This window comes from Stutzerimonas kunmingensis (assembly GCF_021432085.1).
Taxonomy (GTDB): domain Bacteria; phylum Pseudomonadota; class Gammaproteobacteria; order Pseudomonadales; family Pseudomonadaceae; genus Stutzerimonas.
Map to the genome: position 1 here is coordinate 56,864 of NZ_CP090366.1, position 53,298 is coordinate 110,161.

58 protein-coding genes, 1 pseudogene and 1 riboswitch (2 of these 60 only partly in view) are annotated in these 53,298 nt (G+C 66.3%); of the genes and pseudogenes, 29 read left to right on the forward strand and 30 right to left on the reverse strand.

Annotated features, from left to right (window positions below):
* From LW136_RS00275 to yghU, 3 genes and pseudogenes are all read right to left on the reverse strand, one after another.
* A pseudogene (locus LW136_RS00275) lies at positions 1-330 on the reverse strand (hypothetical protein); it reaches 64 nt to the left of the window's first position.
* A 212-nt stretch (positions 331-542) separates the two neighbouring features.
* Positions 543-1,352, reverse strand: coding sequence for a hypothetical protein (locus LW136_RS00280; RefSeq protein ID WP_125897394.1), 810 nt, complete (start codon positions 1,350-1,352; stop codon positions 543-545).
* A gap of 317 nt (positions 1,353-1,669) precedes the next feature.
* Positions 1,670-2,512, reverse strand: a complete 843-nt coding sequence (gene yghU / locus LW136_RS00285) for a glutathione-dependent disulfide-bond oxidoreductase (protein WP_234174363.1) — start codon at positions 2,510-2,512, stop codon at positions 1,670-1,672.
* A gap of 258 nt (positions 2,513-2,770) precedes the next feature.
* Here yghU and LW136_RS00290 point away from each other — a divergent pair, with 258 nt between their 5' ends.
* From LW136_RS00290 to LW136_RS00305, 4 genes are all read left to right on the forward strand, one after another.
* The gene (locus tag LW136_RS00290; protein ID WP_230357644.1) at positions 2,771-3,007 is read left to right on the forward strand and encodes a helix-turn-helix domain-containing protein; all 237 of its coding nucleotides are present in this window, start codon (positions 2,771-2,773) and stop codon (positions 3,005-3,007) included.
* Entirely contained in the window at positions 3,004-4,245 is a 1,242-nt protein-coding gene (locus LW136_RS00295; RefSeq protein ID WP_234174364.1) for a type II toxin-antitoxin system HipA family toxin, read from the forward strand. The genes LW136_RS00290 and LW136_RS00295 overlap by 4 nt, the downstream gene beginning before the upstream one ends.
* Before the next feature lie 206 nt (positions 4,246-4,451).
* Positions 4,452-4,823 (forward strand): hypothetical protein, encoded by a 372-nt coding sequence (locus LW136_RS00300; RefSeq protein WP_234174366.1) that lies wholly within the window; start codon positions 4,452-4,454, stop codon positions 4,821-4,823.
* 2 nt (positions 4,824-4,825) lie between these two features.
* Entirely contained in the window at positions 4,826-5,014 is a 189-nt protein-coding gene (locus tag LW136_RS00305) for a DUF1289 domain-containing protein (RefSeq protein ID WP_042925871.1), read from the forward strand.
* A 111-nt stretch (positions 5,015-5,125) separates the two neighbouring features.
* Here LW136_RS00305 and LW136_RS00310 read toward each other — a convergent pair whose 3' ends face one another.
* The 3 genes from LW136_RS00310 to trpB all read right to left on the reverse strand — a co-directional run bounded on the left by LW136_RS00310 (position 5,126) and on the right by trpB (position 7,671).
* Entirely contained in the window at positions 5,126-5,455 is a 330-nt protein-coding gene (locus LW136_RS00310) for a DHCW motif cupin fold protein (RefSeq protein WP_234174368.1), read from the reverse strand.
* 186 nt (positions 5,456-5,641) lie between these two features.
* Entirely contained in the window at positions 5,642-6,463 is an 822-nt protein-coding gene (gene trpA / locus LW136_RS00315) for a tryptophan synthase subunit alpha (RefSeq protein ID WP_234174369.1), read from the reverse strand.
* Positions 6,460-7,671: a tryptophan synthase subunit beta gene (gene trpB, locus LW136_RS00320; RefSeq protein WP_014818546.1), complete on the reverse strand. Its 1,212-nt coding sequence runs from the start codon at positions 7,669-7,671 to the stop codon at positions 6,460-6,462. The genes trpA and trpB overlap by 4 nt, the downstream gene beginning before the upstream one ends.
* A 181-nt stretch (positions 7,672-7,852) precedes the next feature.
* On the opposite strand from trpB, the gene LW136_RS00325 reads away from it, so the two are divergent.
* Both LW136_RS00325 and LW136_RS00330 read left to right on the forward strand, forming a co-directional pair.
* Positions 7,853-8,755, forward strand: coding sequence for a LysR family transcriptional regulator (locus LW136_RS00325; protein ID WP_234174371.1), 903 nt, complete (start codon positions 7,853-7,855; stop codon positions 8,753-8,755).
* 297 nt (positions 8,756-9,052) lie between these two features.
* A complete protein-coding gene (locus LW136_RS00330) occupies positions 9,053-9,553 on the forward strand; it encodes a DUF3060 domain-containing protein (RefSeq protein WP_234174373.1) in 501 nt (166 codons plus the stop codon).
* A 57-nt stretch (positions 9,554-9,610) separates the two neighbouring features.
* Here LW136_RS00330 and galE read toward each other — a convergent pair whose 3' ends face one another.
* On the reverse strand, positions 9,611-10,672 hold the full coding sequence (gene galE / locus LW136_RS00335; RefSeq protein WP_234174374.1) for a UDP-glucose 4-epimerase GalE: 1,062 nt from the start codon (positions 10,670-10,672) through the stop codon (positions 9,611-9,613).
* Positions 10,673-11,092: 420 nt separating this feature from the next.
* On the opposite strand from galE, the gene LW136_RS00340 reads away from it, so the two are divergent.
* From LW136_RS00340 to LW136_RS00365, 6 genes are all read left to right on the forward strand, one after another.
* A complete protein-coding gene (locus LW136_RS00340; protein ID WP_234174375.1) occupies positions 11,093-12,277 on the forward strand; it encodes a glycosyltransferase family 1 protein in 1,185 nt (394 codons plus the stop codon).
* Complete coding sequence (glf, locus tag LW136_RS00345; RefSeq protein ID WP_234174376.1) at positions 12,265-13,485, forward strand: UDP-galactopyranose mutase; 1,221 nt, start codon at positions 12,265-12,267, stop codon at positions 13,483-13,485. The genes LW136_RS00340 and glf overlap by 13 nt, the downstream gene beginning before the upstream one ends.
* A gap of 89 nt (positions 13,486-13,574) precedes the next feature.
* Positions 13,575-14,729 (forward strand): glycoside hydrolase family 1 protein, encoded by a 1,155-nt coding sequence (locus LW136_RS00350; RefSeq protein WP_234174377.1) that lies wholly within the window; start codon positions 13,575-13,577, stop codon positions 14,727-14,729.
* Positions 14,726-16,531: an ABC transporter ATP-binding protein gene (locus LW136_RS00355; protein WP_234174378.1), complete on the forward strand. Its 1,806-nt coding sequence runs from the start codon at positions 14,726-14,728 to the stop codon at positions 16,529-16,531. The genes LW136_RS00350 and LW136_RS00355 overlap by 4 nt, the downstream gene beginning before the upstream one ends.
* Positions 16,528-16,743, forward strand: coding sequence for a KTSC domain-containing protein (locus LW136_RS00360; RefSeq protein WP_230357634.1), 216 nt, complete (start codon positions 16,528-16,530; stop codon positions 16,741-16,743). Before LW136_RS00355 ends, LW136_RS00360 begins: the two co-directional genes overlap by 4 nt.
* A 179-nt stretch (positions 16,744-16,922) precedes the next feature.
* Entirely contained in the window at positions 16,923-17,138 is a 216-nt protein-coding gene (locus LW136_RS00365) for a dodecin (RefSeq protein ID WP_014818555.1), read from the forward strand.
* 20 nt (positions 17,139-17,158) lie between these two features.
* On the opposite strand, the gene LW136_RS00370 is transcribed toward LW136_RS00365, so the two are convergent.
* The 4 genes from LW136_RS00370 to LW136_RS00385 form a co-directional block, all read right to left on the reverse strand.
* A complete protein-coding gene (locus LW136_RS00370; RefSeq protein WP_234174379.1) occupies positions 17,159-18,511 on the reverse strand; it encodes a cation:proton antiporter in 1,353 nt (450 codons plus the stop codon).
* Positions 18,512-18,634: 123 nt separating this feature from the next.
* Entirely contained in the window at positions 18,635-19,633 is a 999-nt protein-coding gene (locus LW136_RS00375) for an LLM class flavin-dependent oxidoreductase (RefSeq protein WP_234174380.1), read from the reverse strand.
* A 40-nt stretch (positions 19,634-19,673) separates the two neighbouring features.
* On the reverse strand, positions 19,674-20,090 hold the full coding sequence (locus tag LW136_RS00380; RefSeq protein ID WP_023446384.1) for a PA0061/PA0062 family lipoprotein: 417 nt from the start codon (positions 20,088-20,090) through the stop codon (positions 19,674-19,676).
* A gap of 93 nt (positions 20,091-20,183) precedes the next feature.
* The gene (locus tag LW136_RS00385) at positions 20,184-20,609 is read right to left on the reverse strand and encodes a PA0061/PA0062 family lipoprotein (protein ID WP_019405990.1); all 426 of its coding nucleotides are present in this window, start codon (positions 20,607-20,609) and stop codon (positions 20,184-20,186) included.
* A 145-nt stretch (positions 20,610-20,754) separates the two neighbouring features.
* Between LW136_RS00385 and LW136_RS00390 the strand changes: the two genes are divergently transcribed.
* The 3 genes from LW136_RS00390 (at position 20,755) to LW136_RS00400 (ending at position 23,929) form a co-directional block, all read left to right on the forward strand.
* Positions 20,755-21,813, forward strand: a complete 1,059-nt coding sequence (locus tag LW136_RS00390; RefSeq protein ID WP_234174381.1) for an aminopeptidase — start codon at positions 20,755-20,757, stop codon at positions 21,811-21,813.
* Positions 21,814-22,029: 216 nt separating this feature from the next.
* A complete protein-coding gene (locus LW136_RS00395) occupies positions 22,030-23,199 on the forward strand; it encodes a hypothetical protein (protein ID WP_234174382.1) in 1,170 nt (389 codons plus the stop codon).
* 10 nt (positions 23,200-23,209) lie between these two features.
* Entirely contained in the window at positions 23,210-23,929 is a 720-nt protein-coding gene (locus LW136_RS00400; RefSeq protein WP_042925848.1) for a ferritin-like domain-containing protein, read from the forward strand.
* 968 nt (positions 23,930-24,897) lie between these two features.
* Here LW136_RS00400 and LW136_RS00405 read toward each other — a convergent pair.
* The 3 genes from LW136_RS00405 to LW136_RS00415 form a co-directional block, all read right to left on the reverse strand.
* Positions 24,898-25,305 carry a DUF1850 domain-containing protein gene (locus LW136_RS00405; protein WP_044313714.1) on the reverse strand — a complete coding sequence of 136 codons (408 nt, stop codon included), beginning with the start codon at positions 25,303-25,305 and terminating at the stop codon, positions 24,898-24,900.
* Positions 25,302-27,326, reverse strand: coding sequence for a TRAP transporter permease (locus LW136_RS00410; protein WP_234174383.1), 2,025 nt, complete (start codon positions 27,324-27,326; stop codon positions 25,302-25,304). The genes LW136_RS00405 and LW136_RS00410 overlap by 4 nt, the downstream gene beginning before the upstream one ends.
* A 137-nt stretch (positions 27,327-27,463) precedes the next feature.
* Positions 27,464-28,417 (reverse strand): TAXI family TRAP transporter solute-binding subunit, encoded by a 954-nt coding sequence (locus LW136_RS00415; RefSeq protein WP_014818565.1) that lies wholly within the window; start codon positions 28,415-28,417, stop codon positions 27,464-27,466.
* A 353-nt stretch (positions 28,418-28,770) separates the two neighbouring features.
* Here LW136_RS00415 and LW136_RS00420 point away from each other — a divergent pair, with 353 nt between their 5' ends.
* On the forward strand, positions 28,771-29,199 hold the full coding sequence (locus LW136_RS00420) for a DNA methylase (RefSeq protein ID WP_234174385.1): 429 nt from the start codon (positions 28,771-28,773) through the stop codon (positions 29,197-29,199).
* Positions 29,200-29,270: 71 nt separating this feature from the next.
* Entirely contained in the window at positions 29,271-29,513 is a 243-nt protein-coding gene (locus tag LW136_RS00425; protein ID WP_230357628.1) for a hypothetical protein, read from the forward strand.
* Between the two features lie 298 nt (positions 29,514-29,811).
* Here LW136_RS00425 and phnP read toward each other — a convergent pair whose 3' ends face one another.
* The 13 genes from phnP to phnC all read right to left on the reverse strand — a co-directional run bounded on the left by phnP (position 29,812) and on the right by phnC (position 40,388).
* Positions 29,812-30,561 carry a phosphonate metabolism protein PhnP gene (gene phnP / locus LW136_RS00430; RefSeq protein WP_234174386.1) on the reverse strand — a complete coding sequence of 250 codons (750 nt, stop codon included), beginning with the start codon at positions 30,559-30,561 and terminating at the stop codon, positions 29,812-29,814.
* Entirely contained in the window at positions 30,552-31,106 is a 555-nt protein-coding gene (gene phnN, locus LW136_RS00435) for a phosphonate metabolism protein/1,5-bisphosphokinase (PRPP-forming) PhnN (protein ID WP_042925961.1), read from the reverse strand. Before phnN ends, phnP begins: the two co-directional genes overlap by 10 nt.
* Before the next feature lie 98 nt (positions 31,107-31,204).
* Complete coding sequence (locus tag LW136_RS00440) at positions 31,205-32,350, reverse strand: alpha-D-ribose 1-methylphosphonate 5-triphosphate diphosphatase (RefSeq protein ID WP_234174388.1); 1,146 nt, start codon at positions 32,348-32,350, stop codon at positions 31,205-31,207.
* Positions 32,340-33,044 (reverse strand): phosphonate C-P lyase system protein PhnL, encoded by a 705-nt coding sequence (gene phnL, locus LW136_RS00445; RefSeq protein ID WP_234174390.1) that lies wholly within the window; start codon positions 33,042-33,044, stop codon positions 32,340-32,342. Before phnL ends, LW136_RS00440 begins: the two co-directional genes overlap by 11 nt.
* Before the next feature lie 11 nt (positions 33,045-33,055).
* Positions 33,056-33,868: a phosphonate C-P lyase system protein PhnK gene (gene phnK, locus LW136_RS00450; RefSeq protein WP_234174392.1), complete on the reverse strand. Its 813-nt coding sequence runs from the start codon at positions 33,866-33,868 to the stop codon at positions 33,056-33,058.
* On the reverse strand, positions 33,865-34,734 hold the full coding sequence (locus LW136_RS00455; RefSeq protein WP_234174394.1) for an alpha-D-ribose 1-methylphosphonate 5-phosphate C-P-lyase PhnJ: 870 nt from the start codon (positions 34,732-34,734) through the stop codon (positions 33,865-33,867). Before LW136_RS00455 ends, phnK begins: the two co-directional genes overlap by 4 nt.
* Positions 34,731-35,840 carry a carbon-phosphorus lyase complex subunit gene (locus LW136_RS00460; RefSeq protein ID WP_234174395.1) on the reverse strand — a complete coding sequence of 370 codons (1,110 nt, stop codon included), beginning with the start codon at positions 35,838-35,840 and terminating at the stop codon, positions 34,731-34,733. Before LW136_RS00460 ends, LW136_RS00455 begins: the two co-directional genes overlap by 4 nt.
* On the reverse strand, positions 35,840-36,448 hold the full coding sequence (gene phnH / locus LW136_RS00465; RefSeq protein ID WP_102833583.1) for a phosphonate C-P lyase system protein PhnH: 609 nt from the start codon (positions 36,446-36,448) through the stop codon (positions 35,840-35,842). The genes LW136_RS00460 and phnH overlap by 1 nt, the downstream gene beginning before the upstream one ends.
* On the reverse strand, positions 36,448-36,894 hold the full coding sequence (gene phnG / locus LW136_RS00470) for a phosphonate C-P lyase system protein PhnG (protein WP_234174397.1): 447 nt from the start codon (positions 36,892-36,894) through the stop codon (positions 36,448-36,450). The genes phnH and phnG overlap by 1 nt, the downstream gene beginning before the upstream one ends.
* 11 nt (positions 36,895-36,905) lie before the next feature.
* The gene (gene phnF, locus LW136_RS00475) at positions 36,906-37,613 is read right to left on the reverse strand and encodes a phosphonate metabolism transcriptional regulator PhnF (RefSeq protein WP_014818577.1); all 708 of its coding nucleotides are present in this window, start codon (positions 37,611-37,613) and stop codon (positions 36,906-36,908) included.
* Positions 37,614-37,647: 34 nt separating this feature from the next.
* Positions 37,648-38,442: a phosphonate ABC transporter, permease protein PhnE gene (gene phnE / locus LW136_RS00480; RefSeq protein ID WP_104098723.1), complete on the reverse strand. Its 795-nt coding sequence runs from the start codon at positions 38,440-38,442 to the stop codon at positions 37,648-37,650.
* 62 nt (positions 38,443-38,504) lie between these two features.
* A complete protein-coding gene (phnD, locus tag LW136_RS00485) occupies positions 38,505-39,509 on the reverse strand; it encodes a phosphonate ABC transporter substrate-binding protein (RefSeq protein ID WP_234174399.1) in 1,005 nt (334 codons plus the stop codon).
* 48 nt (positions 39,510-39,557) lie between these two features.
* A complete protein-coding gene (phnC, locus tag LW136_RS00490) occupies positions 39,558-40,388 on the reverse strand; it encodes a phosphonate ABC transporter ATP-binding protein (protein ID WP_102839028.1) in 831 nt (276 codons plus the stop codon).
* Positions 40,389-40,664: 276 nt separating this feature from the next.
* Between phnC and LW136_RS00495 the strand changes: the two genes are divergently transcribed.
* From LW136_RS00495 to LW136_RS00545, 11 genes are all read left to right on the forward strand, one after another.
* Positions 40,665-41,429 (forward strand): SDR family oxidoreductase, encoded by a 765-nt coding sequence (locus LW136_RS00495; protein ID WP_234174401.1) that lies wholly within the window; start codon positions 40,665-40,667, stop codon positions 41,427-41,429.
* Positions 41,430-41,602: 173 nt separating this feature from the next.
* The gene (mdcA, locus tag LW136_RS00500) at positions 41,603-43,270 is read left to right on the forward strand and encodes a malonate decarboxylase subunit alpha (RefSeq protein WP_234174402.1); all 1,668 of its coding nucleotides are present in this window, start codon (positions 41,603-41,605) and stop codon (positions 43,268-43,270) included.
* Entirely contained in the window at positions 43,270-44,142 is an 873-nt protein-coding gene (locus LW136_RS00505) for a triphosphoribosyl-dephospho-CoA synthase (protein WP_046617403.1), read from the forward strand. Before mdcA ends, LW136_RS00505 begins: the two co-directional genes overlap by 1 nt.
* 2 nt (positions 44,143-44,144) lie before the next feature.
* Positions 44,145-44,444: a malonate decarboxylase subunit delta gene (locus LW136_RS00510; RefSeq protein WP_014818584.1), complete on the forward strand. Its 300-nt coding sequence runs from the start codon at positions 44,145-44,147 to the stop codon at positions 44,442-44,444.
* Positions 44,437-45,303 carry a biotin-independent malonate decarboxylase subunit beta gene (locus tag LW136_RS00515; RefSeq protein WP_046617404.1) on the forward strand — a complete coding sequence of 289 codons (867 nt, stop codon included), beginning with the start codon at positions 44,437-44,439 and terminating at the stop codon, positions 45,301-45,303. Before LW136_RS00510 ends, LW136_RS00515 begins: the two co-directional genes overlap by 8 nt.
* Complete coding sequence (gene mdcE, locus LW136_RS00520; RefSeq protein WP_046617405.1) at positions 45,300-46,085, forward strand: biotin-independent malonate decarboxylase subunit gamma; 786 nt, start codon at positions 45,300-45,302, stop codon at positions 46,083-46,085. Before LW136_RS00515 ends, mdcE begins: the two co-directional genes overlap by 4 nt.
* Before the next feature lie 71 nt (positions 46,086-46,156).
* Positions 46,157-46,774, forward strand: a complete 618-nt coding sequence (locus LW136_RS00525; protein ID WP_046617406.1) for a malonate decarboxylase holo-ACP synthase — start codon at positions 46,157-46,159, stop codon at positions 46,772-46,774.
* Positions 46,771-47,697 carry a malonate decarboxylase subunit epsilon gene (gene mdcH / locus LW136_RS00530; protein ID WP_234174404.1) on the forward strand — a complete coding sequence of 309 codons (927 nt, stop codon included), beginning with the start codon at positions 46,771-46,773 and terminating at the stop codon, positions 47,695-47,697. Before LW136_RS00525 ends, mdcH begins: the two co-directional genes overlap by 4 nt.
* Before the next feature lie 120 nt (positions 47,698-47,817).
* Positions 47,818-48,240 carry a malonate transporter subunit MadL gene (madL, locus tag LW136_RS00535; RefSeq protein WP_234174405.1) on the forward strand — a complete coding sequence of 141 codons (423 nt, stop codon included), beginning with the start codon at positions 47,818-47,820 and terminating at the stop codon, positions 48,238-48,240.
* Positions 48,241-48,245: 5 nt separating this feature from the next.
* Positions 48,246-49,010: a malonate transporter subunit MadM gene (madM, locus tag LW136_RS00540; RefSeq protein WP_058065382.1), complete on the forward strand. Its 765-nt coding sequence runs from the start codon at positions 48,246-48,248 to the stop codon at positions 49,008-49,010.
* A gap of 190 nt (positions 49,011-49,200) precedes the next feature.
* A riboswitch (glycine riboswitch) is annotated at positions 49,201-49,288 on the forward strand.
* A gap of 159 nt (positions 49,289-49,447) precedes the next feature.
* Positions 49,448-50,707 (forward strand): D-amino acid dehydrogenase, encoded by a 1,260-nt coding sequence (locus LW136_RS00545; RefSeq protein ID WP_023444063.1) that lies wholly within the window; start codon positions 49,448-49,450, stop codon positions 50,705-50,707.
* A 124-nt stretch (positions 50,708-50,831) separates the two neighbouring features.
* On the opposite strand, the gene LW136_RS00550 is transcribed toward LW136_RS00545, so the two are convergent.
* The 3 genes from LW136_RS00550 to LW136_RS00560 are packed head-to-tail and all read right to left on the reverse strand — an operon-like array spanning position 50,832 to position 53,015.
* A complete protein-coding gene (locus tag LW136_RS00550; protein WP_003303887.1) occupies positions 50,832-51,749 on the reverse strand; it encodes a LysR family transcriptional regulator in 918 nt (305 codons plus the stop codon).
* Positions 51,750-51,807: 58 nt separating this feature from the next.
* Positions 51,808-52,449 (reverse strand): DUF1109 domain-containing protein, encoded by a 642-nt coding sequence (locus LW136_RS00555; protein WP_234174406.1) that lies wholly within the window; start codon positions 52,447-52,449, stop codon positions 51,808-51,810.
* A complete protein-coding gene (locus tag LW136_RS00560; RefSeq protein ID WP_234174407.1) occupies positions 52,446-53,015 on the reverse strand; it encodes a sigma-70 family RNA polymerase sigma factor in 570 nt (189 codons plus the stop codon). Before LW136_RS00560 ends, LW136_RS00555 begins: the two co-directional genes overlap by 4 nt.
* A gap of 191 nt (positions 53,016-53,206) precedes the next feature.
* Between LW136_RS00560 and LW136_RS00565 the strand changes: the two genes are divergently transcribed.
* On the forward strand, positions 53,207-53,298 hold the start of the coding sequence (locus tag LW136_RS00565; protein WP_014818595.1) for a BufA1 family periplasmic bufferin-type metallophore. Its footprint extends 181 nt past the window's final position; the window shows 92 of its 273 coding nt (coding positions 1-92); the start codon lies at positions 53,207-53,209; its stop codon lies off the right edge, out of view.

The following is a 53,298-nucleotide window of genomic DNA, read 5'->3' on the forward strand; positions in this document are numbered from 1 at the left end:
GTAGCGGTAGGCGAAGGTGGCGTGTTGCGCGGCCACTTCGGCCTGCATGGCTTCGCGCTCATGGGCCGGCAGCTTGGCCAGGTATTTCTGGGTGATGGCGTATTTGGCGGCCATCAGCTCGTCGTGGGCTTCGCGCAACTCCACTTCGTACGCCTTGGCGCGACGCTCGCGCAGGGCCGCCTGGTCGGTGTGCATGTTGCCGCCTTCATGCAGGACGAAGGCGCACTTCGAGTCGCCTTCCGTCTGCTCCATGGCCGGCTGCGCAGCCCAGACACTCGAAGCGGCAAGGCAGAGCATCAGGCAGGACGAGACGGTTCTCAGCGTTGGCATGGCGTGGCCCTCTGCATGCTTGGCAGCGCTCGGGCCGCCTGAAGCGCCAGAATACGCCGGGCGCAGCCAGCACTCAGCAGTCCGGCCCAGCGCCAATCGTCGCAGCAGGCTATGGCCGTGATGGATTGCGCGTCGTCAGGGTGTGGCTGCCCGACCGCGACATGACATAAAACGGGCCGCGCGATGCGGCCCGTGGTACTGCGCAGCAGCGGTCAGCTCGGCCGCTGGATCACGCAAATGCGGTCGCGGCAGAGGCCGGCGTCACGGGTGCCGACGCCGGGTGCCACTTCCGGCGTGTCCGGGCTGCTGCCGTGGCCGGTCGCGCCGGCACCGGTGGGTGCCGTGGTAGCGGTGGTGTCCGGGTAGTCGGTGCCGGCGCGCTTGGCCGCGCCGCCGATGTCATAGCGACCGGTGTCGGCCGAGCTGCGGTCGTTGTAATCGGTCGGATCGGCGCCGGGCGCGGTTGTATTGCCGATGTGGGCACCGTCGCCGGTGTGCGCGCCACTCAGAGGGCGGTCGCTGCCAGCGGTTGCCGTGCCGGTTGCGCTGAAGTGCTTGTCGAGGTGGCTGTCGCCGCCGGTCGCGCCAGCATAGGGGCTGCTCGGGCCTGGATAGCCTTCGACTGCGCCGCTGCCGCCGCGCTCGTTGATGTCGATGGCACCGTTGTATTCCAGGGCATCGCGCGCCTTGGCCAGCTGATCTTCATCGTCGACATCCACAGCGATCACCAGGGCACCGCGGCGTACGGCATCTGGATAGGCGGTGGCGTAGTGGCGGTGCGTTTCGTGCGGTTCATGGCCGAACAGCGATTTGAAGAAATGCGTGACCTTGGATTCGTGATGCGTACGATCCACCGGGACGTCGGGAGTGGTGGTGTAGGGCGCATCGTAGGCATGGATATCGGCGCTCTCGGCACCAATGGCGTGAATCTGTTCCCGCGCTATGCCCCGCGACATCAGATCGCCGCGGGTGCGGTTGGCGTCGGTCAGCGTTGCGAACGCTGCTACCAGTGTATGTCTCATGATCCACCTCACGTTGTGTTGAACAACCGGGTTGCGAGCGCTGCGCGTGTCGCGATGATGGCGGCCCGAGTGTTGGCGAGGCCTCGCCGGTCGCGGGTTTCGCGGCGCTCATAGATATTGGGTCGGAGCGCATCGGCATAGTTCAGCGTGGAGGATCAGCGGTCGGAGGAGGGCCGTGCAGTCGCTGCGCGGAGGACTGCGCGGCGATTAGGGAGCTTTGAAGCAGGCCCCCTCGGCCGGGGCTGGGCAGCCTGCCTGCGCAAGATGGCGGGCGGTGGAAAGGCTTCGCGCCTTCCACCGCCCGATCCGGTTGCGCTTCAGTCGAGGTCGGCAGCGCTGTGGCGCTCGGGGGCCTGTTCGGATTCATCGCCCCAGGTGCGATTGACCTTGCGCCCGCGGATCACGGCCGGGCGCTCGGCGACCTCCGCGGCCCAGCGCTGGACGTGCTTGTAGTCCTGCACGGAAAGGAATTCGCCAGCGTCGTACAGCTCGCCCCGCGCCAGCACGCCGTACCAGGGCCAGATCGCCATGTCGGCGATGCTGTAGTCGTCACCGGCCACGTAGCGGTTCTCCGCCAGCTGGCGGTCGAGCACGTCGAGCTGGCGCTTTACCTCCATGGCGTAGCGGTTGATCGGGTACTCGTACTTCTCGGGCGCGTAGGCGTAGAAGTGGCCGAAGCCGCCGCCGAGGAAGGGCGCCGAACCCATCTGCCAGAACAGCCAGTTCAGCGTCTCGGTACGCGCACGGATTTCCGTGGGCAGGAAGGCGCCGAACTTCTCCGCCAGGTAGACCAGGATCGAACCGGACTCGAACACCCGTAGCGGTTTGCCTGCGACGCTGTGATCGGCCAGCGCGGGGATCTTCGAGTTCGGATTGATCTCGACGAAGCCGCTGCCGAACTGATCGCCCTCACCGATGTTGATCAGCCAGGCATCGTACTCGGCGCCGCTGTGGCCGGCGGCGAGCAGCTCCTCAAGCATGATCGAGACCTTCACGCCATTGGGCGTGGCCAGCGAGTAGAGCTGCAACGGATGCTTGCCCACCGGCAGCACCTTCTCCTCCCGCGCACCGGCGGTCGGGGCATTGATACTGGCGAACTTGCCGCCCGAGGGCGCGTCGTGGGTCCAGATCTTCGGCGGGACGTAAGGGGTATCAGGCATGAACAATCTCCTCGGTGGCTCTGGGGATGTGCAGGGCATGCTACGCCCTCGGCCGGCGCTGTCGAAATCAAGCGGGTCGATATTGGTCATCGATGGGCGATGGTTTGTTCTGCGAGGGGGTTTTTTGAGATGAACTAGAAATTTTTTTCCCGATCGGTAAAAAATCCAGTGCATCGACCAGCGGTGGAGAGTATTTTCCCTACTGGGAAAAAAGCGAAAGGAGCTGTTTCCGAAGGGCAAATTGTACGGAACGGGAAAATGGGTGGACCTACCGCATTTGTTTCGATGGCCGAGCTGGGCAAGCTGATCCAGCGCACTCGCAAGGGTCAGGGGCTGCGTCTGGTGGACGCTGCCGGTCTATGTGGCGTGAGCGTGCGCTTTCTGAGCGAGCTGGAAAATGGCCGCGAGAGCTGTTCGTTCGGGCGGGTGCTGAACGTGTGTCATACGCTTGGCATCGAGCTGTTGGCGGCTAGACGTGACGGGAGCGACCTGTGAGCGGACTGCTCGGCGTCTACCGGGGTGATTGCCGTATCGGTGAGCTTTGGCTGGGTGACGATGGCCGCAGCATGGGTTTTCGTTATAGCGAAGCAGCGCGGTTTGCAATCTCCAATAGCTTGCCGCTTGCAACCGGTATGTTTGCGCCAACGCTCGGCACGGCACATAACTGGTTTGCCAATCTGCTTCCCGAAGAAGCTTCGCGGCAGTTGCTGGTGAACCGGCTTGGGATCGCTGATGACGACTTTTCGCTGTTGGCCGCCATCGGTGGTGATTGTGCCGGTGCGTTGCGCATTGTTGACCCGGAGCGGGCCGATGCGTTGATCGAATCTGGCCAGGAGCCGGTCGACCCCAATCAGCTGGCGCGCTGGGCGCAGGGTAAGGAGCGCTACGCCTTGTTCCAGCCGGGCAAGGCGACACGGCTTTCGCTTGCCGGCGCCCAGGACAAGATTCCCGTAATCCTCGAAGGCGGCCAGCTCTACCTCCCGCGCGGCGCCGCCGCTTCTTCGCATCTGATCAAGTTCTCGCTAAAGCCGGCGTTGGTTTTCAACGAGCTCTATATGAACCGCCTGGCTCGGATCGCTGGGCTTGTGGTTCCCGACTCGCACGCAGGTCAGGCAGGGAAGGCTCACTATCTTGCTGTGACTCGTTACGATCGTGAGCGAGTGGATAACCAGATCGAGCGTGTGCACCAGGAGGACATGTGCCAGGCGCTTGGCTATCCGCGGCGGCTCAAGTACCAGGAAGAGGGCGGCCCGACGCTGGCTGCCTGCGCAGACCTGTTGCGCGCGGTGACGGCCATGCCTGCGCTGCAGGTGCGCCAGCTGCTGCGCTGGCAGATATTCAACGTGCTGGCCGGCAACAGCGATGGCCATGCCAAGAACATTTCGCTGTTACAAGACGCCAAGGGGCGCTGGTCATTGGCGCCGGCCTATGACCTGGTATGTACGATGGTGCTGCCATACAGCCCCAGTCTTGGTTTCGCGGTCGGCAGCAACTTCCATCCGCAGCAGCTGCGCAGAGCCGATTGGGAAGAGCTGGCACGCCACATGGGCCTTGCGCCGCCGTTCGTACTGCGGGAGCTGCGGCAAATGCTGGATCTGCTCGAGCCAGCTGCCAATAGCGCCGAGTTGCAAGCCGAGCTGGAGACGGTTGGCATGGATGAGGTGGGTTGGGCGAAGGTTCAGCATGTGCGCAAATATGTCGTTCAGCAGTGCCGCCGCTACCGCAAGCTGTAGCGCCCAGGGTCCTTCCTTCATGACTGCCTACAGCCCACGCTAGCGCCTCGCTGTGTGAGATTGCCGCGAGCGTGGCAACCATAGTCAGTAATCGATCAGTGGTACTGACAACAAGCGGTGCCGACGATCCGGCATGCAGCGGTCGCGCTAGACTCCTTCCTACTGTCCCATCCACTCGGGGCCTAACCCGGATACAGGACGGCACGATGCCCCTCAGCAAACGCGATCAGACCCGTATGGAACGGCAACTTGCCAGTTGCCTGAGCCAGGCCTGCGAGGCGGGCAAGGCGGAGGTCGTCGGCTTCAGCTGGCTCACCCATGAGGTCGATTACGCGCGCTTCCCCGAGAGCCTGCAGGTCACCTGGGTATTCGTCACCGAGGCACAGCGGGCGCTGGCGATTGGCCAAGGGCAGGGCGCGCGCATGCAGGCGCTTACCCGGGCGGCACTCGCTGAGGCGGGTGTGGATATGGATGCCCTGATTGCACCGGTGCGCTTCGACAGCGAGAAAGCCTGCAAGCGCGACGATGGCGGTGACTGGCAACGCCGCCTGGCCCGCAACGCCACGACACGGCACTGACCATGGGCAAGGACGTCGAGAATCCGTGCATTTCCGTCTGCAAGCTCACTGACGAACTCTGTACCAGCTGCGGCCGCACCAAGGACGAGATCCGCAAATGGAAACGCATGAAGCGCCCGGACAAGAAGGCCGTCGTGGAGCGCGCGGCGCAGCGGTTGAAGGCGCTGAAAAAGAAGAAAAAGAAAGGTTGAGCCGAGCGATGGGGCGCCTCTGCTGTCGATGGCGGTGCGATCGTCCACCGCGCATCTGCATCGCAGGCACTGATCCCGCGTCGTGCGCCTCAGGTTGCAGAGGCGACGCAATCAATCCACCACGAAAAGCTTTGCCCCCACTTCGGTAGATGAGCGATGCGGCTCGGCGCCGTCGGCGACCTGGTAGCTCATGCCCGGCGTAAGGATGAAGCGGCGCCCATCAGGAAGCTCGGTGTGCAGTTTGCCTTCCAGGCACAGCAGGATATGGCCCTTGCTGCACCAGTGGTCGGCCAGATAACCCGGGGTGTACTCGACCGTGCGCACGCGGATGGGGCCAAACTGGCGGGTGCGCCAGTAAGCGCTGCCGGTTTCGCCTGGATGCAGGGTGGGTTCAATAGTCGCCCAGTCGGTAGTACCGAAGGGGAGGTCGTTGATGTCCATGTCTGACGCCTGTAGGCAATGAGTGAATGGTCTTGCAGAAAAGCAGTGGTGATAGATGCGGCGCGCCGTGGTGGCTTGAAGCCCACCGGATAGGCCATTCCTGAGGCAACGAACGCCCGGTACACGAACGAAAAAGCCGCTGCCCTCTCACGGGAGCAGCGGCTTTTCGGTTACGGCACTAAAGCCTCAACCGCGGGCGCCGCGTGCTCCGGCGCTGAGCTGGCGGCACAGGCCGAGCACACCTTCCACCGCGTCTTCCGGGCTCTTGGCCCCGGCGATCTGGTCGATCAGTGCCGAGCCCACCACCACGCCTTCGGTAAGCCGTGCGATGGCGGCGGCTTGTTCCGGCGTGCGGATGCCGAAGCCGACGCACACCGGCAGGTCAGTGTGGCGCTTGAGGCGCGCTACCGCTTCCTCGACGTGTTCCAGGGTGGCGGAACCTGCACCGGTCACGCCGGCCACCGAGACGTAGTAGACGAAGCCCGAGCTGCCGTTGAGCACGACCGGCAGGCGCTGGTCGTCGGTGGTCGGGGTGGTCAGGCGGATGAAGTCGATGCCGGCGCTCTGGGCCGGGTCGCAGAGTTCGTCGTTATGCTCCGGCGGCAGGTCGACGACGATTAGGCCGTCGACACCGGCTTCTTTCGCATCGCTGACGAAGCGCTCGACGCCGTAGGCGAAGATCGGGTTGTAGTAGCCCATCAATACCAGCGGGGTGCTGTTGTTGGATTCGCGGAACTCACGGACCATCTGCAGCGTCTTCGGCAGGTTCTGCTTCGCCGCCAGAGCGCGGATGTTGGCCAGCTGGATCGCCGGGCCGTCAGCCATCGGGTCGGTGAACGGCATGCCCAGCTCGATGACGTCGGCGCCGGCCTCGGGCAGGCCCTTGAGGATGGCGAGCGAGGTGTCGTAGTCCGGGTCACCGGCGGTCACGAAGGTCACCAGCGCGGCGCGGTTTTCCTGCTTCAGCTGTGCGAAGCGCGTCTGCAGACGGGAGTTCACCGAGCTCATATATGTTCTTCCTGTTCGTCGTAGTGGTGCATGACGGTTTGCATGTCCTTGTCGCCGCGGCCGGAGAGGTTGACCACCATCAGGTGATCCTTGGGCAGCTTCGCCGCGCGCTTGAAGGCTTCGGCCAGGGCGTGGGCGGATTCCAGCGCGGGGATGATGCCTTCCAGGCGGCAGCACAGGTGGAAAGCTTTCAATGCTTCGTCGTCGGTGCATGGCACGTATTCGACGCGCTTGATCTCGTGCAACCAGGCGTGCTCCGGGCCGACGCCGGGGTAGTCGAGGCCGGCGGAGATGGAATGCGCATCGGTGATCTGACCGTCGGCGTCCTGCAGCAGAAAGGTGCGGTTGCCGTGCAGCACACCCGGTGCGCCACCGGCCATGCTCGCGGCGTGTTTGCCGGTGTCGATGCCGTGGCCGGCCGCTTCGACGCCGACGATCTGTACCGCTTCGTCATCGAGGAACGGGTGGAACAGGCCGATGGCGTTGGAGCCGCCACCGATGCAGGCAACCAGCGAGTCGGGCAGGCGGCCTTCCTTCTGCATGATCTGCTCGCGTACTTCGTTGCCGATCACCGACTGGAAGTCGCGCACCATGGCCGGGTAGGGGTGCGGGCCGGCGGCGGTGCCGATCAGGTAGAAGGTGTTGTGAACGTTGGTCACCCAGTCGCGCAGGGCTTCGTTCATCGCGTCCTTCAGCGTGCCGGTGCCGGCGGTGACCGGGATCACCTCGGCGCCCAGGAGCTTCATGCGGAAGACGTTGGCCTGCTGGCGCTCGATGTCGGTGGTGCCCATGTAGACCACGCACTGCATGCCGAAGCGCGCGGCCACGGTGGCGGTGGCCACGCCGTGCATGCCGGCGCCGGTCTCGGCGATGATGCGCTGTTTGCCCATGCGCTTGGCCAGCAGGATCTGGCCGATGCAGTTGTTGATCTTGTGCGCGCCGGTGTGGTTCAGGTCTTCGCGCTTGAGGTAGATCTTCGCGCCGCCGAACTGCTCGGTCAGGCGCTCGGCGAAGTACAGCGGGCTGGCGCGGCCAATGTAGTCACGCTGGAAATAGGCCAGCTCCTCGAGGAAGGCCGGATCGCTCTTGGCCTTCTCGTACTCGGCGGCCAGCTGGTTAATCAGCGGCATCAGGGTTTCGGCGACGAACTGGCCGCCGAAGCGGCCGAACAGGCCGCGGTCGTCGGGACCGCTGCGGTATGACGTCATGTGAGGCTCCTGTAACGGTTGCCGGGCCTGTGCTTGGGTACTTGTCCTGAACGCGTTTCGGCGCATTCGCGGTCAAGACCGCTGCCACAGGCGTCGGATGATGCGATGGCCTCAGGGTACGGCTATGGGCGCCGGGTTAAAAGCGATAAGATCGCCGCGACCTGTCAGGAAAACTCACACTATGGCTCAGGATCTTCCCCCGCTCAATGCCCTGCGTGCCTTCGAATCGGCCGCCCGCCTGGGTAGTGTCAGCGAAGCGGCGCGCGAGCTACATGTCACTCACGGGGCCGTCAGCCGGCAGGTCAAGCAGCTTGAGGAGCAGCTGGGTATAGGCCTTTTCATCAAGGAAGGTCGTGGCGTAAAACTCACCGATGCAGGGGTACGCCTGCGCGATGCCGCCAGCGAGGCCTTCGAGCGCCTGCGCAGCACCTGTGCCGAGCTGCAGCGGCAGACGGCCGAGGCGCCGTTCGTTCTCGGTTGTCCCGGCAGCCTGCTGGCGCGCTGGTTCATCCCGCGGCTGGACCGGCTCAATCGCGACCTGCCCGAGCTGCGTCTGCAGCTGTCTGCCAGCGAGGGCGAGCTGGATCCACGCAAACCGGGGCTGGATGCCACGCTGTGGTACGCCGAGCCGCCGTGGCCAGCGGACATGCAGGTGTTCGAGTTGGCCGTCGAGCGCATCGGCCCGGTGCTCAGCCCCTACCATCCGCGCTGTGCCGAACTGCGCAGCGCACCGCCCGCGGCACTGCTCGACGAAGCGCTGCTGCATACCGCCTCGCGCCCGCAGGCCTGGCCGAGCTGGGCTCGCCGGCAGCAACTGGACCCCACGCAGCTGCACCTCGGGCAGAGCTTCGAGCACCTGTACTTCCTCCTGGAGGCGGCACTGGCCGGGCTGGGTGTGGCTATCGCGCCGCAGCAGCTGGTCGCCGACGATCTGAAATCGGGGCGGCTGCTCGCGCCCTGGGGTTTCGTCGAAACCAGCGCCCGGCTGGCGCTCTGGGTGCCGGCACGGCGGCTGGATCGGCGTGCCGAGCGCCTGGCGGAGTGGCTGCGAGACGAGCTGCGCGGTGCGCAGAAGCCAGGGTAGAGTCAGGCGGAAAGCACCGGCGTGGCTGCCGCGATCGAGATCGCTCTCACAGAACGGAGCTCCTTCGGATGCGGTTCGTTCAGTGGCATGAATGCGGCGATTGGAAAGCGCAGATCGCTACGGGCGCGAACAGCGGGTGGTTACTCGCGCGTGCTGCATGACGCAACTCGCCACGCGCGTCCTTGGCGGCGTGAACTCGGTCGTCGCCATCGAGTCCTACGCCGCACGGCAGCGGAGCGATCTACGATCGCAGCGGTTTTCTCCGATGCCTTCTTCTGCCTCGAAAGGACTTAGCGAATGAATGCTTGCGCTTCTGCTGCGATGCTCGCGGCCGGCCTGCTGTTGGCGGCGGCTGCCCATGCTCAACCGATCGAACTGGATGGCATCGAGCTGTCACGGGATGTGCCCTGCCTTGGCAAGGACGTGGCCATCTCCGGTAATGCCAACAAGATCAGCCTTACCGGGGACTGTGGTGTGGTGCAGGTCTACGGGACAGACCATGAGATCAGCCTGGAAAAGGCGTCTGCGCTGGAAGTGTCTGGCATCGGAAACAGCGTAACGGCGAAGTCCGTCGACCGCCTGACCGTGGACACCAACAAGAACCATATCCGCACCACCATCCTTGGCCGAGGCCAGACGGCAATCGTTGAGGTATTAGGCGCTGATCACGAGCTGGAACTGGTGTTCGACGGCCCGGCGCAGGTCACTGTGGCTGGCATCGACAACCGCTTGAAGTGGAGCGGGGATGAGCCGGCGATGTCCTTGTCCGGCGCTGGTCACCAGATAGACCGGCAATAGGGCGGACTTTGCCGCCCGGGTGGCTGGTCGTGTACCGGTCTGCCGTCCGACCGGGGCTTAACTGGCCAGGGCAGTCTGCGTGGAGACTTCCGTGGCGGCGACCTTTTCCTCGGCGTAGCCGCGCGGGTTGCGGCTCTGCCAGCGCCAGGCGTCGGCAAGCATGGTGGTCAGGTCCTTTGCGGCGCGCCAGCCGAGTTCCAGTTCGGCCTTGGTCGGGTCGGACCAGCATTGGGCGATGTCGCCACTGCGGCGCGGTTTGATCACGTGGGGCAGGGGGCGCCCGGTGACTTCCTCGAAGGCGGTGATCATCTCGCGTACCGAGTGGCCCTTGCCGGTGCCGAGGTTCCACGTGGAAACACCGTGAATCAGCTGCAAGCGCTCCAGCGCTTTCAGGTGCCCCTTGGCCAGATCGACCACGTGAATGTAGTCGCGCACGCCGGTGCCATCGGGTGTCGGATAGTCGTTGCCATAGACGTTCAGTTGCTTTCGCCGGCCCACCGCCACCTGCAGCATGTACGGCAGCAGATTGTTCGGCACGCCGTTGGGGTCTTCGCCTATCAGCCCCGACTCGTGCGCGCCGATGGGGTTGAAGTAGCGCAGCAGGCCGATCGACCAGCGCGGATCGGAATCGGCCAGGCCCTTGAGCACGTTCTCGGCCATTAGCTTGGACTGGCCGTAGGGGTTGGTCGGCACGCCGGTGGGGCGGTCCTCGGTGATCGGCATCACCGGCGATTCACCGTAGACCGTCGCCGAGGAGCTGAACACCAGCCTGAACACACCGGCTTCGGCCATCGCCTGGCACAACGCGATGCTGCCGCCGACGTTGGTTTCGTAGTAGCGCAGCGGCTCGCGCACGCTTTCGCCAACCGCCTTGAGCCCGGCGAAGTGCATGACCGCGCTGACCGGGTAGGCAGCGAACAGCGCCTTGAGCAGCGAGCGGTTGCGCACATCGCCCCTGACGAACTGCAGCGGTCGCCCGGCGAGCTGCTCGACTCGGTCCAGAGCGGCCTGCGAGCTGTTGCACAGATTGTCCAGCACCAGCACTTCATGCCCGGCCTGCAGCAGTTCGAGCACCGCGTGTGAGCCGATGTAGCCGGCCCCTCCTGTTACCAGAATCATCTGTCTACCTCCGCATTCGCTGTCTTTTCGACACGCTCGGGACACTGCGGCTGGCCAGTGAATGGCGCTGCATGAGTCTCCGCAATCTGGGATCGGCGAAACGGAACGGGACGGCGATGACGAGCTGCGCGCAGGGTTCCGATGCCGGATTGATCAGGCGTCCTGCTGATAGGGACGGGGCAAGGTTCGAACGAGTTCCATCCAACCGCCGGCCGGTCGACGGCCTGCACCAATTGATGATTGGCGGGAACCCGTACCGCTGAATGTCGTCCACTACCGGCAGGTGGCGAGGGTTGCAGGACGTTGAACGACCCGCGGCCACCGCGAGACGACACGCCTTACGCAGGGCAGCGCTGGCTTCAAGTGACGGGTGAACGGGCATCGGAGGCCTGGGCGCCGCCAGCGATAACGAGGTGCTACATGAGTTGGGCCGGCCCGTTCCAGTACGACATCGGTAAATCCCGCAACGCGCAGCAGGCGCCGGCCGAAGTGGTCTTCGACGATCAGATCCCGACGCTGCTGTGCCTCTCGCACCTGCGCTGGAGCTTCGTCTACCAGCGCCCGCAGCACCTGATGTCGCGCTTCACGCGCGACTACAACGTGCTCTTCCACGAAGAACCCATTCCCACCGAAGACGCCGAACCCTGGCTGGAAGTGCGACCCGAAGAGAACGGCGTGCAGGTGCTGATCCCACGCCTGCCAGCCGGCTGTGAGGGGGAGGATGCAACCCGCGTGCAGCGCCAGTTGCTCGATGGCTACCTGGAGAAGCTCGGCGTCAGCGAGCTGATGCTCTGGTACTACACGCCGATGAGCCTGGCGTTCTCCGATCATCTGGCACCGAACCTGATCGTCTACGACTGCATGGACGAACTCTCGGCCTTTCGCGGTGCGCCACCGCAGCTGATCGAGCGCGAAGTGGAGTTGATGTGTCGCGCCAATCTGGTCTTTACCGGCGGCTACAGCCTCTACGAGGCCAAGCGCCAGCGCCACGACAATGCGCATCCGTTCCCCAGCAGCGTGGATGTCGAGCACTTCGCCGCCGCGCGCCGGCCGCAGCATGACCCGGACGACCAGGCGGAAATCCCCCATCCGCGCCTGGGCTTCTACGGCGTGATCGACGAGCGTCTCGATCTCGAGCTGATCGAGCAGGTGGCGCGGACGAAGCCGGACTGGCAGATCGTGCTGATCGGCCCGGTGGTCAAGATCGACCCAGCCGAGCTGCCGCGCCGCGACAACATCCACTACCTCGGCGGCAAGACCTACGACGCGCTGCCGCAATACCTGTCGGGCTGGGACGTGGCGATCATGCCGTTCGCGCTGAACGAATCGACCCGCTTCATCAGCCCGACCAAGACCCCCGAATACCTCGCCGGCGGTTGCCCGGTGGTGTCCACGCCGATCACCGACGTGGTGCGCACCTACGGTGACACCGGCATCGTGCGCATCGCCGACAGTGCCGAGGCGTTCGTCGCCGCGACAGAAGCCGCCCTGGCCGATGCCGAGGACCGCGATGCGCTGTTGGCCAAGGCCGACGAGATCCTCGGTGATATGTCCTGGGACCACACCTGGAGCCTGATGAAGGAGAAGATGCAATGCGCGATATGACCCCGCAAGACAGCAACCCGGAACGTCTGGGCGGTGGTGCCGGCGAAGAGCCGCAGGCGCGCAGGCGTGGCTTCGATTACCTGATCGTCGGTGCCGGCTTCGCCGGCAGCGTGCTCGCCGAGCGGCTGGCCAGGGGCTTGAACAAGCGCGTACTGGTGGTCGACCGGCGCCCGCACATCGCCGGCAACGCCTACGACTATCACGACGAATCCGGCGTGCTGATCCATCGCTACGGCCCGCACATCTTCCACACCAACGCTCAGCGCATCGTCGACTACCTCTCGCAGTTCACCGAGTGGCGCCCCTATGAGCATCGCGTGCTGGCGCAAGTGGACGGGCAGGAAGTACCAATCCCGATCAACATGACCACGCTCAACAGGCTCTACGGTCTGAACATGACCACCGAAGAGGAAGCGGCAGATTTCCTCGCCAGCCGTGCCGAGCCGGTGGAGAACATCCAGACCAGCGAAGACGTGGTGATCAACGGCATCGGCCGCGAGCTGTACCAGAAGTTCTTCCGCGGCTACACCCGCAAGCAGTGGGGACTGGACCCGTCGCAGCTGGACAAGTCGGTGACTTCGCGCATCCCCACGCGCACCAACACCGACGACCGCTACTTCACCGATACCTTCCAGCAGATGCCCAAGTACGGCTACACCAGGATGTTCGAGAAGATGCTGGCGCATCCGAACATCAAGGTGATGATCAACACGGACTACCGCGAGATCCGCGACGAGGTTCAGTACGACCACCTGATCTTCTGCGGCCCCATCGATGAATACTTCGATTACCGCTTCGGCAAGCTGCCGTACCGCTCGCTGAAGTTCGAACACAAGCAGCTCGACCAGGAACAGTTCCAGGCGGTGGGTACGGTCAACTACCCGAGCGAGGATGTGCCCTACACGCGCATCAGCGAGTACAAGCACCTCACCGGGCAGGCCCATCCGAAGACCAGCATCACCTACGAGTACCCCTCGGCGGAGGGCGATCCCTACTACCCGATCCCGCGGCCGGAGAACGCCGAGCTGTACAAGCGCTATCAGCAGCTGGCGGACCAGACGCCCGGCGTGACCTTCGTCGGCCGCCTCGGCACCTACAAGTACTACAACATGGATCAGGTAGTCGGGCAGGCGCTGGCGCTGTACAAGCGCATCGAGGAAGCTGAGCTGGCAACGCAGCCGCAAGCGGTGCCCGAGCAACTCGGCTGAAGCGCAGCGGTCGTTATGCCTGAGGCTCGCCGCGCGCCGGCGAGTCTTCGGCCACGCGGGCGGCCACCGAGTCATCCATGAGGTAAACGATGCACCGTCCCTCCCTGTTCAAGAGTTTTTTCCTTGGCGGTTTCGAGTGTTCCAACCACCGGCGTAGCGACGGTCGGCGTCTCGACCTGATCGCCGCGACCGGCCATGACCGCTGGGCCGCCCACGACTATGCCGAGCTGCACCGCCACGGCCTGCACAGCGTGCGCGACGGTCTGCGCTGGCACCTGATCGAGCGGGCGCCGGGGCAATATGACTGGTCGAGCTTCCTGCCGATGCTGCAGGCGGCGCAGCGCCAGGGCACCCAGGTGATCTGGGATTTGTGCCATTACGGCTGGCCGGACGACATCGACATCTGGCGACCGCAGTTCGTCGAGCGCTTCGCCCGCTATGCCGCCGCGGCCGCGCAGCTGATCAAGGACGAGACCGGCGAGGTGCCGTTCTATGCGCCGCTCAACGAAATCTCCTTCTGGGCCTGGGCCGGTGGCGACGAGGCCTATTTCAATCCGATGGCCCGCGGCCGTGGTTTCGAACTCAAGCACCAACTGGTGCGCGCCACCATCGCCGCGATGCAGGCGATCCGCGCGGTCGAGCCACGGGCGCGCTTCGTCCAGGTCGATCCGGCCATCCATGTGGTCGCGGGCAACGACCGGCCCGGCCCACAGCGCGACGCCGAGCGCTTCCGCCAGTCGCAGTTCGAGGCCTGGGACATGCTATGCGGCGAGCAATGGCCGGGGCTTGGCGGCGCGCCGGAGTACCTCGACGTGCTGGGCATCAACTACTACTCGAACAACCAGTGGTACCACGGTGATGGCCGTACCATCGAGCGCGACAACCCGGATTACCGACCATTCAAGGGCATCCTGCGGGAAATCCATCAGCGTTATGGGAGGCCGTTGCTGATAGCCGAAACCGGCGCCGAAGGCGACGTGCGCGGGGACTGGCTGCGCTATGTCAGCGAGCAGGCCGGGTTGGCCATGCAGGCCGGGGTGCCGGTGGAAGGCATCTGCCTGTATCCGGTGCTGGATTACCCGGGCTGGACCGATGAGCGGCACTGCCCGGTCGGGCTGCTCGGCTTTCCCGACGAAAACGGCAAGCGCTGCGTGCATGAAGGGCTGGCTGATGAACTGCGGCTGCAGCAGATGCGTTTCAGCCACTCCAGCCCGACTCTACAGCTAGCCGAAGCCACGCCATGAACCAGGCGGCCGCCGTGCCTCAGGCCAAGCCGGACGAGCTGCCGCTACCCAGCCGCCCGGTCGCCTTTCTCTGGCATTACATCTGCGCCCGGCCCTGGCATTTCGGTGGCCTGCTGGCGCTGATCATCGGCGCGGCCAGCTGCGCGGTGGCGGTGCAGTACGGCATGAAGCTGCTGGTCGACGCCATGGCCCAGGGCACTGCGGATCGCGCGTCGGCCAATGTCTGGTGGCCGTTGGGGCTGTTCATCGGCCTGATCGTCAGCGAGAACGTGCTGTGGCGCCTGGGTGGCTGGCTGGGCTGCCGCACCGTGGTGGCCAGCGTGGTGGATATCCGCGTCGACCTGTTCAGGCACCTGACCGGCCACCCGATGCGTTATTTCACCGAGCATTTCGCCGGCTCGCTGGGCAATCGCATCTCTGCCGTTGGCCAGGCGGCTGGCGCCATCTACGGCGGGCTGGCCTGGAAGATCGTGCCGCCGATCGTCGACTTTCTTGGCGCCGTGGTGGTGTTGCTCACGGTGGACGTGCGCATGGCCGTGGCGTTGATCATCTTCGTTGCCATCGTTGCCGTTTTGATCACCGGGTTCGGTATTCGTGGTCGTTACAAGCATCAGCGCTTTGCCGCGCAATCGGCACGGGTCGGCGGCGAGCTGGTGGATGCAGTCTCCAACGTCTGGACCATCAAGGCCTTTTCCGCCCGTGATCGCGAGGCCGAACGCCTGGCCCACGAGATCGGCTTCGAAGCCCGTGCCCAGCGGCGCAGCTGGATGTACCTGGAAAAGGCCCGGGTGATGCACGATATCTGCCTGTCGGTGATGGCTGGCGGCATGCTGGTGTGGGCGATCAAGCTGTGGATAGCCGGCACGGTGACCGCCGGCGACGTGGTGCTGGTCAGCGCGCTGACGTTTCGCATCCTGCACGGCTCGCGGGATCTGGCCCTGGCGCTGGTGGATGCCACGCAGCAGATCGGTGCCATCGACGACACCCTGCGCATCATCGTGCAGCCCCATGGTCTGGATGACACCGACAACCAGCTGATGCTGGCCGAAGGCGATATCACCTTCGAGCGCATCCGCTTCGCCTATCCAGATCGTGGTGCCGTGTTCGACGGGCTGGATCTGCACATTCCGGCGGGGCAGAAGGTCGGCGTGGTGGGCTCGTCCGGCGCCGGCAAGTCGACCCTGATCAACCTCATTCAGCGCCTCGACGACGTGCAGGACGGGCGCATCCTCATCGACGGCCAGGACATCCGCAGCGTCAGCCAGGACAGCCTGCGCGAGAAGATCGCCGTGGTGCCGCAGGAAACCGCGCTGTTCAACCGCAGCATCCGCGAGAACATCCGCTACGGGCGTCCGGATGCGAGCGACGAGGAGGTGGTCGCGGCGGCGCGCAGTGCCTTCTGTGATGGCTTCATCCGCGAACTGCCGCAGGGTTACGACACCCTGGTCGGCGAGCGCGGGGTGATGCTCTCCGGTGGCCAGCGCCAGCGCCTGGGCATTGCCCGCGCATTCCTCAAGGACGCACCGATCCTGATTCTCGACGAGGCGACCTCGGCGCTGGATACCCAGTCCGAGGGCGAGATCCAGGCGGCACTCAACCTGCTGGTGCACAACCGCACCGTGGTCGCGGTGGCGCACCGCTTGTCCACGCTGTCGAGCTTTGATCGCATCATCGTGCTGCGCGACGGCCGTATCGTCGAAGACGGTCCGCCGCAGGAGCTGCGCAGCCGTGGCGGCGAATTCGACGCGCTGTGGCGCATGCAGGCCGAAGGCTTCACCCAGGAACCCGGGCCGGCGGTATGAAGCGTGCGGCGGTGTCTTCGCGCAGCCTGCGCTCGCTCGGCTACGACCCCGAGCAGCAGGTGCTGGAAGTGGAATTCAGCAGCGGCGCGCTGTACCGCTACGAAAAGGTCCCGCCCGCAGCGGTGCAGGCCTTGCTCGAAGCCGACTCGCTGGGGCGGCATTTCAACCAGGTATTCAAGCCGCAGCATTACCGCTACCAACGCATCGGGTGATCGTGCCGGAAGCGCGCGGACAAGCTGCGCGTCATCCACCCATCCCGCCGAGGGCGATTCGCCGCCCGCCATCGGCGGATCGACCGCTCCGCTGAACTTCCGGGGCGCTCTGCGGGCCTCAATCAACAGGACGCGTCATTACCGAGCGGAGGCTCTTCAGACCAGAAGGGGATTGTTCAATGTCGGATCATCACACGTACAAGAAGATTGAAATCGTCGGCTCCTCGCGCAACAGCGTCGATGAGGCGATCCAGAACGGTATCGCCGAAGCCAGCAGCAAGCTGCAGAACGTCGAGTGGTTCGAGGTTGGCGAGATTCGCGGTCATGTCGAGAACGGCAAGGTCGGTCACTTCCAGGTGACCATGAAGGTCGGCTTCCGCCTCGAGAACAGCTGATCGCCACGCGCGGCCGCCGTTCAGTCGGCGGCAGCGCGGCTGCGTTCGTAGCGACGCAGCAGCGGCTGGGTGCTGAGTCCGTGCAGCACGATGCTCAGCGCTACCACCGATAACACCAGGCCGATGATGGTATGCGCTTCGTCCGGCATCAGGCCGTGGGTCACCGCGTAGCTCAGGTAGTACAGGCTGCCGATGCCACGAATGCCGAACCAGCCGGCCGTCAGGCTCTGGGCGCGGTCGAGGTAGCGCCGCGGCATCAGCAGCATCACGCTCAGCGGCCGAATCAGCAGGAACAGCGCCAGGCCGAGCGGCACCGCACGCCAGTCCCAGTGCACCGAGACCAGCACCCCGAGCATGGTCACCAGCAGCACTTCCAGGCTGCGCTCCAGTTGTCCGCCAAACGCCAGCACATCACCCATCAGCACGCCCGCGGCGACCCGCGGTTGTCCGAGCTGTCGGTCATCCAGTGACAGCGCGCGCGGCGCTAGACCCCCTTCGGCAAGATGCGGCACGGCATCGTTGATCAGCTCTTCGGACGGCGTCTCCGAATCATCGGCGGCGGCCATTTCCGCATGGCGCAGGCCGAGGCCCGCGGCGAACACGGCGAGAAAGCCCCAGGCATCGGCCAGCTCGGCGCCGACGTACGCCAGCGCGATCAGCGCCAGGGCCAGCGAATCGTTGGGCGACATGGCGGTATCGGTGTGGCGTGCGCGCAGGTAGATCGCCACGCGGCCGACCAGCTTGCCCAGCAGAAAGCCGATCAGCAGCCCAGCCGGCACCGCCCATAGCAGCCGATGCAGCGCCCACTCGCCGACCCAGTCGGCTTCCAGCTGGCCCTGGGCGATAAGCATCAGGCCGAAGACCACGAAGGGAAACGCGGTGCCATCGTTGAAGCCCGCTTCACCGGACAGGCCGTAGCGCAGGCGGTCGCTGTCGCGGGCATCATTGACCTGCACCAGGCTCGCCAGCACCGGATCGGTGGGCGCAAGAATCGCCCCGATCAGCACCGCGACACCCCAGCTCAGGCCGAACACGTAGTAACAGAGCAAGGTGACGCCGCCGATGCAGGCGAGCATCACCGGCCCGGCCAGTACATAGGCGCTCTTCCACGCCGGGTGCCTGAGCGGCATGCGCAGCTTGAGGCCGCTGACGAACAGCGACACCAGCACCGCTACTTCGGTGAGGTGTTGCATCCAGCCGGCGATATGCAGGAACTCCATCTCCCACAGACCGATGCCGAGCTGGCCGATGAGCACGCCGAAACCGAGGTAGATCAGCGACGTGGTGATCGGCAGCCAGCGCAGGTAGGCCGAGGCGAGGGCGAGGATCAGCAGCAGGACGCCGAGCACGGCCATCCATTCGAGAAAATTCATGCGTGTTCCGATGGCGGGGCGCGGTTGCGCCCAGGGGTGTGTGCCATTGGAGCGGTGCCCGGCGGCAGGGTTCGCCGACAGGGCCGAGGTAGGCCGCCGCCGGTCAGGGCAGCGGCCGGCTTTCTACTGGCGCAGCTCGGCGACGATCTCGAAGGCGCGATGGCGGTCGGCGGTTTCGTAGAGGTCGCAGGTGAAGATCAGCTCGTCGGCCTGGGTCTGCTCGAGCAGTACGTCGAGACGCGCGCGAATCTTCTCCGGGCCGCCGATCAGCGCCAGGCCGAGGAAGTCGCCCACGGCCTGCTGCTCATGCGGCAGCCACAGGCCCTGCATGCTCTGCACAGGCGGGCGCAGGACCAGACTCTGGCCGCGGATCAGCGAGAGAATGCGCTGGTAGACGCTGGTCACCAGGTACTCGGCCTGCTCGTCGCTGTCGGCGGCGATCAGCGGTACGCCGAGCATCACGTAGGGCTTGTCGAGCACCGCCGAAGGCTTGAAGTTTTCTCGGTAGAGCTTGATCGCCTGGTGCATGTAGCGCGGCGCGAAGTGCGAGGCGAAGGCGTAGGGCAGACCCTTGGCCGCGGCCAGCTGGGCGCTGAACAGGCTGGAGCCGAGCAGCCAGATCGGTATGTTGCTGTCGACGCCGGGCATGGCGATGACGCGCTGGTTGGGCTGGCGCGGACCGAGCAGCAGCTCCAGCTCCTCTACGTCCTGCGGGAAGTCGTCGGCGCTGCCCATGCGGTCGCGGCGCAGCGCATGGGCGGTGAACTGATCGGCGCCGGGCGCGCGACCGAGACCGAGGTCGATGCGGCCCGGGTAGAGCGCTTCCAGCGTGCCGAACTGCTCGGCGATCACCAGCGGCGCGTGATTCGGCAGCATCACCCCACCGGCGCCGAGGCGGATGCGCGTGGTGTTGGCGGCCAGGTAGCCGAGCAACACCGCGGTGGCAGCGCTGGCGATGCCGTCCATATTGTGGTGCTCGGCGACCCAGAAGCGCTGGAAGCCAAGCCCCTCGACATGGCGCGCCAAGGCCACGGCATTGTGCAGCGCCTGGGCCGGCGTGCCGTCGTCGCGGATCGGCGCCAGGTCGAGAGCGGAGAAGCGGGTGTTTGCAATGCGGGACATCGTTTACCTCATGACGTAAGGCGGTCGGGTGCGAGCGCGCTCAGTGGCAGTGCTCGGCCTCTGCCTCGACCAGCACGTTGCGCTGTTCGTCGCGCAACCAGCCTTGCGGGGTGAAACCCAGCGAGCGGGCCTGGAACAGGTAGCGCTGGCCGGGCTGGAAGTCGTCGTAGCGGATCACCAGGGTGCAGCGAATGGTGTGGGTTTCGCCGAACAGGCCGAAGTCGCCCCCTGTCACTTCGAATTCGTAGCGCGCTTCGAGTTCATGGGCGCCCGGCGGGACCTGGAAATAGCGGCCGTCGGGGGTGCGTTTGCCATCCAGCTGGTCGGACATGAAGATATCGCTGGGCTGCGCGGTCATGTCGACCCAGGCCATGTTCGGGTCGGGTTGCGGCAATGGCCCGGCGCAGCCGGCCAGGGCGAGAAGGGCGGGCAGGGCGAGGGGGAGTGCGCGACGCATGGCTGGATCCTCGGCGAATGGCGGGGTGAGACGCGCTGCGCCTCACCGATGCTGCCGAGGGTGCGCCAGATGACGGCGCATTTCAACGCGGACTCAGCGGCCGGCGAGGTCGCCGCAGCCCTTTTCCTCGGCGCGGGCCAGCACGTACTGGTGCTGGTCGTAGAGCTTGGCCCAGGGACGGAAACCATAGCCGCCTGCCACCAGGCGATAGCGCGCCCCGGCGGTGAACTTGTCGTATTCCAGGGTCAGCTTGCAGTCGCGAGGCAGCGGGTTGCTGCCGGGGCCGACGTTGGCGCCATTGACCTCGAAGCGGTAGCGCATCTCCAGCTTGCGGCTGCCGGGCGGTACCTGGAAATAGCGATCGTCCTCCAGCGTCTTGCCGTCCACGGCGACCGCCTGCAGCTGGGTCTCGCCGTTCGGGTTGAGCTCGACCCAGGCTTGCTCGGGATCGGGCTTGGGCATCCACATGGAGCAGCCGGCCAGGCTGGCGAGCAGGGTGACGAGAAGGAAACCGCGCATGTACAAGGCTCCAGCCGGTGATCAGTGGCCGGCAAGGGTTCGATTGAGGACGTCATGGGCTGCCGCAGGTTGCAATCGGCAGCACGGCCTTTGTAGGGTGCGCTAGGCGCGCCGGCGCCAGCCCGACAACTGAGCGGTACACCCGATGCCCAAGCCCAACGCCGCCTCCATCGACAGCCGCAGCCTGCGCTGGGTTCCCCTGCTGCTTGCCGTCTGTCTGAATGGTTGCAGTTATTACGGCCAGCTCGCCGCCGGCCAGCTGGAGTTGCTGCGCCAGCGCGAACCCATCGAGGCGCTGATCGTCGATGAATCGCGCGATGCGGCGTTGCGCCAACGACTGGGCGAGGTGTTGCAGGCGCGTCGCTTCGCCAGCCAGGCGCTGGAGTTGCCAGACAACGACAGCTATCGGCTCTACGCCGAACTCGGTCGGCCTTATGTGGTGTGGAACCTGTTCGCCACCGAGGAGTTCTCGGTCAAGCCGCTGGAGCACTGCTTTCCCATCGCCGGCTGCGTGGCCTATCGCGGCTACTTCCGCCAGGGTGCCGCCCGCGGCGAGGCGGCGCGGCTGCGGCTGAGCGGGCTGGATACCCATGTGGCGGGTGTCGAGGCCTATTCCACGCTCGGCTGGTTCGCCGATCCGCTGCTCAGTTCGATGCTGCGGCGCAACGACGAGCAGCTGGCGGCGCTGATCTTCCACGAACTGGCTCATCAGCAGCTGTATCTGCCCGGCGACACCGCATTCAACGAGTCCTACGCCACCTTTGTCGAGCGCGAGGGCCTGCGCCAGTGGCGTGCCCATCGCGACCTGCCGCAGCGGGATGAACAGGCGCGGGTGCGTTATCGGCAACTGGTTGAGCTGCTACTCGATACCCGCCAGCGGCTGGACCAGCTGTATGCTTCGGGTCGCTCGACAACCGAGTTGCGCACGCTGAAGCAGGCCGAGTTCGCGACGCTGCGTCAGCGCTATCGACATCTGCGCGACAGCCAGTGGAACGGTGATGCGCGCTACGATCGCTGGTTCGCCCAGCCACTGAACAACGCCACGCTGTTGCCGTTCGGCCTGTATGACCGCTGGGTACCGACCTTTGCTGCTCTGTTCGAGCGGTGCGAGCGGGACTGGGCGCGCTTTCACCAGGCGGTTGCGGCGCTAACGGAACTGCCTGCCGACGAGCGGGAAGCCAGGCTTTCGAAACTGGCTGACTGAACAAGCGAAACGGCGCGCCCTGTTGCCGTGGGCATTACCCGCGGTAATGGCTCTTGCGTCGAAAATCTCCGATCTGCCGTTCATCGGCCGCGATACCCCTGTCCGCTGAACGGTGCGAATCCTTTCTCCAGCTCTCCGGTCCTCTTTACTAGGTCGCCGATTCATACGGCGGCGATCCACCTATGCCTGATATCCACGCATAACAACGGAGGCTCCATGGAGACCATTTCCGGAATTTTCGACAACAAAGGCACGCCACTGGAGAATCAGAAATTCACATGGAAGGAAATGGCCGGCAAGCCGATCAGCAAGCTCGATGACGATGCCTTTACCCGTGTCCGCATCATCCTCATGAACGGGGTCGAGACCGACGCCCTGCGCCTGAGCCACGGCATCGCCCGCTTCAACAAGGAACTGCGCCTGCCGCTGGCGCAGATCCGGCGTACCGAGCAGCACCAGGCGACCATGATCAACTGGCTGATCGGCGCCGACCACTCGCCACTGGAAACCACCGTCGCCTACGAGCAGGTCGCCATCGAGGTGACCGCCGCCGTGGCACAGAACGAGCCCGACCCCTACCAGGCGCAGACCTATCGCTTCGGCTTGCTGGAGGACTTCGACCACCTGTACCGCTACTCGGCGATGCTTGATCGCCTCGAGGGCAAGGATGCCAACAACATCCTGCAGGGCTATACCGACATCGTTCCCGGCCGCAAGACGTCCGAGCACCACCGGCACCCGGAGAACGATATCCGCGACAACTACGAGAAGGACAGCGCGGCGCTGATCACCAAGATCCACGCGGCGCTGATCACCGGCGCGGAATACCAGACCCACGACTACTACATGAACATCGGCCCGCTGTTCGCCGACCCGCTGGCGCGCCAGTTGTACGCCGAGATCGCCTCGGTGGAAGAGCAGCACGTGACCCAGTACGGCTCGCTATCCGACCCCAGCGAAAGCCATATCGAGAAGTGGCTGGTGCACGAGGCGATGGAGGTCTACATGTACGCCAGCTGCGCCGAGCAGGAGACCAACCCGCGGATCAAGGCCATGTGGGAGCGCTTCCTCGACTACGAGCTGGGCCACCTCAACGTCGCCTGCGAATGGTTCAAGAAGCTCGAGCGCCGCGACCCGGCCGAGATTCTCGCCGGCCCGCTGCCGAAGATGGTCGAGTTCAAGAGCCAGCGCGATTTCGTTCGCCAGGTGCTGGCCGCCGAGGTCAACCTGCGCACTGCCGGCCCGGCCTATGTGGACAAGGCCAAGGAGCCGCAGTCCTCGCTCGATTACCGCAACCACCTCGCGTCGGAAGGGCTCGCCTCGGACATCGTCTCGGCGGGTTACCAGTGGGCGCCGGGTGGCGAACTGATGCGCAAGGCTTCCTGAGGAGACGAACATGGCTACTGCAGCGAAAGTAGGTACCAATTACACCGGCGTGCAGATGTCCCCGAAGGACAACAAGCGCCTGCTCGATGCCGTCAACGACATCCACCCGGACGTGCCGGGCGATGAGCGCGGCATGCTCGTCGAGCGTGCCGAACGCAACGAAGAGGCCGACCGCATCGGCTCCGTGCCGGTGCCCGGCTCGGCCAAGGGCATGCTCAAGACCAGCTTCGACATGATGAAGGGCAAGAGCCCCGAGGTGTTCATCGACAAGCTCGGCGAGCGCCTGGCCTTCGAACGCAACGGCGTGCGCCTGTACGAGGCGATGATCGCCAAGGCGCGCAACCTGGACTCGGGCAACGATCTGGTGGGCGTGCTGCAGCACATCCGCGACGAAGAGTTCGAGCACATGATGCTGGTCCATGCGGCTATGGAAAAACTCGGCGCCGACCCCACCGCGCAGACGCCCAGCGCGGATGTCGCCGGGGTCATGGCGATGGGCATCATGCAGGTGCTGACCGATCCGCGGACCAACGTCGCGCAGTGCATGAACGCACTGCTGACGGCTGAGTTGGCGGACAACGCCGCCTGGGAACTGCTGATCGAACTGGCGCAGGCGGCCGGTCATCCGAACATCGCCGACAGCTTCGTTCATGCCAAGACTCAGGAAGACGACCATCTGGTGAAGATCAAGACGCTGATGCGTCGGGATCTGATCATGCAGACCAAGTAACAGCGTGCGAGCGGGACGCTTTGGCGCACACCACCGAAAGGGATGTGCGTCTTTTTTATGGGCGGGGAATGGCTGCCTTGTTGTCTTGTGACGGCGGATCTTGTGACGGCGGGCTGGCAGGCTTTTGCTTCATGGCGCTTGGCGAGCTGCCTGAAAGGCTGGTTTCGCCCTGCTGGGCGAGTCACTTTTTCCAGACGCCGAAAAAGTAACCAAAAACGCTTTGCCCCTGCATCCGGCCCTGCGCTTCGCTCCGGGTTCGTTCACTACGCCGCCGCTCCGAGGGTCGCCGTACAAGGGCCATCCATGGCCCTATACGGCTCTCGCCGCATCCCTGCGGCTCGCCCCTCTCCACGACGGCTTCGTTCACCCTCCTGAAGGGGCGTTTGGAGTCGCCTGGTGGATCGTACAAACAGAACAGATGTTCGGCGTTTAGGCGGTGCTGATGGCTTCAAAGCTCCAAGTTCTGCGCGTGGGCTTACCCTCGCGCTCTCCATTGCGGGCATGAAAAATCCCTACGGCGCGCCCGCACAGCACAGTCGGTACGATCATCTGCTTTGCTTTATTGCGCACAAGTCATCAGGCGACACCATTCGCCCCTTTCAGGAGGCCGAGTGCAATCGTTGCGTAGGGGAGTGAGCGGCATGGATGCCGCGAGAGGCGTAAAGGGCCATGGATGGCCCTTGTACGCCGGCCCCTGGAGCGGCGATGGAATGAGGGAAGTCGAGCGCAGCGAGACCCGCATGGAGGGGCAAGCGTTTTTGCCTACTTTTTCCGCGACTGGAAAAAGTGGGTCGCCCAGCAGGGCGAAACTAAGCTTCCAAGCAGCTCGGAAATGGTTATGCGATCTGAGCGTGCATCCATCCAGTCCAGCCATCGCTGCAGTTACTTCCTCGAACCAATCGAAGGACCAAAGAAAAAGGGGTGCCGCCTGCGCGAACACCCCTCTCCAACGATCACCGGCCAGCCGGTCAATCGTTCCCGACACTCGCCGCTTGCACGGTACAGCCCCAGACTTCCAGCGCCGGCTGGTCCGCTTGTGGCGGGCCTAGCCATTCGCTCATCGCGTGGCAACGCTGGTCGAAACACAGTTGGTAATCCCCTGCCTCGGGGGTTCGCCCCAGGCGCAGGAGTGGCAACGCAGGCATCTGGCGCTGGTAGTGCCAGGCCCCGTCGCGCAGTTCGGCGTCATCCGGGATTTCCATCCCGGCACCAGAACCCTTGACCCGCGCTTCGCCGAGCAGCAGCCCGTCCGGCGTCACGCGGTAATCCTCTTCCCAGCGGATCTTCTCGATGGTGTGGTTCCACGCCAGGGTGAAGGCGGGGGCGGGCACTTCGGCCCACACCACGCCTGCCAGCCCCAGGCACAGACCGATCACGCCGCCGCCGGCTCGGCGCGGCGGGCGCGCCAGATGTGCTGAGCGAGGAAGATCGCGCCAAGGGCGAAGCCGATCTCGTCACTCATCGGTGTGGCGAGGATCATCGCCGCACCGGCGACGAAGCCCAGCACTTTCTCCCACAGCGCCATGGGCCGCTGCAGGTAGCCGGTGAACACCGCGCCCCACAGGCCGATGGCGAAGGCCGCCTTGAACAGCATGTACAGCGTGGCGCCCCAGTCTCCGCCCTGCATCATCAGCGCCGGGTTGTACACCGCCATGAACGGCACGATGAAACCGGCGATGGCGATGCGGATGGCCCACATGCTGATCTTCAGGCCCTTCTCCTTGGCGATTGGCGCGGCGGCGAAGCAGGCCAGCGCGACCGGCGGAGTCAGGTCGGCCATGATGCCGAAGTAGAAGACGAACATGTGCGAGACGATCAGCGGCACGCCCAGGTCCAGTAGCGCGGGCGCGGCGATCGAGCTGGTGATGATGTAGTTGGGAATGGTCGGGATGCCCATGCCCAGCACCAGGCAGGTCAGCATGGTCAGCAGCAGCGAGAGGAACAGGTTGTTCTCGCCGACGGCCAGGATGTAGCCAGCGAAGGTCGAGGCCACGCCGGTCAGCGAAACGATGCCGATGATCACGCCGACCAGGGCGCAGGCGATACCCACCGGCACCGCATGGCGCGCACCTTCGACCAGCGCGTGCAGGCAGATGACCAGGGTGTCGCGGCCGCCCTTGATGAACCAGCAGACCACCACCAGCGCGGCGATGACCGCGAAGATCACCCCGATGCCGAGCTGGAAGAATCCGGCGCAGAGCAGGCCGAGGGCGATCCAGAAGGCGATGCGCAGGCCGAACGACGACACCTTGAGGATGATCGCCGAACCGAGGATGACGATCGCCGTCAGCGCCAGGCCGATGGTGCCGGCAAACATCGGCGTGCGTCCGGAGAACAGCAGCCAGACCAGCACCAGCAGCGGAATCAGCAGGTACCAGCGTTCCTTCACTGCGGCCCAGGCACTCGGGCACTCGTCCTTCGGCAGGCCCTTGAGGCCGGCGCGCTTGGCTTCCAGATGGACCATCCAGAACACCGAGCCGAAGTACAGCAGGGCCGGAATCAGCGCGGCCTTGGCGATCTCGACGAAGGGTACGTTGATGGTTTCGGCCATGATGAACGCCACTGCGCCCATCACCGGCGGCATGATCTGGCTGCCCATCGACGAGGTGGCTTCTACGCCACCGGCGAAGGCCGGGCGATAGCCGAAGCGCTTCATCAGCGGAATGGTGAACTGGCCGGTGGTGACCACGTTGGCCACGCCGGAGCCGGTGATGGTGCCCATCAATGCCGAGGACACCACCGACACCTTGGCGGGGCCGCCGAGCTTGTGGCCGAACAGGCCCATGGCGAAGTCGGTGAACAGCTTGATCATCCCCGCCTGCTCGAGGAACGAGCCGAACAGGATGAACAGGAAGATGTAGGTCGCCGAAACGTAGGTCGGCGTGCCGTACAGGCCTTCGGTGCCGAACGACAGCTGGTTGACGATCTGGTCCAGGTAATAGCCACGGTGGGCGAGATCACCGGGCAGGTATTCGCCGAGCAGGCCGTAGGCGAGGAACAGCCCGCAGATGATCGGCAGGGCGATGCCCATCACCCGGCGAGCGGCCTCGAAGACCAGCACGATCAGCGTCAGGCCGACCGCCATGTCGGTGGTGGTCATGTCGCCGGAGCGCTGGATCAGGTCCGCCTCGAAATACCACTGGTAGAAAAAGGTCGCGAAACCGGCCAGGCCAAGCAGCCAGGCCACTGGCTGGAACGGCTTGCCGTTGCCGCGGGCCGGATAGCAGAGGAACACCAGCAGCAACAGGAAGCCGACGTGACCGGCGCGCAGCACCTGGCTGGACACCGGGTGAAAGGCGGCGGTGACGATCTGATAGATGGAGAACAGCAGGGCGACGTAGAACAGCGCCCTCGGCCATTCGCTGGGGCTGGCGTGCAGCCCTTGGCTTTCGCTCATGGGAATCACTCTCTCACTGCAAGGTGGGGCCTGTAGAAGCAGGCTTGCCAACGAGGCAACGCGGGCAAGCCTGCTGCTACAAGGATGCGGGCTGGAGCAGGCCGCAGGGCCCGCTCCGCCCGTCTGTCAGCGCTGGGTTACTTGAGAACCCCGGCTTCCTTGTAGAAGCGCTCGGCACCCGGGTGCAGCGGAATCGGCAGGTTCTTGGTGGCGTTTTCCAGCTTGATGTCCTTGGCGGCGGAGTGGGCGTTGCCCAGGGACGACAGGTTGTCGAACATCAGTTTGGTCATCTGGTAGGCCACTTCATCGGAGACCTTCTCGTGGCTGACCAGGATGTTGGTGATGGCCACGGTCGGAACGTCGGCATCCTGACCGTCGTAGGTGCCGGCCGGAATCACGCCGGCCTGGTAGGCGTCGCTCTCGATCTTCTCGACCACGGCGGCCGGAATCTCGACGAAGGTTACCGGCATGGTGCTGGCCAGGTCGCGGATGGCGGCCATGCCCAGGCCCGAGGACTGCAGGGTAGCGTCCAGCTGGCGGTTCTTGATCAGCTCGACCGACTCGGCGTAGGGCAGGAACTCGACGCGGCCCATGTCCTTGTAGTCCAGACCGGCGGCCTTGAAGATCGCGCGGGCGTTCAGCTCGGTGCCGGACTTCGGCGCGCCGACGGAGATGCGCTTGCCCTTGAGGTCTTCCAGGGTCTTGATGCCGGACTCTTCGCTGGCAACGATCTGGATGTAGTTGTTGTAGGTACCGGCGATGGCGCGCAGGCGCTTGAGCGGAGCCTTGAAGCCGGCGTCCTCGACACCGTTCCAGGCGTCGGCAACCGAGTCACCCAGGGAGAAGGCCAGTTCGCCACGGCCGGCCTGCAGCAGGTTGAGGTTTTCCACCGAAGCCTTGGTGGCCTGCACCGAAGTCTTGGCGCCATCGATCTTGTTGTACTGCTGCGACAGGGCCACGCCGATCGGGTAGTACACACCGCTGGTGCCGCCGGTGAGGATGTTGATGAAGGTCGGCGCAGCGACGGCCGCGGTGCTGGCAGTGAAGGCCGCAGCGGCAGCGAGCAGGCCCAGGCGTTTGGTCAGTCTCATGGTGGATCTCCGTTTCGTTTTTATTGGTTGACGCAGCATGTTGACGATAGACGATGCCGCGTTCGGGAACGCGCCAGACGAACAAGCAGAGGGGCGATGACACCGGAGAGGTCCGGAGGATGGATATCGCTGGTAGCTCTTCTTGTCGTTGGAATCGCATCGAGCACATTGCCATTAGCAGAAGCCGTGCCAGTCTGTCGCGACGCTCTGGGTCGGCCTTTGCCGGCATCCTTGGATGGGTCATCGGCAAGAATCCGCCTATTGTTGTTGGGGTGTGGGCGGAAACCCGCTCATTGCAGTGCGAACCCCTGTCCGTCGCGGCCTTCGAATGAGTGAGCGAACGCGGAGGCGGTATGACTGCAGAAATAGGCGCAGAGGATCTGGGAATCGACGTGACCCGCGGCGAGGCGGAGCTGTTCAAGTGGTTCGTCGCCAGCTTTCTATTCGGCAAGCGCATCCAGCGCGACATCGCCGCCGAGGCCTACCGGGTACTGGTGGAGCGCAACCGGCTCGACACGCCGCACAAGCTGCGTGACTGTGGCCAGCGTCGGTTGGTCCAGCTGCTCGGCCAGGCGCGCTACGTGCGCTACGACGAGTCCACTGCCGCGCGCCTGCTGAAGCTCGGCGACCAGCTGCTGACCGAGTACGACGGCAGGCTGGGTCGCCTGCGTGAGCTCGGTGAGACGCACGACGGGGTGGAGAAGCGGCTGCTGGCGTTCGAGGGCATCGGGCCGAAGACCGTGGCAATCTTCCTGCGAGAGGCGGCGCGGGTCTGGTTCTGAGCGCGCCGGACGGTGCTTGCGTAGCGCGGGCGAAGGGTTAGAGTGGCGCCATCGCACTGCCGAAGTCCGCCATGCGCATTTTCCTGCTCGCCCTCAGTCTGTTCCTGCCCATCGCCGCCAGCGCCGCGCCGGCGCCCTATTACCAATGGCAGAGCAAGCTCGACGGCACCATCATCTGCCGCCAGACCTCGCCGGGCGAGGGCTGGGAGAAGCTCGACGGCCGCCCGTTCCGTGACCTCAATTGCAGCATGCCGGCTGCGCGGGTTGAACGCCCGACCAGCGTGCCGGGTTTCCGCCCGCAGCCTGGGCGCTGAGCCGGCGTCAGCCCGGAATCCGCTCCATGCTTCATGGCCGTAGGGTGGAAAACCGCGAAGCGTTTTCCACGCGTCGGAGGCCGTGCCCGACGTTTCGCCATGCAACGGACCCATGGTGGATAAGCTTCGCGTTATGCACCCTACGATCCCATCGCCATCGCCATCGCCATCGCCATCGCCATCGCCATCGGTAGGGTGGAAGACCGCGCAGTGTTTTCCACGCGTTGCGAGCAGGCGGCTCGGTGTTTCGTCTGCTGCTGGACGATGGAAGCCGCAAGCTCGGTTTCTCTCCTAAGCGCTAGAGCGTCATCCCGTCGTATGCCAGGCATACGTTGTCCGGCAGTTTCCGTGACGCCTGCATGAACCAGGTATCCAGCTCGTGGCCGATATGGGTCAGCACGGCTTGCGCCGGTTGCAGCTCCTCGATGCTCTGCAATGCGCGGGTCAGGTCGTTGTGGTTACGCGGTGGTGTATCGCGCGGTGGAGTCGAGCAGTCCAGCACCAGCACATCCAGCGCGGTGTCCTGCAGCAGTTCGCGCGTGCTGTCCGGCAGGCCGACGGTGTCGGTGAGGTAGGCGATGCAGCGGCTGTGTCCTTCCAGCAGGTAACCGAAGGTGGGTTTCGAGTGCACCAGTGGCAGCGCCGTGACGCGCAGCGTGCCGAGCATGCGTTGTTCGAAGGCGGCGAATGGTTCGCTGAAATCGAGGATGCCGGGGTGTTTGTAGAGGTCGGCGAGGCCCTCTGCGTCGTCCGGGCCGAGCACCGGAATGTGCAGCCCGGTGCCCCAGCGCAGTTGCAGCAAGCCCTGGGCATGATCGGCGTGGTAATGGGTCTGCAGGATGCCGCTGAAGCTGCCCGGGGCGAAGCGCTCGCAGAGGTCCAGCAGGCCGCTGTCGAGCAGCCAGCGCTGGCCGCCACAGTCCACCAGCGCCGAGCAGGCACGGCGGCGGCGACTCGGGTCGAGCTGCGCGGCGCGGCAGGCCGGACAAGCGCAGTTGTACACCGGCACCTGCGCGGCGCCACCGGTGCCGAGCAGGGTCAGCCGCATTGACGGTGCTCGTCGAGCAGCTGCAGCAGGCGCTCGACGCTGCGCTCCAGCGAGGCGGAATTGTCCAGGCGGATGTAGTCGTCCAGCTCGCCGCTGAACAGCGCGTTGCGCGCCAGGCGCGCCTCGATCTGCTCGGGCGTCTCCCGGCCGCGGGTCAGCAGGCGCTCGCGCAGCACGTCCTGTTCAACGGTCAACAGCACCGCCAGCAGATCCGGGTAGCGCCTGCGCGCCTCGGGCAGATAACCACGCGAGCCATTGACCAGCACATCCTCGCCGGCCGCCAGCCAGGCGTCGATTTCGGCGGGGATGCCATAGGCCAGTCCGTTGGCGCGCCAGCTGAGGGCAAAGGCCTGCTCGGCCTCCATGCGTTCGAACTGCTCGGCGCTCACCGAATGCGCGGCTTCACCGATGGCCTCGGCCGAGCGGGTGATGACCCGCCGGGCGATGCGCACGCCACGCTCGGCGAGCGCTGCGCGTGCGGCATCGAGCAGACTGTCCTTGCCGGCACCGGAGGGGCCGATCAGGTAGATCAAGCGGCCTTGCATGGGGTTACTCCCGATCATCGAAGCCAGCGCAGTGGCAGGCAGTATAGAGCCAGCCGGGCGACCCGCTGGCGCCTTGTCAGCTTTGTCGGAATGCGCCATCAGAACACCCGCCGGCCCTGGCGCCAGACCTGGCCGATCACCGGCTGGCCCTTGTGCACCTGTGCCTGGACCAGGTCGGCGCGCAGCCCGACGGCGATCTCGCCGCGATCATCCAGCCCGGCCGCGCGTGCCGGCGCCAGGCTGATGGTGGCGATGGCGCGCGGCAGGTCGTAGCCGTTGTCCTGCTCTGCCAGGCCCAGCGCGGCCTGCAGCAGACTGGCCGGGTAGTAGTCGCTGGAGAGGATGTCCAGCACGCCGCGCCGGGCCAGATCGGCAGCGGCGATATTGCCCGAGTGCGAGCCGCCACGAACGATGTTCGGCGCGCCCATCAGCACCTTCAGCCCGCGTGCGTGGCTGGCCTCGGCGGCCTCGAAGGTGGTCGGGAATTCGGCGATGGCCATGCCGTAGCCGGCCGATTCCTCGACATGATCGAGCGTCGCATCGTCGTGGCTGGCCAGCGCCAGGTCGCGGCTGCGGCAGATATCGACGATGGCGGCGCGCTGCTGGTCGCTGTGCCGCGCCGAGTTGGCCAGCTGCTCGCTGACGAAGCGGTCCATCTCTGCCGGACTCAGGTGGTACTTGCCCATGTAGTACTCGCGGTACTTCTCCATGCGCGCGAACTGGCGCTGGCCCGGCGCGTGGTCCATCACCGAGACCAGCTGCACCAGCGGCTGCTCGACCAGCTCGCGGAACAGCTCCAGGCACTGCGGGTGGCTGACTTCGCAGCGCAGGTGCAGGCGGTGTTCGGCGCGGGTCTGTCCGGCCGCTTCGGCCTCGGCGATGGCCTCGAGCATCACCCCGAGCTGCTGCATGCGCTTGCCCTTGGGGTTGATGTCGCCGATCGACAGCGCATCGAACACCGTGGTGATGCCGGCGGCGACGATCTGTGCGTCATGGGTCAGCACCGCCGAGGCGGACGGCCAGTCCACGCCAGGACGCGGGCTCATGTGCTTTTCCAGGTTGTCGGTGTGCAGTTCCACCAGACCCGGCAGCAGCAGGTCGCCGCCCAGGTCCTGAGCCTGCGGCAGGCTGCTGGCGCCTGCGCTGATGTCGGCGATCAGGCCGTCGCGGATCAGCAGGCTGCCATGGATCACCTGATCGGCCAGCACCAGGCGGGCGTTGCTGAGTATCTGTTCAGCTGGCATGGGCCAGGTCCTCCTGCGTCATGTCCAGATAGCGGTCGGCGACTGCCTCGCGGATCGCGCGGTCGTGGAATATGCCGATCAGCGCGCTGCCGGCGGCCCTGGCCTCGCCGATCAGTTCCAGCACCACGCCGGCGTTGGCTTCGTCCAGCGAGGCAGTGGGTTCGTCGAGCAGCATCACCGGCCAGCCCACCATGAAGCCGCGCGCCAGGTTGACCCGCTGCTGCTCGCCGCCGGAAAAGGTGCCGGGGGCCAGCTGCCAGAGCCGTTCGGGAATGTTCAGCCGGGTCAGCAGCGCCTCCGCCCGCGCCTCGGCATCGACACGCGTCCAGCCGCGCGCCAGCGCCGGTTCCATCACCACCTCCAGCGCCGGCACCCGCGGGATCACGCGCAGGAACTGGCTGACGTAGCCCAGCGTCTGCCGGCGCACCGCGAGTACCTGGCGTGGTTCGGCGCCGACCAGCTCCAGCCAGTCGCCGGCATGGCGGATACGGATGCTGCCGCCGGCGGGCAGGTAGTTGCCGTACAGCGTGCGCAGCAGGGTCGACTTGCCGGCGCCGGACTGACCGTGCAGCACCAGGCACTCGCCGGCGGCGACGGTGAAGTTCAGCCCGCGCAGCACCTGCAGGCTGACGCCGTGCTGCTGGTGCAGGGTGAAGGTCTTGGCGAGGTCGCGGACCTCGATCAGGTTCGTCATGACGGATTCCTTCATGGCTGCAGCACCGAGGACACCAAGAGCTGCGTGTAGGGGTGCTGCGGGTCGTCGAGGATCTGATCGGTCAGGCCCGACTCCACCACCCGCGAGCGGCGCATCACCATCAGCCGGTCGGCCAGAAGGCGCGCCACGGCGAGGTCGTGGGTGACGATCACCACCGCCAGATCCAGCTCGCGCACCAGCCCGCGCAGGAGGTCGAGCAGGCGTGCCTGCACCGACACGTCGAGGCCGCCGGTGGGTTCGTCCATGAACACCAGCTTCGGACTGGAAACCAGGTTGCGGGCGATCTGCAGGCGCTGCTGCATGCCGCCGGAGAAGGTCCGCGGCAGGTCGTCGATGCGCGCCGGGTCGATCTCCACCTGTCTGAGCCAATCCAGCCCGGCGGCGCGCAGCTGGCCGTAATGCCTGACGCCCTGGGCCATCAGCCGCTCGCCGATGTTGGCGCCGGCGGAAACCCCCATGCGCAGGCCGTCGCGCGGGTTCTGTTCGACGAAGCCCCATTCGGTGCGCAGCAGCGTGCGCCGCTCGGCCTCGCTGGCGGCGTAGAGGTCGAGCCAGTCGCCGGCACCATCGCGGTACTGCACGCTGCCGCGATCCGGCGGGCAGCGGCCGCAGAGCAGCGAGAGCAGGGTGGACTTGCCCGAGCCGGACTCGCCGACGATGCCCAGCACTTCGCCGGGGTAGAGCTCGAAGGAAACGCCCTGGCAGCCCTTGTCCGGGCCGTACAGACGGGTCAGGTCGCGTACCGCGAACAGCGGCTCGGTGCCGATGCTCGGGGCGGGCAGCAGGTGTTCGGCGGCGCTCATGGGCGGCTCTCCTGTTGCTGGGCGCGCTGCGCGCAATAGTCGGTATCCGAGCAGACGAACTGCTTGCTGCCGGCGTCGTCGACGATCAGCTCGTCGAGGTAGGAATCGCTGCTGCCACAGATGACGCAGCACTGTTCCCACTGCTGGATCTGGAACGGGTGATCCTCGAAATCCAGGCTGACCACGCGGGTGTACGGCGGCACGGCGTAGAGGCGCTTCTCGCGGCCGGCGCCGAACAGCATCAGCGCCGGGCTGCGGTCCAGCTTGGGGTTGTCGAATTTGGGAATCGGCGACGGGTCCATCACGTAGCGCCCGTCCACCGTCACCGGGTAGGCGTAGCTGGTGGCGATGTGGCCGAAGGTGGCGATGTCTTCGTAGAGCTTCACGTGCATCACGCCGTAGTCGCCCAGCGCGTGCATGGTGCGCGTCTCGGTTTCCGACGGCTCGATGAAGCGCAGCGGCTCGGGGATCGGTACCTGATAGACCATGATCTGCCCGGCGGCGAGCGGGGTTTCAGGGATGCGGTGGCGGGTCTGGATCACCGTCGCCGCGGGGGTGCGCTCGGTGGTGGCGACCCCGGCGGTGCGGGCGAAGAAGCGGCGGATCGACACTGCGTTGGTGGTGTCGTCGGCGCCCTGGTCGATCACCTTGAGCACGTCGTCGGCGCCGAGAATGGCCGCGGTCAGCTGCATGCCGCCGGTGCCCCAGCCGTAGGGCAGCGGCATCTCGCGGCCGCCGAAGGGCACCTGATAGCCGGGAATGGCGACCGCCTTGAGCAGTGCGCGGCGGATCATGCGCTTGGTCTGCTCGTCGAGGTAGGCGAAGTTGTAGCCCGCCTCGCGGGCGGGAATGGCCTGGGCATTCATGCGCGTTTCTCCTTAGCTGGCGTCTCGGCGTCTGCTTCGGTCTGCTCGGCTTGTGGCTGGCGCAGCTTGCGGATCAGCTCCAGTTCGGACTGGAAGTCGACGTAGTGCGGCAACTTCAGGTGCGAGACGAATCCGGCGGCCTCGACGTTGTCGCAGTGCATTAGGACGAATTCCTCCTGCTGCGCCGGGCCCTGCACTTCCTCGCCGTACTCGCCGGCACGCAGCGCGCGGTCGACCAGCGCCATGCCCATCGCCTTGCGCTCGGCATAACCGAAGGCCAGGCCGTAGCCGCGGGTGAACTGCGCCTGCTCGGCGCTCTCGCCGACGAACTGGTTGACCATCTCGCACTCGGTCAGCTCGATCTCGCCGAGGCAGACCGGGAAGCCCAGCTCCTGCGGCTCGATCCAGACCTCGGCGGTGCCGATGCGAATCTCGCCGGCGAACGGGTGGTTGCGGCCGTAGCCACGCTGGGTCGAATAGCCCAGTGCGAGGAGGAAGCCCTCGTCGCCGCGCGCCAGTGCCTGCAGGCGTTCGGCGCGGCTGCAGGGCAGCTCCAGTGGCTCGCGGGTGAGGTCCGGCACCGGCTCGCCGCGGTCGATTTCCGCTGTCATCAGGCCTTCCTCGCCGAGCAGGCCGAGTACCCGCGGGCAGTTGCTCAGCGTGGCGCTTTCATCCACCGGCGGGCCTGGGCGTTCGCCTTCGGCGAGCAGGGCGAAATCGAGCAGGCGGTGGGTGTAGTCGAAGGTCGGGCCGAGCAGCTGGCCGCCGGGCACGTCCTTGAAGGTCGCCGAGATGCGCCGGCTGAGCTGCATGGCGCCGGTGTCCAGCGGCAGGCTTTCGGCGAAGCGCGGCAGCGTGGTGCGGTAGGCGCGCAAGAGGAAGATCGCCTCGACCAGATCGCCGGCGGCCTGCTTGATCGCCAGCGCGGCGAGCTCCTCGTCATACAGCGAGCCTTCGCTCATCACCCGCGCCACGGCGAGCGGCAGCTGCTGGCGGATCTGCTCGACGCCGAGTTCGGCGATGCCGGTATCGCCGCGGCGCTTCTTCGCCAGCAGCGCGTGGGCGTTGTCGATGGCCTGTTCGCCACCCTTGACTGCGACGTACATCAGGCCACCTCCTGCAGCGAATCGCCGATGCGGGTGCTGCGCGGCAGGCCGAGCACTTCGCCTTCGGCGCAGAACAGTGCGTCGAGCCCGCGCGGGAAGTCGTTGCGTGCGGCGCGCTGCTGCCAGAACGCCGGTTTCAGCGGCAGGCCGACCAGGCGGCTGCCGTCGATGCCCGGGCCCTGCCAGCTCAGCGCCGGGCCGCGGTCGAGACGCTCGAGCTGGATCAGCAGCGTGCAGGACTGGTCCGGGTAGCGTTCGCTGCCGGCGTAGAAGCCGGAGAGGTCGTCCAGCGCAGCGGCATCAAGCAGGGCGAACATCGCCTCCTCGCGTGCCTCGACGATCGGACAGCCACAGTGGAAGGCCAGGTTGGCGCGAATCGCCGGAGTGTCGAAGGCCGGCGCCAGCCACAGCGGCGTGTCGTTATCCAGCAGGCTCAGGCACAGCGCATAGCCGGCGGCCTGCAGCGGCTCGATGGCGGCGACGCTGACCAGCGTCTGGCGCGTGCCCGGCTCGGACAAAGCCTTGAGCGCGGCGCGGAAGCACTTCTGCGCGTCCAGCACCGGGTCGGCGAATGCGGCCTGCAACAGGTCGGATGGGGCGCGATTCATCAGTCTTCTCCTCGCAGCAGCGTGAAGAACTCCACGCGGGTAGTGGCGGTTTCGGCGGCCTTTTGCGCGGCGCGTCGGGCCTGCGCGGCGGCCAGCGGTTCGATCAGCTCGGCGAGCCAGCGGCTCTGTTGCGGGCCTTGCAGGTGGGCGTCGGCGAGCGCGGCGAGCTCGGCCTGGCGCTTGTCTCGGCCGGCGCGGTAGCTGTAGCCGGTGCTGCCGTCGGCCAGGCGCACCACGCAGCGGGTGACGCTCATCTCGCCGAGGTTGAACGGCGCACCGGTGCCGCCCATGCGCCCGCGAACCAGGGTCATGCCGATTTCCGCGGGGCGGATCAGCTGGTAGGCGCAGTTGCGCAGGTCACTCTCGAAAGGCGCCAGGTCGGCGGCGCTGGCGCGGGCCAGTACAGCCATCCAGCGCTGGCGCGGGGATTGTTCGCGGGTGTGCATGGGGTTCTCCATCAAGTGGCGACCTGGTACTGGAAGCGGTCGGAACGGCTGGCCGAAAGGGCGATCTCCACCGGTCGGCCGGCGGCATCGCAGGACAGGGTGAACACCGACAGCAGTGGCATGCGCAGGGGCATCAGCAGCTGTGCGGCCTCGTCGCGATCGGCCAGGCGTGCGCCGATCAGGCTGAAACGGCGCGTCAGCGGTAGGCCGCGTTCGCCGAGGTAGCGGCGCAGCGAGCCGCCCTGGTAGTCGGCGAGGCGTTCGGCGTGGCTGGCGCAGTAGCGGTGGCGGATCAGGCTGACCGGCTCGCCGTCGAGCAGGCGCAGGGTGCTCAGCTCGATAAGCGCGGCGCCTTCGGCCAGTTGCAGGTGGCGCGCTTCCTCGGCGCTGGCGCTGAGCTGACGGCGCTCGAGCAGGCGCGCCTCGGTACGCAAGCCGAGGGCGGCCAGCGATTCGCTGTAGGCGCTGTCGGCCTGCAGCGGATACACCAGCGGGCGCTGCAACACCTGGGTGCCCTTGCCCTGGCGGCGCAGCAGACGGCCTTCGTTGATCAGCTCGTCGACGGCACGGCGCAGGGTGTGGCGGTTGACCGCGAAGCGCCGCGCCAGCTGCATCTCGCCGGGGAGAAAGTCGCCGATGCGGTAGTGGCGCAGTTCGCCGCGCAGCACCTGGGCCAGTTCGAGGTAGAGCGGTTCGCTGGGTTGTCTAGACAACTGCATGGTTTTTTCGAGAGGCGCACGGCGCCTCGCTCCGTCAGATGAAGCGCTTGCGCAGGCGCTGGGAGAGCAGGTCGATCAGGCTCACCACGGCGATGATGATCAGCAGCAGGGCGGCGGTCTGGCCGAACTGGAAGCCGCGAATGGCTTCCCAGAGGATCACGCCGATACCGCCGGCGCCGACCATGCCGACCACCGTGGCGGAGCGCACGTTGGATTCGAAGCGGTACAACGAGTAGGAAATCCACAGCGGCAGCACCTGCGGAATCACCCCGAAGATGACTTCCTGCAGCGCACTGGCGCCGGTGGCACGCACGCCTTCCACCGGGCCCGGCTCGATGGCTTCCACCGCTTCGGCGAACAGCTTGGCGAGCACGCCGGTGGTGCTGATCCACAGCGCCAGCACACCGGCGAAGGGGCCGAGGCCGACGGCAACGACGAAGAGCATGGCGAAGACCATCTCGTTGATCGAACGGCAGGCGTCCATCAGCCGGCGCACCGGCTGGTAGACCCACCAGGGCACGATGTTCTCGGAGCTGAGAATGCCCAGCGGGATGGCGCAGACGATCGCCAGCAGGGTGCCCCAGAGGGCGATGTGCACCGTGGTGATCATCTCCCTGAGGTACAGCTGCCAGTTGCTGAAGTCCGGCGGGAAGAAGTCGGCGGCAAAGGTTGCCATGTTGGCGCTGTCGCGAATCAGCAGCAGCGGATTCATCTCCGCGCCTTGCCAGGACCAGGCCAGCACGGCCAGGCACAGGCCCCAGCCGAGCAGGCGCAACCAGCTGCGCTTGTCGTTGCCCGCCAGTGGCGGGGTGGTGCTCAGAGTGGTCATGTTCGGTTCTCGAAAACGGCGCGGACGGGGGCGTGGCGCCAGCGCGCCACGCCCGGCGTTGCTCAGCTGGCCTTGGCGGCGGCGTTCTTCTGCTCGCGCTCGGCCATGCGCTGCTCCAGCTTGGCCAGCTCCTGGTCGATGCTCTGCAGTTGCGCCTGGCGATCGCTGTCGGAGAGCTTGCTGTCGGCGGCGACTTCGCTGCGCTTCTTGAACAGTTCCAGCTGGCGGATCGGCAGCAGCTGGTCGTTATCCGAGGCACGGAACGGCGCCCACTGCAGCGCGGCGAGAATTTCCTTCTCGGCCGGCTTGGCGCCGTAGCTCATGAAGAACTCGCGCAGCCTGTTCTTCTGCTCGTCGCTCAGGCTCTTGCGCCACACCAGCGGGTCGGCCGGGATCAACGGCGAGGTCCAGATCACCTTGAGTTGGGCCGCCTTGTCCGGCGCGGTGATCTCAAGGCGCTCCATGCCTTCGCTGTTGAAGGTGCCGACATCGACCTGCTTGTTCGCCACCGACAGCGCGTTCACTTCGTGGCTGCCGTTGAGGCTGCGCTTGAAGGCCTGGCCGGCGTCGACCTTGTTCTTGGCGAACACGTAGTAGCCGGGCACCAGGTAGCCAGAGGTGGAGTTCGGGTCACCGTTGGCAAAGGTCAGGCTCTTGGCGTTCTTCAGCACGTCCTCGACCGAGTTCAGGGCGCTGTCCTTGTGCACGATCAGGTGGCTGTAGTAGCCCGGGCTGCCGTTGGCGGCGACGGTCTGGGCGAAGACTTCACCGCCGGCGCGGTCCACCGCTTCCATCGCCGACTTGTTGCCGTACCAGGCCAGGTCGACCTTGTCGAAGCGCATGCCTTGGATCACCCCGGCGTAGTCGGGGGCGAAAAAGGCTTTCACCTCGTAGCCGGTCTGCTTGCTCATGTCGGCGAGGAAGGGGTCCCAGACGCTGCGCAGGTTCTGCGAGGACTCGGTGGAGATGATGCCGAAGGTGATGGTCTCGGCGGCCTGCGCGGTGCCGAACATCGCACCGGCAAGCAGCGTGGAGGCGGCGAGGGCGCGGCTGAAGCGTTTCAACATGGAGGTCACTCCTGAGGTGTGGCGTTGGTTGTCGGGTTGACCTGCGGCTCAGCCGTTGACCAGCTGCAGCTGCCGCGGCTCGGCGCTGCGGGCGCGGTCGGAGAACAGCAGGCTGGCGTCCAGATCGGCGCCGTAGAGATCGTTGAGCAGGTGGTCGCTGAGTGCCGCCGAGGGGCCGTCGTAATGAATGCGCCCGCCCTTGAGCGCCACGGCGCGGGAGCAGTAGCGCAGGGCGTAGTCGACCTGATGCAGGGTCACCACCACGGTCTTGCCGTCCTGGCGGTTGATGTCGGCGAGGATTTCCATGACCTTGCGCGCCGACTCCGGGTCGAGCGAGGCGATCGGTTCGTCGGCGAGGATTACCTCGGCCTGCTGGGTCAGCGCACGGGCGATCGCCACCCGCTGCTGCTGGCCGCCGGAGAGCGTCGAGGCGCGCTGCGCGGCGCGCTCGGCCAGGCCGACGCGCTCCAGTGCGGCCATGGCCTGGCGCTTCTGCTCGTCGCTGAACATGCCCAGCGATCCGCGCCAGCGCGGCATGCGGCCGAGAAAGCCGAGCAGGACGTTGTCCAGCACGCTGAGGCGGTTGACTAGGTTGAACTGCTGGAAGATGTAGCCGATGTCGGCGCGCAGGCGGCGCACCTCGCCGTGCAGACGGCCGGTGGCCTGAACCTCGCGGCCGAGCACCTCGATGCGTCCGCCGGCGGAGCGGTCGCAGCAGGCCAGGCCGGCCAGGTGGCGCAACAGCGTGGACTTGCCGGAACCGGACGCGCCGATCAGCGCCACCATCTCGCCCGGCTGTATCGCCAGGCCCAGGTCGAACAGCGCCTGCTTGCCGGCGAAGGTCTTGTTCAGTCGCTCGACTCGAATAGCCGCATTCATGTCTTGCCCTCTCGTCTGCGCGGCCGGGGAGGTCGGCCAACTTGTCTAGACGAGAAGGTAGTCGGGCTCTGTTGCAGTCCCGCTAAGCGTCCGTGAACCTGCGATGACCATTCGGTGAAGCTTCGACGGTCAGCGCAGCGGCGGCCGGCTGGCGCGCGATCAGCGCACGCCGTGCTTTGCCTGGCGCAGCAACGCCCCCTAAGCTGGACGCCGTCACTGCGCCCCTGTGCCGCGTCGCCTACACGACAGCTGGCATTTCAGAGAAAGAGGAAAAGCATGAAACAGAAGATCGTATTCATCACCGGCGCCACCTCCGGCTTCGGCCGTGCCACCGCCCGCCGCTTCGCCGAGGCCGCCTGGGCGCTGGTGCTCACCGGGCGGCGCAGCGAGCGTCTGGAAGAACTGAAGGGCGAGCTGTCGGCGAAGGTGCCGGTGCATATCGCCACGCTCGACGTGCGCCAGGCCGGCGCGGTGCAGGAGGTGGTGGCGCAGCTGCCGGCCGAATTCCGCCAGATCGATTGCCTGGTCAACAACGCCGGCCTGGCGCTGGCGCCGCAGCCGGCGCAGCAGGTCGACCTCGCTGACTGGCACACCATGATCGATACCAACATCACCGGCCTGGTCAACGTCACCCACGCGCTGCTGCCGACGCTGATCGCCACCGGCAAGGGTGCCAGCATCGTCAACATCGGCTCGGTGGCCGGCCACTGGCCGTATCCGGGCGGCCACGTCTACGGTGCGACCAAGGCCTTCGTCGAGCAGTTCGGCTACAACCTGCGCTGCGACTTGCTCGGCACCGGCGTGCGCGTCACCGACATCGCCCCGGGCATGGCCGAGACCGAATTCACCCTGGTCCGCACCAAGGGCGATCAGGACGCCAGCGACCGGCTCTACCGCGGCACCACGCCGCTGACCGCCGAGGACATCGCCGAGCAGATCTTCTACGTCGCCACCCTGCCGGATCACATCAACATCAACCGTCTGGAAGTGATGCCGACGCGTCAGGCCTGGTCGCCGTTCAATATCGATCGCGACAAGTAATCGGCTCCAGAAGGCGTGGCACGCAATGCGCCGCGCCTGCTGCATCCCCAGCAAACCGCCCGTTCAGACATATCGTTAACCCAAGCGTAACGGTCGCGCCTGCTGCTTGATTGATGACCCTTCGGTCACGTCCCTACTGTGCGCTCCACAAGCGGAAAAACTGTGGAGTCGCCATGACAACAACAATCTCCCCACCGCCGCAGTGGTCGCGTCGTCGCGCTGAAAAAGCCCGTCGTCTCGATCAGGTGCAGAGCCTCGCCGATGGCGTGGTACTGCCCAGCGAGCGGATCGTCGAGGCCCTGGAACTCTTGATCGCCCCTGGCGACCGGGTGGTGCTCGAGGGCAACAACCAGAAGCAGGCGGACTTCCTCTCCCGCTCCCTGGCCAAGGCCGACCCCGGCAAGCTGCACGACCTGCACATGATCATGCCGAGCGTCAGCCGCGCCGAGCATCTGGATCTGTTCGAGCGGCAGATCGCGCGCAAGCTCGACTTTTCCTTCGCCGGCCCGCAGAGCCTGCGCATCAGCCAGCTGCTCGAGGACGGCCTGCTGGAAGTCGGCGCCATCCACACCTACATCGAACTCTACTCGCGCCTCTTGGTGGACCTGATCCCCAACGTCGCGCTGGTGGCCGGCTTCCAGGCCGATCGCCACGGCAACATCTACACCGGCCCCAGCACCGAAGACACCCCGGCGCTGGTCGAGCCGACCGCCTTCAGCGACGGCATCGTCATCGTCCAGGTCAACGAGATCGTCGACGAACTGCCGCGCGTGGACATCCCGGCGAGCTGGGTCGATTTCGTCGTGGTGGCGGACAAGCCCTTCTACATCGAGCCGCTGTTCACCCGCGACCCGCGCCATATCAAGCCGGTGCACGTGCTGATGGCGATGATGGCGATCCGCGGCATCTACGAAAAACACAACGTGCAGTCGCTCAACCACGGCATCGGTTTCAACACCGCGGCCATCGAGCTGATCCTGCCGACCTACGGCGAATCCCTCGGCCTGAAAGGCAAGATCTGCCGCAACTGGACGCTCAACCCGCACCCGACGCTGATCCCGGCGATCGAGACTGGCTGGGTCGAGAGCGTGCATTGCTTCGGCACCGAGCTGGGCATGGAGAACTACATCGCCCAGCGCCCGGACGTGTTCTTCACCGGGCGCGACGGCTCCATGCGCTCCAATCGCATGATGTGCCAGCTGGCCGGGCAATACGCCGTGGACCTGTTCATCGGCGCCACCCTGCAGGTTGATGGCGACGGCCATTCCTCCACCGTCACCCGTGGGCGTCTGGCCGGTTTCGGCGGCGCGCCGAACATGGGCCACGACCCACGCGGTCGCCGCCATCCGACCCCGGCCTGGCTGGACATGGCCATGCCCGGCGGCGAGGCCCCGGTGACCATGCTCGAGCGCGGCAAGAAGCTCGTGGTGCAGATGGTCGAGACCTTCCAGGAAGGCGGCAAACCCACCTTCGTCAAGCAGCTCGACGCGGTGGAGGTGGCGAAGAAGAGCGGCATGCCGCTGGCGCCGATCATGATCTACGGCGACGACGTCACCCACCTGCTCACCGAGGAAGGCATCGCCTACCTGTACAAGGCCCGCTCGCTGGAGGAACGCCAGGCGATGATCGCCGCGGTGGCCGGCGTCACCAGTATCGGCCTGCGGCACAACCCGAAGGACACCGAGCGCATGCGCCGCGAAGGGCTGATCGCCCTGCCGGAAGACCTCGGCATCCGCCGCAACGACGCCACCCGCGAACTGCTCGCTGCTAAGAGCATCGCCGAGCTGGTGGAGTGGTCCGGCGGCCTCTACAACCCGCCTGCCAAGTTCAGGAGCTGGTGATGAGCGCACTCATTGCACGACAGGCGCCGACCGCGGCCGAGCGCCTGGCCGATCTGGCGGTGCAGGCGCTGGTCGATGAGGCCGACCTGTCGCCCAAGCCGGGGCTGGTCGACCGACGCGGTAGTGGCGCGCACAGCGATCTGCACCTGGGGCTGATGCACGCCTCGGCGCAGTCGCTGTGGCCGGCGTTCGCCGCCATGGCCGATGCCGCGCGGTGCGAAGGTCGGGTCAGCCAGGCGCTGCGTGAAACCCTCGGCCAGCTGGGCCGCGACGGCGAAGCGGAGATGCTGCGCGTCACCGCCGGGGTCAACACCCATCGCGGCGCGATCTGGGCGCTGGGGCTGCTCAGCGCGGCGGCCATGCTGGAAAGCGGCGCTTCGGCCGGCGGGATCGCCGCCAGCGCGGCCGCCCTGGCGCGGCTGGACGACCCGGCCGCGCCGCACAACCCGGACAGTCACGGCGCGCGGGTCTGCCGTCGCTACGGCGTGCTCGGCGCCCGCGAACAGGCGCAGCACGGCTTTCCCGCGGTCATCGAGCACGGCTTGCCGCAGCTGCTGGCCAGTCGCCGCGCCGGCGCCGGCGAGCAGAACGCCAGGCTCGATGCACTGCTGGCGATCATGAGCAGCCTGACCGACACCTGCGTGCTGCATCGCGCCGGTCTTGAAGGGCTGACCCGCATGCAGGCCGGTGCCCGCGCCGTGCTCGAAGCCGGTGGTGCCGCAACCCTCGCCGGTCGTCGCCAGCTGCGCCTGCTCGATCGCGACATGCTCGCCCTCAACGCCTCGCCGGGGGGCGCCGCCGACCTCCTGGCCTCCACCCTTTTCCTCGACCGTCTGGCGCCGCATGCGCCGGCGCCGACTGGGAGCAACTGAACATGGAAACCCTGTCTTTCGAATTCGCCGCCGGGCAACCCGCCCGCGGCAAGGCCCTGGTCGGCGTGGTCGGCTCGGGCGATCTGGAAGTGCTGCTGGAACCCGGTCAGGCCGGCAAGCTGGCGATCCAGGTGGTCACCTCGGTCAACGGCGCCGAGCAGCGCTGGCAGCAACTGTTCGAGCGGATGTTCCGCGAGCAGAACCTGCCAGCACTGAACATCGATATTCACGATTTTGGGGCCACACCCGGCGTAGTGCGTCTGCGCCTGGAGCAGGGACTGGAGGAGGTCGGCCATGACTGATGTGTCCGCTAACACCGTGGCCCGTTTACTCGCGTCGCGCAGCTTCGTCGAACTCGGTGCCCGCCAGCGTGCCCGCGCACTGCTGGACGAAGGCAGCTTCCGCGAACTGCTCGACCCGTTCGATCGCGTCAGCTCGCCCTGGCTGCCCAAGCAGGGCATCGTCACCCAGGCCGACGACGGCGTGGTGGTGGCCAAAGGCACCATAGACGGCCAGCCGGCGGTGATCGCCGCCATCGAAGGCGCCTTCCAGGGCGGCAGCATGGGCGAGGTCGGCGGCGCGAAGATTGCCGGTGCGCTGGAACTGGCTGCCGAAGACAACCGCAAGGGCATCCCGACCCGCGCCGTGCTCCTGCTGGAAACCGGTGGCGTGCGTCTGCAGGAAGCCAACCTGGGCCTGGCCGCCATCGCCGAGATCCAGGCGGCCATCGTCGAGCTGCGCGACTACCAGCCGGTGATCGGCGTGGTCGCCGGTTCCGTCGGCTGCTTCGGCGGCATGTCCATCGCCGCCGGGCTGTGCAGCTACCTGGTCGTCACCCGTGAGGCCCGCGTCGGTCTCAACGGTCCGCAGGTGATCGAACAGGAAGCCGGGCTCGATGAGTACGACTCGCGTGACCGTCCGTTCATCTGGAGCCTGACCGGCGGCGAGCAGCGCTACGCCTCGGGTCTGGTGGACGCCTATGTCGCCGACGACACCGATGCGATCCGCGCGCAGCTGCACGAGCTGTTCGCACTCGGCAAGCCGGTGCAGCCGCGCAGCCGTCGCCACGCCTGGTTTCTCCAGCGGCTGGCGGACGTCGATACCCGCACGCAGCTCGATGCTGCCGCCGTGCGTGCCCTCTACGAAGGAGATGCCCAATGAGCCGTGGACTGAACTGGTTGCAAGCCCTGGCCGGCGGTCAGGTACTGGCAGGTTATCCGGCCTCGGTAAAGGTGGTCGATGGCACGCTCGGTGAGCGCGCCGCCCGCTATATCGCCGTGGTGCCGGATGCCGAGAATCCCTTCTCGCGCGCGCGCAACGGCGAGGTCGGCCTGCTCGAAGGCTGGGCGCTGGGCCAGGCGCTGGACGAGGTGATCGCCGCCGATCGCGACAAGGCGGACAAGCGTGTGGTGGTTGCGGTGGTCGACGTGCCGAGCCAGGCCTATGGCCGCCGCGAGGAGGCGCTGGGCATTCACCAGGCGCTAGCCGGCGCCGTGGACGGCTATGCCCGTGCGCGGCTGGCCGGGCATCCGGTGATCGCGTTGCTGGTGGGCAAGGCCATGTCCGGCGCCTTTCTCGCCCACGGTTATCAGGCCCAGCGGATCATCGCCCTGCGCGATCCGGGCGTGATGGTGCATGCCATGGGCAAGGCCGCCGCGGCGCGCATCACCCTGCGCAGCGTCGAGGAGCTGGAAGCGCTGGCCGAATCGGTGCCGCCGATGGCCTACGACATCGACAACTACGCGACCCTCGGCCTGCTCTGGGAAACCCTCTCGGTGGACAGCATCGAGCAGCCCTCGGCGGACGACCTGCAGCGGGTGCGCGACTGCCTGGACAAGGCCGTGGCGGACATCGGCAGCAGCAGCGACCTGCGCGGCCGACTCGGTGCGCCGAACCGCGAGGCGTCGTCGCGGGTGCGCGAGCTGTTGCGCGCGCAGTGGTAGCGAACACCTGAGCGACAGTATCCGCCGAACCCATCAGCGACTCGACAACAACAATCACGAGGAGGCTGTAGATGCACGACACTCCCCGCCCCCACGACCTGCTCTGGGGCATGCGTCCCGAGCAACTGCCGGCCGATGCGCCCGCCTGGGCGGTCGCTGTGCTCGCGGCTGGCCAGCCGGTGGTGGTGCGGCGTGCCGTCATCGCGCCTGGGCAGGTGGCGGTCGGGTTGCGCGGGGCGACGCGTGATCAACGCCTGGCCGCGCTGATGCCGGTTGAGGAGATTGGTCATCGGCTGGCGCCGGAAGATCTGCTCGCTCGTCAGGCCAGTGAGGATCTGCCGGTGTTCCGCGTGCTGGCCGAGCTACGCCCGTTGCTCGATGCGCTGGGGTATGTATGGGGCGTCACCGGCTCGGCGGGCTTTCAGCTCGCCACCGGACTGCCGACGGCGCATCCAGACAGCGATCTCGATCTGCTGCTCAGAACCGAGCATCCGCTGCCACGCAGCGAGGCGCGCCCGTTGCTGCAGCTGCTGGAACGCCGCGCCTGCCGCGTCGACCTGCAGCTGGAGACCCCGCTGGGCGGTGTGGCGCTCAGGGAATGGGCCGGTGACGGCGCGCGGGTGCTGGTCAAGACCGCGGATGGCCCCCGGCTGGTCGGCGATCCCTGGCAAGCGGGGCGTGCGGCATGAGCAGCCTGTTCGCCTTTCCCGGCCAGGGCGCGCAGAAACCCGGCATGCTCCAGCGCCTGCCGCAGGAGCCCGAAGTGCACGAATGCCTGACGCAGGCCAGTGCGGTGCTGGGTGAGGATGCGCTGCTGCTTGATTCGGCCGACGCGTTGCAATCGACCCGTGCCGTGCAGCTTTGCCTGCTGATCGCCGGTGTCGCCGGAGCGCGGCTGCTGATGCGCGATGGCCAGCGGCCGGACTATGTCGCCGGGCTGTCCATCGGCGCCTATGCCGCGGCGGTGGTCGCCGGGGCGCTGGACTATCGCGATGCGGTGCGACTGGTTGCGCTGCGTGGCGAGCTGATGCAGCGGGCGTACCCGCACGGCTACGGCATGACCGCCATCCTCGGCCTGTCGCTGGGCACTGTCGAGGGCCTGCTGACGGAGGCCGCGGAGCCCGCCTACCTGGCCAATATCAACGCCGACAACCAGCTCGTCATCGCCGGCAGCGACGCCGCCATGGCCGCGGTCGCCGCCCGCGCCAAGGCCCTCGGCGCCTCCTGTGCGCGGCGCCTGGCGATGAGCGTGCCGTCGCATTGCGTGCTGCTCGAGCAGCCGGCGCGGCAGCTGGCCGAAGCCTTCGCCGCCGTCAGCCTGCGCGCTCCGCAAGTTCGCTATCTGAGCAGCTCGTCCGCACGCCCGATATTCGATATCGAGCGTCTGCGCGACGACCTGGCCTTCAACATGTGCCGCGTCGTCGACTGGCACGGCACCCTGCGCACCGCCTACGAACGCGGCGTGCGTCTGCATATCGAACTGCCCCCGGGCTCGGTACTGACCGGCCTGGCACGACGGGTTTTCGAACAGGGTACGCTGGCCGCATTCGACGGCGCCCGGCTCGACACACTGGACGCCTTGCTGCGTCAGGAGGGCAGCCAGAGCCGATAGACCGCGTGCACATTCAGCGCGAGCAAGCCTTACTCGCGGCTGATCGATGGATAAAAACAACTACCTCGACAACACGCGCCAAGCCCTCTGCAGGCGGCGCAACCAAAAAGGACAAGAACAATGATCATCTTTGGTGTGGCCTTCCTGGCCTTGTGTACCCTCACCGGCATTTTCGCCGGCGAGCTGCTGGGCAAGCTGCTGGGCGTACCGGCAAACGTCGGCGGCGTGGGTATCGCCATGGTGCTGCTGATCCTCATCGGCAGCTATCTGAAAAAACGCGGTCTGTTCAATCCGGAGTCCGAGCAGGGCATCAAGTTCTGGAGCGCCGTGTACATCCCCATCGTGGTCGCCATGGCCGCGCAGCAGAACGTCTACGGCGCCCTGGCGGGCGGCCCGATGGCGATCCTCGCCGGCGTCGCTGCCGTCGCGCTGGCCTTCATGCTGGTTCCGGTACTGGACCGGATTGGCCGAAAAAAGCTTGAGGCCGACCCGACACTGCCGGCTGAACCAGCCAAGCCGCTCACCAGTAGTGGACGGGGGTAACGGCCATGTATGAATCGCTCATGAAAGTGATCACTGGCTACGGCCTGATCAGCGGCTTCGCCATCATCGGCGCGACCATGTGGATCTCCTACTGGCTGTCGGACAAGCTCACCAAGGGCCGCCTGCATGGCTCGGCGGTGGCCATCCTCATCGGCCTCTTGCTGTCGTACATCGGCGGCGTGGTAACCGGCGGACAGAAGGGCCTGGTGGATATCGCGCTGTTCTCCGGCATCGGCCTGCTTGGCGGCGCCATGCTGCGTGACTTTGCCATCGTCGCTACCGGCTTCGGCGTCAGTGTCGACGAGCTCAAGCGGGCCGGGATGGTCGGCGTGCTCGCGCTGTTCATCGGCGTGCTCGCCTCGTTCGTGGCGGGCGTGGCAGTTGCGTTTGCGTTCGGCTACACCGATGCGGTCAGCCTGACCACCATCGGCACGGGCGCTGTGACCTACATCGTCGGCCCGGTCACCGGCGCAGCGATCGGCGCCAGCTCGGAAGTGATGGCGCTGTCCATCGCCGCGGGGCTGGTCAAGGCGATCGTGGTGATGGTCGCCACGCCCTTCGTCGCGCCTTACATCGGGCTGAACAACCCGCGCTCGGCGGTGATCTTCGGCGGCCTGATCGGCACCTCCAGCGGCGTGGCCGGCGGCCTGGCGGCCACCGATCCGAAGCTGGTTCCGTACGGCTGCCTGACCGCGGCGTTCTATACCGCACTGGGCTGCCTGCTTGGCCCGTCGCTGCTGTTCTTCGTCATGCGCGGGCTGCTTGGCTGACCGCTGCGCTCATGAGCGGTCGGGCCCGATCCGGCCGCTCAAGGCAAGCCCCCTGTTCAGCGGAATGCTTCACGGGCGGCGAGAGCCTCCCGTCCGCGTCATCCGAATGTGGGGGTTACAGCGGTCGCGTTTTCTGGCAGGGTAGGCTTCGAATCGCGACAGAATGCCGCAACCGGCGCTGACACGAATCGATGTGATTGCGGGAGAGACTGCCGCATGGCAGCGCCGAAGGAGCAACCGCCCCGGAAACTCTCAGGCAAAAGGACCGCTATCACTGCTGACACTCTGAAGAGCCGCCCGGTTTTCGTCGCCGGGCGCACCGAAGGAGCAAGCGAGCCGTCACGCGCTCGTGAATCTCTCAGGTCCAGAACAGAGGGGGCGCCCGCCGCGCGTTGGGCGCACGGGCTATGACCCCCTGACGTTCTGGAGCGACAACAATGAAAACAATCGCAGTCATCGGTGGCGGTATCACCGGCGTCACCACCGCCTATGCCCTGGCCAAGCGCGGCTTCTCGGTCACCCTGCTGGAAAAGCACCGCTACGCGGCGATGGAAACCTCGTTCGCCAACGGCGGCCAGCTATCGGCCTCCAATGCCGAGGTCTGGAACCACTGGTCGACCATCGTCAAGGGCCTCAAGTGGATGCTCAAGAGCGATGCGCCGCTGCTGGTCAATCCCAAGCCCAGCTGGCACAAGCTCTCCTGGTTCGCCGAGTTCATCGGCTCGATCCCAAATTACCGGCAGAACACCATCGAAACCGCACGCCTGGCCATCGCCGCGCGCGAGCACCTGTTCGCCTGGGCAGAAGCCGAAGGCATCGACTTCGACCTGAAGAAGAAGGGCATCCTGCACATCTACCGTGACAAGGCCGGTTTCGAGCATGCCGGGCTGGTCTCGCGCCTGCTTGCCGAAGGCGGCCTGCCGCGGCGCAGCGTGACGCCGGAAGAGATGCGCGCCATCGAACCGACCCTGGCCGGCACCTACTACGGCGGCTATTTCACCGAGTGCGATTCCACCGGAGACATCCACAAGTTCACCCATGGCCTGGCCACGGCGATCGAGCGGCTCGGCGTGCGCTGCCTGTATGGCGAGGACGTGCAGGCGGTGGCCACTGACGGCAAGCGCGCTACCGTGACGCTGGGCGGCGTTGCCGGTGGCGAGCGGCTGGAGTTCGACGGCCTGGTGATCTGCGCCGGCACCGCCAGCCGTGATCTCGCCGCGCAGCTCGGCGACCGGGTGAACATCTATCCGGTCAAGGGCTACTCGATCACGGTCAACCTGGCCGACGAAGTCAGCCGTGCCTCGGCACCCATCGTCAGCCTGCTCGACGATGAAACCAAGCTGGTCAGCAGCCGCCTCGGCGACGACCGCTTCCGCGTCGCCGGCACCGCCGAGTTCAACGGCTACAACCGCGACATCCGTGCCGATCGCATCCGCCCGCTGGTGGACTGGGTCAACCAGTGCTTCCCCGGTGTGAACACCCGCAGCGTAGTGCCCTGGGCCGGCCTGCGGCCGATGATGCCGAACATGATGCCCAAGGTCGGCCGTGGCAGTTCGCCCTGCGTGTTCTACAACACCGGCCACGGGCACCTGGGCTGGACGCTGAGCGCGATCACCGCGGACATGGTCGGTGACGTGGTGGCGCAAAGCCTGGGCCGGCCGGCTCCGGTCGCGTCCGGGCAAACAGCCGTCGCATAACGCAGTCGGCCGTAGGGTGGAACACGGCAAAGCCTCTTCCACCACTGCTGCGACGATCATCCCAGCCCGTCTGGCCATATGCCGACGCGTGGAAAGCCGCTGCGCGGATTTTCCCTGCACCGCTTCAGCTCGGATGTTTCAAGCTGTACATCCGGCATTCGGCGAGCAGCGCCAGCAGGTTGGGGTCGCGTTCCTTGGCCTTGAGGAACACCACGCCGATATGCTGCTGCAGGTGATAACGCGCCTGTAGTGGGATCAGCCGCACCCGCGATTCGTAGACCATTCCCACGCGCCCCGGCAACAGCGCATAGCCGACCCCGGAATTGACCATGCTGAGCAGGGTGAAGATGTCGTTCACCTGCATCGCCACCTTCGGCTCGAAGCCCGCCAGCTGGAACACCCGGTTGCCGTCCTGGTGGGTGGCGAAGCCCTGCGACAGGGTGATGAAGGTGGCGTCGCGCAGGTCGCTGAGGTCCACCTCGCTCTGATTGGCGAAGGGCGAGTCGGCTGGCGCGGCGAGGAAGATGTCGTCGGAAAACAGCTGCACCTGGGCACAGTCCGGGTCGGCCACGCTTTCGTTGAGCGACACCAGAATGGCGTCCAGCTCCATGTTCTTCAGCTTGTAGAGCAGGTCGACGTTGGAGCCCAGGATCAGGTCGATGTTGAGTTCGCTGCGGCGCAGTTTCAGACCCATGATCAGCTGCGGCACGGTCTTCACCGTCAGCGAATACAGCGCGCCGAGCTTGAAGCGCTCGGCCGAGAAACCGGCTGCCTCTCGGGTCTGGCGCACCGTCTCGAGCACGTCCTTGACCAGCTGCTGGGCGCGCTCTTCCAGCACATAGGCGCTTTCCAGCGGGATCAGGTTGCGCCCCTCGTGCTTGAACAGCGGGCAGCGCAGCGCGCTTTCCAGGGAGTGGATGGCGCGGTGCACGCTGACGTTGCTGGTGTTCAGCTCCACCGCGGCCTTGCCCAGATTGCCGCTGCGCATGAAGGCCAGAAACACTTCCAGCTTCTTCAGGGTCAGTTCTTCGTCGATCTGCATGGCTTCGGCTCCGCGGGCGGGTCGACGATTATGCCGGACGAGGGCGCACTGCGGCGCCTCACCAGCGCAGCAGGCGCGGCCCGAGGAGTGTACCGAGCACGCCGGGCAGCAAGATGCCGAGCAGGTACCAGAGCGCCCAGAACGGCACCGCCATCTCCGGGCAGTGCAGGCTGTAGGCGAGGGCCGCGATGCTACCGGCGAGCAGGCCGGCAGCGCCGCCGGCCAGGCGCGGGCGCGTCGGCGCCAGCCCGCGCAACGCCAAGAACGCGGCGATGAAGGCGGGGATCGACAGCAGCGCGATGTTCGCCAGGCACTCGCGCCAGGTGTTGCCGAGCAGCAGCGGCACGCGCGCGTCGGCCGGGGCGGTAATCAGAATCACCAGTGCGGCGACCCAGACGATCACTACCGGCGCCGCCAGCAGCAGCCAGCTGCGATCTACCCGCGTGCCGGGGCGGGCCATGCGCGTGGTCAGCAACAGCGCACCGAAGAGCAGGGTCGCCGGCAGTGCCAGCTTGGCCCAGAACAGTGGTGTCCCGGCGATGGTCGCCAGGTCGGCGCGAATGCCGTACGCGGTCACGATCAGCAACAGCGCGCCGGCCAGGCCGCACAGCAGTGCCATGGCGAAGCGCTTGGCGACGACGTGCCGGTCCACCGGCGCAACCTCGCTGGCGAGCAGGGCAATCAAATCATCGGTTTTCATGCGCCACCTCGAATCTTCGCCGCCAGGGCCTTGAGCCCGCGATGGATGCCGACCTTGATCGCCGAGCTGGAAAGCCCGGTCAGACGCGCCGTTTCTTCCACCGAGCGGCCCTCCAGTTTGACGTGAACGATGGGTAGTCGCTGGCGTGGCGGCAGCTGCTGGAGCAGCTTGCCCAGGTCGCGTCGGGCCTCGGCCTGCGCGTTGTCCTGTACGGCGAGCAGCTCGTCGGCCTCGTCCAGCCAGTCCGTCTGCGCGGCCTGACGGCCACGGGTGCGGTAGTGGTCGGCCAGCTTGTAGCGACAGATCGCCTGCACCCAGACCGTCAGCGGCTGCTCAGCGCGATAGGTCTGCCGCGCATTGTGCACCGCCAGCAGTACTTCCTGCAGGACGTCTTCCAGCTCGCTCGACTGCGGCAGGCGGCGGCGCAGAAAACCGCGCAGATGGCCGCCGAGCTGGTCGAGAAATGCCCGGTAGGCCCTCGCATCGCCATCGAGCCCGCGCAGCAGCAACGCGCGCAGCTCGCTCTCGCGGGTCTGGAGTGTCTCCTGAGAGGTAGTTCGTTCCATCGGCTGCTCTGGTTACAGGTGGAACCGCGAAATGTCCGCCGCCCGTCGGGCAGGGTCACGGTAGGGGCGCCGCGGGGAAATCTCAAAATAATTTTTTGCTGACTGTAACCACCACGACTGACGCAGCGAATTACCTCACGAGCCATCTGCAGATTCGCCGATGGCCACTCAACGATTGCGGAGAATCCAACATGAAGGCTCTCAACCTTGCGGCTGCCGCCATTGCCCTGGCTTCGATCGCCGCGGGCGCGCAGGCAGGCGAAAACGACAAAGGCGACATGGA

What these genes read in the sequence shown, in the direction of transcription:
- LW136_RS00280 (WP_125897394.1), bottom strand. Translation starts at nt 1,352, where the DNA reads ATGAGACATACACTGGTAGCAGCGTTCGCAACGCTGACCGACGCCAAC.
- yghU (WP_234174363.1), bottom strand. Translation starts at nt 2,512, where the DNA reads ATGCCTGATACCCCTTACGTCCCGCCGAAGATCTGGACCCACGACGCG.
- LW136_RS00290 (WP_230357644.1), top strand. Translation starts at nt 2,771, where the DNA reads ATGGGTGGACCTACCGCATTTGTTTCGATGGCCGAGCTGGGCAAGCTG.
- LW136_RS00300 (WP_234174366.1), top strand. Translation starts at nt 4,452, where the DNA reads ATGCCCCTCAGCAAACGCGATCAGACCCGTATGGAACGGCAACTTGCC.
- LW136_RS00305 (WP_042925871.1), top strand. Translation starts at nt 4,826, where the DNA reads ATGGGCAAGGACGTCGAGAATCCGTGCATTTCCGTCTGCAAGCTCACT.
- LW136_RS00310 (WP_234174368.1), bottom strand. Translation starts at nt 5,455, where the DNA reads ATGGACATCAACGACCTCCCCTTCGGTACTACCGACTGGGCGACTATT.
- trpA (WP_234174369.1), bottom strand. Translation starts at nt 6,463, where the DNA reads ATGAGCTCGGTGAACTCCCGTCTGCAGACGCGCTTCGCACAGCTGAAG.
- trpB (WP_014818546.1), bottom strand. Translation starts at nt 7,671, where the DNA reads ATGACGTCATACCGCAGCGGTCCCGACGACCGCGGCCTGTTCGGCCGC.
- LW136_RS00325 (WP_234174371.1), top strand. Translation starts at nt 7,853, where the DNA reads ATGGCTCAGGATCTTCCCCCGCTCAATGCCCTGCGTGCCTTCGAATCG.
- LW136_RS00330 (WP_234174373.1), top strand. Translation starts at nt 9,053, where the DNA reads ATGAATGCTTGCGCTTCTGCTGCGATGCTCGCGGCCGGCCTGCTGTTG.
- galE (WP_234174374.1), bottom strand. Translation starts at nt 10,672, where the DNA reads ATGATTCTGGTAACAGGAGGGGCCGGCTACATCGGCTCACACGCGGTG.
- LW136_RS00340 (WP_234174375.1), top strand. Translation starts at nt 11,093, where the DNA reads ATGAGTTGGGCCGGCCCGTTCCAGTACGACATCGGTAAATCCCGCAAC.
- glf (WP_234174376.1), top strand. Translation starts at nt 12,265, where the DNA reads ATGCGCGATATGACCCCGCAAGACAGCAACCCGGAACGTCTGGGCGGT.
- LW136_RS00350 (WP_234174377.1), top strand. Translation starts at nt 13,575, where the DNA reads ATGCACCGTCCCTCCCTGTTCAAGAGTTTTTTCCTTGGCGGTTTCGAG.
- LW136_RS00355 (WP_234174378.1), top strand. Translation starts at nt 14,726, where the DNA reads ATGAACCAGGCGGCCGCCGTGCCTCAGGCCAAGCCGGACGAGCTGCCG.
- LW136_RS00360 (WP_230357634.1), top strand. Translation starts at nt 16,528, where the DNA reads ATGAAGCGTGCGGCGGTGTCTTCGCGCAGCCTGCGCTCGCTCGGCTAC.
- LW136_RS00365 (WP_014818555.1), top strand. Translation starts at nt 16,923, where the DNA reads ATGTCGGATCATCACACGTACAAGAAGATTGAAATCGTCGGCTCCTCG.
- LW136_RS00370 (WP_234174379.1), bottom strand. Translation starts at nt 18,511, where the DNA reads ATGAATTTTCTCGAATGGATGGCCGTGCTCGGCGTCCTGCTGCTGATC.
- LW136_RS00375 (WP_234174380.1), bottom strand. Translation starts at nt 19,633, where the DNA reads ATGTCCCGCATTGCAAACACCCGCTTCTCCGCTCTCGACCTGGCGCCG.
- LW136_RS00380 (WP_023446384.1), bottom strand. Translation starts at nt 20,090, where the DNA reads ATGCGTCGCGCACTCCCCCTCGCCCTGCCCGCCCTTCTCGCCCTGGCC.
- LW136_RS00385 (WP_019405990.1), bottom strand. Translation starts at nt 20,609, where the DNA reads ATGCGCGGTTTCCTTCTCGTCACCCTGCTCGCCAGCCTGGCCGGCTGC.
- LW136_RS00390 (WP_234174381.1), top strand. Translation starts at nt 20,755, where the DNA reads ATGCCCAAGCCCAACGCCGCCTCCATCGACAGCCGCAGCCTGCGCTGG.
- LW136_RS00395 (WP_234174382.1), top strand. Translation starts at nt 22,030, where the DNA reads ATGGAGACCATTTCCGGAATTTTCGACAACAAAGGCACGCCACTGGAG.
- LW136_RS00400 (WP_042925848.1), top strand. Translation starts at nt 23,210, where the DNA reads ATGGCTACTGCAGCGAAAGTAGGTACCAATTACACCGGCGTGCAGATG.
- LW136_RS00410 (WP_234174383.1), bottom strand. Translation starts at nt 27,326, where the DNA reads ATGAGCGAAAGCCAAGGGCTGCACGCCAGCCCCAGCGAATGGCCGAGG.
- LW136_RS00415 (WP_014818565.1), bottom strand. Translation starts at nt 28,417, where the DNA reads ATGAGACTGACCAAACGCCTGGGCCTGCTCGCTGCCGCTGCGGCCTTC.
- LW136_RS00420 (WP_234174385.1), top strand. Translation starts at nt 28,771, where the DNA reads ATGACTGCAGAAATAGGCGCAGAGGATCTGGGAATCGACGTGACCCGC.
- LW136_RS00425 (WP_230357628.1), top strand. Translation starts at nt 29,271, where the DNA reads ATGCGCATTTTCCTGCTCGCCCTCAGTCTGTTCCTGCCCATCGCCGCC.
- phnP (WP_234174386.1), bottom strand. Translation starts at nt 30,561, where the DNA reads ATGCGGCTGACCCTGCTCGGCACCGGTGGCGCCGCGCAGGTGCCGGTG.
- phnN (WP_042925961.1), bottom strand. Translation starts at nt 31,106, where the DNA reads ATGCAAGGCCGCTTGATCTACCTGATCGGCCCCTCCGGTGCCGGCAAG.
- LW136_RS00440 (WP_234174388.1), bottom strand. Translation starts at nt 32,350, where the DNA reads ATGCCAGCTGAACAGATACTCAGCAACGCCCGCCTGGTGCTGGCCGAT.
- phnL (WP_234174390.1), bottom strand. Translation starts at nt 33,044, where the DNA reads ATGACGAACCTGATCGAGGTCCGCGACCTCGCCAAGACCTTCACCCTG.
- phnK (WP_234174392.1), bottom strand. Translation starts at nt 33,868, where the DNA reads ATGAGCGCCGCCGAACACCTGCTGCCCGCCCCGAGCATCGGCACCGAG.
- LW136_RS00455 (WP_234174394.1), bottom strand. Translation starts at nt 34,734, where the DNA reads ATGAATGCCCAGGCCATTCCCGCCCGCGAGGCGGGCTACAACTTCGCC.
- LW136_RS00460 (WP_234174395.1), bottom strand. Translation starts at nt 35,840, where the DNA reads ATGTACGTCGCAGTCAAGGGTGGCGAACAGGCCATCGACAACGCCCAC.
- phnH (WP_102833583.1), bottom strand. Translation starts at nt 36,448, where the DNA reads ATGAATCGCGCCCCATCCGACCTGTTGCAGGCCGCATTCGCCGACCCG.
- phnG (WP_234174397.1), bottom strand. Translation starts at nt 36,894, where the DNA reads ATGCACACCCGCGAACAATCCCCGCGCCAGCGCTGGATGGCTGTACTG.
- phnF (WP_014818577.1), bottom strand. Translation starts at nt 37,613, where the DNA reads ATGCAGTTGTCTAGACAACCCAGCGAACCGCTCTACCTCGAACTGGCC.
- phnE (WP_104098723.1), bottom strand. Translation starts at nt 38,442, where the DNA reads ATGACCACTCTGAGCACCACCCCGCCACTGGCGGGCAACGACAAGCGC.
- phnD (WP_234174399.1), bottom strand. Translation starts at nt 39,509, where the DNA reads ATGTTGAAACGCTTCAGCCGCGCCCTCGCCGCCTCCACGCTGCTTGCC.
- phnC (WP_102839028.1), bottom strand. Translation starts at nt 40,388, where the DNA reads ATGAATGCGGCTATTCGAGTCGAGCGACTGAACAAGACCTTCGCCGGC.
- LW136_RS00495 (WP_234174401.1), top strand. Translation starts at nt 40,665, where the DNA reads ATGAAACAGAAGATCGTATTCATCACCGGCGCCACCTCCGGCTTCGGC.
- mdcA (WP_234174402.1), top strand. Translation starts at nt 41,603, where the DNA reads ATGACAACAACAATCTCCCCACCGCCGCAGTGGTCGCGTCGTCGCGCT.
- LW136_RS00505 (WP_046617403.1), top strand. Translation starts at nt 43,270, where the DNA reads ATGAGCGCACTCATTGCACGACAGGCGCCGACCGCGGCCGAGCGCCTG.
- LW136_RS00510 (WP_014818584.1), top strand. Translation starts at nt 44,145, where the DNA reads ATGGAAACCCTGTCTTTCGAATTCGCCGCCGGGCAACCCGCCCGCGGC.
- LW136_RS00515 (WP_046617404.1), top strand. Translation starts at nt 44,437, where the DNA reads ATGACTGATGTGTCCGCTAACACCGTGGCCCGTTTACTCGCGTCGCGC.
- mdcE (WP_046617405.1), top strand. Translation starts at nt 45,300, where the DNA reads ATGAGCCGTGGACTGAACTGGTTGCAAGCCCTGGCCGGCGGTCAGGTA.
- LW136_RS00525 (WP_046617406.1), top strand. Translation starts at nt 46,157, where the DNA reads ATGCACGACACTCCCCGCCCCCACGACCTGCTCTGGGGCATGCGTCCC.
- mdcH (WP_234174404.1), top strand. Translation starts at nt 46,771, where the DNA reads ATGAGCAGCCTGTTCGCCTTTCCCGGCCAGGGCGCGCAGAAACCCGGC.
- madL (WP_234174405.1), top strand. Translation starts at nt 47,818, where the DNA reads ATGATCATCTTTGGTGTGGCCTTCCTGGCCTTGTGTACCCTCACCGGC.
- madM (WP_058065382.1), top strand. Translation starts at nt 48,246, where the DNA reads ATGTATGAATCGCTCATGAAAGTGATCACTGGCTACGGCCTGATCAGC.
- LW136_RS00545 (WP_023444063.1), top strand. Translation starts at nt 49,448, where the DNA reads ATGAAAACAATCGCAGTCATCGGTGGCGGTATCACCGGCGTCACCACC.
- LW136_RS00550 (WP_003303887.1), bottom strand. Translation starts at nt 51,749, where the DNA reads ATGCAGATCGACGAAGAACTGACCCTGAAGAAGCTGGAAGTGTTTCTG.
- LW136_RS00555 (WP_234174406.1), bottom strand. Translation starts at nt 52,449, where the DNA reads ATGAAAACCGATGATTTGATTGCCCTGCTCGCCAGCGAGGTTGCGCCG.
- LW136_RS00560 (WP_234174407.1), bottom strand. Translation starts at nt 53,015, where the DNA reads ATGGAACGAACTACCTCTCAGGAGACACTCCAGACCCGCGAGAGCGAG.